This is a genomic window from Escherichia sp. KS167_9B (assembly GCF_030295215.1).
Lineage (GTDB): Bacteria > Pseudomonadota > Gammaproteobacteria > Enterobacterales > Enterobacteriaceae > Escherichia > Escherichia coli_F.
On the sequence record NZ_AP025754.1, the window covers coordinates 1775774 to 1833444 of the forward strand.

Sequence of the window (57671 nt, forward strand, 5' to 3'; positions counted from 1 at the left end):
ATGGAGTCCGGCATGTTTGGTGTGCAGGGAACACCGGATTGCTTTAAAGCGATGCTCAAATCAGTAAGCGGTGTGCGCGAAAACCTGATTTCTTTCCGGCAGTCGTCGCTGGGGAAATGGGTTGCGGTTGTTGGTGGCGGTGATCCGTATGACGTGGCTTATGCGATTTACAAATCTGTACCGGATATTTCGAAACTGACCAACGATGTAAGCAATCCATCCGGTGCGGCAGTGGAAAAACGCACGGTTTCAATAACCGTTTCGCCGGACGTTTATCAGGTACCGTTCGTTATCCCGTCATCACAAAACGTCATGGTGCTAATCACCTGGAACACGGTGTCTGATGATTATGTTGACCCGGCGGGTATTGCTATGGCTGTGCAGCAAAACGTTGCTGATTACATCAATTCAATTGAAGTCGGACACCCGATAAATCTTCTGCGTATCCAGGATATTTTTACCAGTTCCGTCAGGTTGCTGGTTGATGCGACGTTGATCTCAACAATCAGTGTGAGCATTGGTATTAACGGCCATATTGTTCTTCCGGCGAAAGACACAAGCCTGGTTTATGGCGATACCTATTCCTATTTTTCAACGGTGGCATCACAGGTTCAGGTCAACAAGTATGCAATATCTGACTGAGAAAATTCTCCCTGCTTATCCATTTGTGCAGTACAGAGATGATCCGAATGTTGTTGCGTTCTTTGATGCATACAATGAAATTGCTCAGGAATACCTCGATTCACTCAACAATCTGGCATTGCCATGCTGGACATCGGAATCAATAACCGGGCAATTGCTGGACTGGATTGCACTCGGGATTTATGGCGTTGAAAGGCCTTTACTACAGGTTTCCGAGGAGGCTATTGCACGCGGCGCATACGATACCATTGAATACAATACGATCCCGTATGCAGCAATGCGGAATTATGTTCCGGGGCAGGCATCGTATGTACCTGATGATTATTTCAAACGAATATTAACGTGGAATTTTTATAAGGCTGACGGTTCGCATTTCTGCATTGACTGGTTAAAGCGCCGTGTGGCGCGGTTCATTCATGGAAAAAACGGAATAGACCCGCCGTTGCAGCACACTTTTGATGTGAGCGTGACTGTATCGGACAGTGTTTTTTCTATTCAGATACCAGAATGTGGTGATGGTATAGGCTATTTTCTGAAAGATGCCATTGACCAGAAATATGTAAAACTCCCTTTTATTTATTCCTATGCAACAACGGTGATTCAAAAATGATTCTTGGATTCGGCAATAACGTTGTTTCAGCACTGGCTGGTGATATCACCACGATTCAGACTGATATTCCGGTAATGCCCGGTACAGGGGCTAAATTTGCAAAATTGCTTTCTGCCGATTTTGAAAATAAATCGAACGAGCAACGCGTCTATGCAAAAATTACGCTTACCGATAATAAAGAGTCTGCATTTGAGATTTGTCACCTGGTATCGGTAAGCGGTGATGTGTTGAGAGTCATTCGTGGGCAGGAAGGAACAACCGCGAAAGGTTGGTCCCTTAATGACGTTGTAGCTAACTTTGCCACGCGTGGTTCGGAAAACTATTTCGTACAGATAGCGCAGCTTCAGAGCGGTCATTATATTGCGGGTGTTGCTGGTGGCACTGCAAACGCACTGACGCTGGAACTTCCCTCGACGTTTTTTGTTAATGGAGGTACAGACTGGACGCTACGAACTCCGATTATCGTTTTCCCCGTTCAGAACAATACCAACGCCGCGACGCTTCAATTAACACTAGGTGGAAAGGTTCTTGGTACGTTCCCACTTTATAAGGGGAACAAGTCCGAGCTGGTAGCGAATGATATCATTAAGGGTATTCCTTTGATTTGCCTTCTTGATAGCGAGAGAAGTTATTTCAGCGTGATAAACCCCGGCAATATCTATTCAGATTTTGATCTGCGATATGTAAAAAAATCCGGCGACACAATGAGCGGGAAACTGACACTGCCTCAGACTTCTGCATTTGGTGTAAATACAGAGAATATACTGGGCGGGAATTCACTTGCGATAGGTGAAGGGCAAACGGGTTTAAAGCAGGTATCAGGCACACTTTCCATATTTGTACAGGGAAATGAAGTTTTTTATCTGGAGGAGGATACCATTACCGCGATGGTGGATATTCTGCTCAATGGCTATTTGTCAGCGGATAAGGTGATGGTAGCCAGTAGCTCTGGCGGCTGGATTGATATGCGTAACCAGAGTGTTTTTCTTGGACGCAATCCGGTAAGCACAAACAGTGCCCAGGCTTTGTTGCGTCAGGATCATGCAGACAGAAAGTATTTCCTGGGGGGGTTGGGGAATAAGCAGTTCGGCATTTACATGATAAATAACAGCCGTTCAGATAATGGTACGGACGGGCAGGCGTATATGGACGAGTCGGGAAACTGGCTATGTGGTCGTCAGATTATCCCGTCAGACTACGGAAACTTCGATGCACGTTACGCAAAAACAGGGGCCAGTATCACTTCTGTAAGGCTGGGGTCAAGACAAAGCTACTCCCCCGCAGGTAACTGGTATACCTGGACGCAGGACCTTGGTAGCGGAAACGTCATGACCGGGATAATCGTTCAGGATACTGGCGACAATTCTGCAGATAACATTGGTGGTATTTATTACCGGACCATTCAGTATTGTGTGAATGGTACCTGGATGAATGTATCGTCGATATGAATTCGCGTAAAAGAACGGTAAACACCATGATAAACATTAAAAACTTCAGAGAATACACACCGGAAAATCCACCAGTAGCGTGGGCGTTATATCTCATCAGTGAGGATGGTCAGGACTGGTACGAATGCCAGAAACAGTTTGCGACGAATACATACAAAATCATGTATGACAGTAATAACATTGTCCGCAGCATTACAACCGATGTTTCTGCGCTCTGTCCACTTAATGCAAGTGTTACCGAACTGGATGTACTTCCTGATGGTGTGAATATTGATGGTGGATGGTATTACCAGGACGGCGAAGTGCTGCCTGTGCCAGTGGATTATGTGGCCAAAGCAGAGGCAGAACGTCAGCGTCTGCTGATGACGGCACAGGATATCACATCCGGTTGGGCTACCGACCTGGCGCTGGGCATTCTCAGTGATGAAGAAAAAGAAAAACTGAAAGTCTGGCGCATTTACGCGAAATCGCTGCAGGCGATGGATTTCAGCACTATTACTGATAAAGCCTCATATAACGCCATTGAATGGCCCGTCTCTCCGGAAACCTCTTCCTGATTTAATTTATCGCGAGAAAAACTATGTCTGTAGTGATATCAGGTGCGTTGACTGATGGCGCAGGCATCCCCATGTCCGGATGCCACATAATTCTGAAATCCCGTGTGAACACCTCAGAGGTGGTGATGCGCACAGTTGCCGACGTGGTGACAGGAAACTGTGGCGAGTACTGTTTTAAGGCGCAGGCCGGAAAATACTGCGTATATCTGAAACAGGACTGGCGCGACGAGTACTGTGTTGGCAATATTGCTGTATACGATGACTCAAAGCCCGGCACACTGAATGATTTTCTGACCGCGCTGGATGAAGGCGACCTCAAGCCCGACGTGGTGAAACGCTTTGAGGAAATGGTGGCGCAGGCGCAGCAGAGCGCGGAAGCAGCAGCGGAAAGCGAGCGACAGGCCGGGCAACATGTCGCTGATGCGCAGAAGATAAAGGAAGACTGCGAGACGCTGGCGGATAACGTACAGCAGAATGCAGAAGCCGTTGCCGAAGACAAAAATCAGGTGGCGCTGCTGGCATCATCTGCCACACAGGATGCGGCCCGCGCAGAGCAGGCTGTCAAGGATGCCGACACGATAGTCCGGAAAGCGGTCGATAAACTTGCTGATGCTGCAACGCTGACCGGCGAGGCAAAAGCCAGTGCCGAAGCTGCCGCACAAAGCGAACAGAATGCGGAAAATCACGCTGATAATGCAGCACAAAGCGCACAGCAGACCGCGCAGGATGTGGAGGCAACGGTCACCGCCCGTGATGATGCGGAACGTTTTGCGGGTGAGGCTGAAAACAGCGCACAGACATCAGGCACAGCGCGGGACGAATCAGTCGATGCCGCCGAACGTGCCCGCCTTTATCATAATGCCGCATCATCAGCTGCAACCAGCGCGGAAAATGCAGCAAATGCTGCACTCGGGCATGAAAACAGCGCCGCTGAATACGCCCGACAGGCTAAAGCCAGCCAGGATGCAGGTGCAGACAATGCGCAGGAAGCGAAACAGTACAGGGATGAGGCACAGCAGATAGTTGATGACCTGAATGCAACAAATGCCAGCACGACAGAAAAAGGTCTGGTGCAACTCTGTAGTGATACGGACAACGACAGCGAGGAACTGGCTGCCACGCCAAAGGCTGTCAAAGACGTCATGGACGAGACGAAAACAAAAGCGCCACTGGACAGCCCGGCCTTCACCGGCACCCCAACCACCCCAACCCCACCGGATGATGCCGCCGGTCTGGAAGCAGCGAACGCAGCGTTTGTGCGCAAACTGCTTGCTGCGCTGGTTGGCTCATCGCCGGAAGTTCTGGACACCCTGAACGAGCTGGCAGCGGCGCTGGGCAATGACCCGAACTTTGCGACGACAATCACAAACGCGCTGGCAGGCAAACAACCGCTTAATGACGTCTTAACGGCAATCAGCGCACTGACGCAACGGGCAGATAATCTTCTGTACTTCAATACAGACGGGAATGCCTCACTGTCTCCGCTGTCAGAGAAGGCCCGCGCATTACTGGCGCATGACACGGCTGAAGCCATGCGCACGGAGCTTGAGCTGAGCGCGGCTGCGACGATGGAACCCCAGAGTGATATCCGTGACCGCACACCGGGCAGGCTGGCCCTGTCCGGGATGTATGGGTTTGGACAGGCATTCACCAGCGCCGAAGCTCTGTCATTTAACGGACAGGCTGATTTCGTTATATGGCTGCAGACAGTCACCCCGGGGCGTTATGCGGTCAGTATTGCGGACTCCTCCACGCTGCTGGTGGGCACCACGAAATTTAACGGTATCATTGATGTGATGTGGTCACCCTCTGATAACGATGGTTCAGACTCAGCGCGTAAATTCAAAATGCTGCTGTACTACAACCAGTATTACGAGGATGAGCACAGCATACATTGTATGCGTTATCGCTACAGTGGTAACAGCTGGAATGCAACATCAAGCCTTATTGTGTATGACGGTAGCTCACTGGCGTACTTGTTGTCCAGGACGGCGGGGTCAGGCTCATATTACAAATACCCGGCCGTCGGTGTGCCGATAATGGCGGTATATCAGGGGGAGAGTTTTGGTGCAGATGTGTCTCTGGGGCTCGGTGATACTGTGCCGGGTTCCCGTCTTGGCCCTCTGGCCATGAGTGCACGGATTAGCGATACAGGGACATACCAGTCCTCACCGGTGGCTGTGATTGGCGGTGCCGGTGAATACAACTTCCCCGGTCGTTACGCGGCGCTTTCGGGGACCCGCATTAGTCACGATACAACGCGTGGCTATATTGGCCTTTTTGTACGCATTGAGTAATGAGGAAATCAGGCATGAAAATCAGAGCGGTGAAAGGCATCAGAAACGCACATTATCTTGAAAATGGTGCGGTTGACTGCGAGGTGTTATTTGAAGGTGAAACGGAGTTCGCCCTGTATACTGCCATACAGGATGATATGGCCCCGACAGGCCAGCATGTCTGGCAGGAGCTGCAAAGCGGGAAATGGGGCGAAATCGCCCCGTTCACTGTCACGCCGGAACTTATTGCAGCGGCAAAGGATGCCAAAAGGCGGGAAATTGAGGCATGGCGCGACAGTCAGGAAAACATTGAGTTTATTTTCACGTTTGATGGCCGTCGTTTTGATGGCGGAAAAACCTCGCAGTCACGCCTTGCCCCCGTGGTTGCAGCAGCACAGGCCGGACTGCTTCCGGATGGTTTTTTCTGGACTGATGCGGATAATAACAACGTCGTACTGACCAGGGAGAAACTTATTGCGCTGAACGATGCCATGATGGTGGCCATGGTGGAGGAGGGCTTTAAAATCCACGAACGCCAGCGGGAGATGAAGGAACAACTGAATAATCTGGATGATTTGCGTTCAATCAGGGAAATGGTGATTAGCGATAATTAGCGGTCAATTCCGGGCTTTTTTGGCGCGCTTTCCGCCCAGAATTATACGTCAATTAGCCTGGAATTAATCGGGTTCAGGATTGTTTTGTTGTGGCAAAATTGGGACAAAAGGGGCAAAAATGGGGCAAAAAAAGAGTAGGTCATTGTGGTTTATTGTAGTTGCTGATATGTTTTAATTCATTGAAAATGAAATAAAATACTTATGAGTCAGATGGTTGCAATTTTTGTCCTTACTTGTTCAGGTTGTATTGTTCTTTCTTACTAATTTCTTGATTTTGCGACATTTAAAAGCGACTCAATTCGTTATATGGCATCAGAAGAGTATGCGTCATGCCGGAACGCCCAGCATAAGAAATCTGATATAAAAACTGTGGCGTGTATGGTACGGATTAGAGGGGAAAATGTCAGCACATTTGCGAAATGAATCAAAAAGCCCGCAGCAATGTGCGGGCGTTAGTGTCAGCGCACAACCAGCACGGAGCACTCTGCGTGACGCACTACAGCTGCGGCGTTAGAACCGAGCAGATAAGTGGTGATATCCGGTCGATGGGAAGCAATGATGATCATATGAGCGGGGATCTTCTTCGCCAATTCCAGAATGCGGTCTTTGGGCGAGCCTTCCTCAACATGGACATGCACTCTGTCGGTTGGCAGTTTAAATTTTTTTATGATCTCTTCCAGTTGCGATTTGGCTTCCGCTTTCAGGTCATCCATTGCCGGTAATTCTGCGGAATACGCTAAACCCAGAGAGGCATAGTAGGGCAGTGAAGGTATTACCGTCAGGAAATGAACCTCTGCATCATCAATCTTTGCCTCTGCCTCAACGTGGCTAATCACGCGTTGAGTTAATTCTGAATCGGAAATATCGATAGGGACAAGAATCGTTCTGTTCATAAAACCTCCTGTTTTAGTATCCGCATAAAGTGTAACGCCAGATGACACTTTTTGTGTAATGACGGAGTTCACATTTTTAATTTAGATCAAAGGAGGAAGAATAAGCAGAAAAAGCCCGCCATAACAGCGGGCAGGAGGATTTAGAACTGATAAACCAGACCTAAAGCGACAATATCATCGGTAGAGATGCCGTTGGCAGCGTAGAAGCTGTCATCTTCATCCAACAGGTTGATTTTATAGTCAACGTAGGTGGACATATTTTTGTTGAAATAGTAAGTCGCGCCAACATCGGCGTATTTTACCAGATCTTTATCATCAACACCTGCCGGGTTGTCTGCACCACCGGCAGCGTGCAGGTCACGGCCTTTAGACATCAGGAAAGAGACTGCCGGACGCAGACCAAAATCAAACTGGTACTGTGCAGTGACTTCAAAGTTCTGGGTTTTGTTTGCAACAGCATAATCGCTGTCGCCAAACGGGGTCATATTACGCGTTTCTGAATACATGGTTGCCAGGTAAATATTGTTAGCATCGTATTTTAGCCCAGCAGTCCACGCGTCTGCTTTATCACCACCAGCCGCAGTATGGTTAACCTGGTCATTGGTGCGGTCAGAAGAGGTGTATGCCGCACCAGCGCTAAAGCCCATGCCTAAATCATATGTTGTGGAAAGACCCCAGCCGTCACCGTTTTCATGGCGAACATCACGTCCGTTGTTGGTGCCTTCCTGACCATTACTGGCTCCTTCGTTGTTACCTTGATACTGCACCGCGAAGTTCAGACCATTTACCAGACCGAAGAAATCAGTGTTACGATAAGTCGCGACGCCATTGGCACGACCAGTCATAAAGTTGTCTGCATTGGTATAAGAGTCACCGCCAAATTCAGGCAGCATATCGGTCCAGCCTTCGATGTCGTACATTACGCCATAATTACGTCCGTAATCGAAAGAACCGTAATCTGCAAATTTCAGTCCGGCAAATGCCAGACGGGTCCATGACTGGTTTTTTGAAGATTCAGTGTTGTTTGCCTGAATATTGTATTCCCATTGACCGTAGCCAGTAAGTTGATCGTTAATTTGGGTTTCGCCTTTAAAACCCAGACGCGCATAGCTCTGGTCGCCATCTTTCGCTGAATTATCAGAAAAATAATGCAGGCCATCAACTTTGCCATACAGATCAAATTTGTTGCCGTCTTTATTATAAACTTCGGCTGCATGTGCAGCACCTGCGGCGAGCAGGGCAGGAATTAAAAGTGCCAGTACTTTGCTTTTCATTGAATAAATCCTTTAGTTATTTTATTTGCCTTTTATCCCCATTTCGGGGAGTGAAAACATCCTAAAGGAGAAGTTCAGTTAGCCGATAAATATCATTTGTTACGCCTTAAGTAAAACCTTAATCAAATAATTCCTCTGAAATGATAATAAGCCTGGTGAATGTATCGAAGATAATACATACAAAATAAAAATTATACTTTTAATTTGCTATACGTTATTCTGCGCGGGTTATATGCCTTTATTGTCACAGATTTTATTTTCTGTTGGGCCATTGCATTGCCACTGATTTTCCAACATATAAAAAGACAAGCCCGAACAGTCGTCCGGGCTTTTTTTTAGAATTGGATTATCCTTATCCAGAGCATTTAATCGGTGTTGCTTTTTTCCGCTTTTCCGGCCATTTGTGCCAGGAAGTCATAGCGTTTTTGCAAATCAGCTGCGGCATCTTTCCATAACTGTTCTGCCACTTCTGGCTGCTGCGAATTCAGACGACGGAAACGCTGCTCGTGAAGTAACGTTTCTTCCAGTGCTTCTGACGGCGGGCGTGAATCCAGCGCCAGCGGCAGTTTGCCTTCATCGGCTCGACGTGGATCGAAGCGATATAGCGGCCAGAAGCCGGTGGCAGTGAGTTGGCGCATCTGGTCGTGACTGAGTGCCAGATCGTAACCATGCTCTTCACACGGGCTATAAGCGATGATCAGCGATGGTCCCGGATACGCTTCTGCTTCCTGAATCGCTTTCACTGTCTGGTTGAGCTGCGCGCCGAGAGAAATTTGCGCCACATAAACATGACCGTACATCATCATACTGACGCCAAGATCTTTACGCGCTTTACGTTTGCCGTGCTCGCCAAATTTAGTTACTGCACCCAGCGGTGTCGCTTTCGACGCCTGACCACCGGTGTTGGAATAGCATTGCGTATCCAGCACCAGAATGTTGACGTTTTCCGTCAAACTCAATACATGATCCAGACCGCCAAAGCCAATATCGTAAGCCCAGCCATCGCCACCAATCAGCCAGATTGATTTTTCCACCAGTGCATCTGCATCACGTAGCAGTTCATGTGCTTCGGCAACATCGTTGAGTTGCTGACGTAAAGCTGCAACCTGTTCACGACGAACCTCTGGCGTGGCGTCTGATTTCAACGCAGTCAGTAATTCCGCCGGGATTTTATCGGCAAATTGATCCAGCAGACGCAGCACGCGGACACGGTGTTGATCGACCGTCAGGCGGAAACCAAGGCCAAATTCGGCGTTATCTTCAAACAGCGAGTTCGCCCATGCCGGTCCACGACCGTTGGCATCAGTGGTATATGGTGTGGAGGGCAGGTTACCACCATAAATTGAAGAACAACCCGTAGCGTTAGCGATCAACATCCGATCGCCATAGAGCTGAGTCAGCAATTTAATATACGGCGTCTCGCCACAACCAGAGCAAGCACCTGAATATTCAAACAGCGGTGTAATCAGTTGCGATGTACGAATATCAATACGTTCCAGTTTGCTGCGATCGATTTCTGGTAAATTCAGGAAGAAGTCGTAATTGATTTTCTCTTCCTCGACATGTTCCAGGCGCGACATCATATTGATGGCTTTAATCTCTGGATCCTGACGGTCTTTCGCCGGGCAAACTTCGACGCACAGGTTACAGCCGGTGCAATCTTCCGGAGCTACCTGCAAGACATATTTCTGCCCGCGCATATCACGCGATTTTACATCCAGCGAATGCAGGCTGGCAGGGGCATTTTCCATTGCTTCAGGCGGCACCACTTTGGCGCGAATAGCTGAGTGTGGGCAAGCGGCAACGCAGTGGTTACATTGGGTACAGAGTTCCTCTTTCCAGATGGGGATCTCTTCGGCAATATTGCGTTTTTCCCAGCGCGTGGTGCCCATCGGCCAGGTGCCGTCTGGCGGCAGCGCCGAAACGGGGAGGGCATCACCAAGCCCGGCGAGCATCGCCGCGGTTACGGTTTTCACGAAATCAGGAGCAGCATCGGAAACCACAGGCGGTCGATTGGCGCTGTGCGGATTAACCGGCTGCAGCGGAACTTCTTCTACGGATTCACGCGCCAGTGCCAGAGCCTGCCAGTTGCGTTCCACCAGATCCTGGCCTTTGCTGCTGTAGCTTTTGGCAATCGCGCCCTGCAATTCGGCCAGGGCGCTGTCGCCAGGCAGAATTTGCGTCAGATGGAAAAAAGCCATCTGCATGACGGTATTAATTCGGGCCGCCAGGCCACATTCACGGGCGATTTTCGCCGCGTTAATCACATAGAAGCGCGCTTTTTTCTGGTTTAACACGGCCTGAACTTCCTGCGGCAAGCGCGACCATACTTCATCTGCGCTGTACGGCGTGTTGAGCAGGAAAATGCCGCCAGGTTTCAAACGTTCAGCCATCTGATATTTATCGATAAACTGCAACTGGTGGCAGCCAACAAAATCAGCCTGGGAAATGAGATAAGCGGAACGAATCGGCTGCTCGCTCACGCGAAGGTGAGAAACCGTCAGGCCGCCCGCCTTTTTGGAGTCGTAAACAAAATAGCCCTGTGCGTACCACGGCGTGGAATTACCGATAATCTTGATATTGTTTTTGGTCGCGGAAACGCTGCCATCACTACCAAGGCCATAAAACAAGGCTTCCAGTTTCGCCGAATTTGGCAGGGTGTTTTCCGGCAACGGCAGTGACAGATTGGTCACATCATCGTAAATACCAACCGTAAAGCGCGCTTTCGGTTTAGCTGCGTTGAGCTCGGCAAATACCGCCAGTACACAGTCCGGGCCAAATTCTTTGGATGAAAGACCATAGCGCCCACCAATGACACGGGGCAGGGTTTCACGCTCGCCATTATTAAAGGCTTCTGCCAGTGCGGTCATCACATCCAGGTACAGGGGTTCCGCTTGCGCACCTGGCTCTTTGGTGCGATCCAGCACCGCCACTGTCCGAACAGAGTCCGGCAACGCTTGCAGTAAGTGTTTGGCGGAGAAGGGACGGTACAGGCGAACTTTCAGCACGCCGACTTTTTCGCCACGGGTTAGCAATTCATCAACCACTTCTTCACAGGTGCCAATGGCAGAGCCCATCAGGATAATCACCCGTTCCGCTTGTGGATGCCCGTAATACTCAAACGGCTGATACTGGCGACCTGTCGCGGCAGCGAAATCATTCATCGCCTGTTCAACATGGTCATAGACTGCGTTGTACCATGGGTTGGTGGCTTCGCGAGACTGGAAATAAGTGTCAGGATTGGCGGACGTACCGCGGATCACCGGATGTTCCGGGTTGAGTGCACGGGCGCGATGAGCATCAATTTCTGCCTGCGGCATCAGTTCAAGAATAGTGTCATCGGCCAGCGGGACAATTTTATTGATCTCGTGGGAGGTGCGGAAACCATCAAAGAAATGAATAAATGGCACGCGACTTTTCAGCGTCGCAATGTGCGAAATGAGAGCAAAGTCTTGCGCCTCCTGGACGTTTGCTGCACACAACATCGCGCAACCCGTCTGGCGCACTGCCATGACGTCGGAATGATCGCCAAAAATAGAGAGTGCATGTGTGGCAACGGTACGAGCCGCAACATGCAGGACAAACGGCGTCAGTTCGCCTGCCAGTTTGTACAGCGTTGGGATCATCAGCAGCAAACCCTGCGATGACGTAAACGATGTTGAGAGGGCGCCAGTTTGCAAAGCACCATGCACGGTAGCGATAGCACCCGCTTCCGACTGCATTTCAACCACGCGTGGTGTGTCTCCCCAAACGTTTTTCAAGCCGTTTCCGGCCCATGCATCAGCCTGTTCTGCCATCGTGGAACTGGGGGTAATAGGGTAGATGGCGATAACTTCACTGGTGCGAAACGCCACCGAAGCAACCGCGCCATTACCGTCAATAGTAATCATATGACACCCTTACATTGCGCAAATGAGGGGCGCACGAAATTGCTGCGCGCCCAGTAGTTATCTTTCAATTTTAGCAAATGGCTTTCTTCTGCATTTTCGCTTTTGTGTCCCCCACATCAGCGTAATGAATGTTTTGATCAAACAGAGGGCAAAAAAATAGCCATAAAAAAGTAAAAATGCGGGGCAACGCGCAGGACAGCTCTCGACGCCGCCCTCTGTGCTGCCTATTATTTATGGCGGTGTCGTTTGGCTTGAAGATCAGAGGAAGAAAAGATGCGAGCAGCGTTTTGGGTAGGGTGTGCCGCTTTATTATTGTCGGCGTGTAGTAGTGAACCTGTTCAGCAGGCGACTGCGGCGCACGTAGCGCCAGGTTTAAAAGCGTCGATGTCCAGTAGTGGAGAAGCAAATTGTGCAATGATCGGCGGTTCGCTTTCTGTTGCCCGTCAACTGGATGGTACGGCGATTGGGATGTGTGCATTACCCAACGGCAAACGCTGTAGCGAACAGTCACTTGCCGCCGGGAGCTGTGGCAGCTATTAATTCATTAAATCCGCCAGCTTATAAGTTAATGTCTGTTTCGCGGTCGCCAGCGTTAACTGGTTCGCGGTCAGATCCACTTGTGCACCTTCTTTCAGCATTTCGCTAATGGTGTTATCGAGTTCATTAAGCTGCGGGTTAGCGCACATCATACGGGTCATTGCCAGCCCTTTGGCTGTCAGTTCACCATTAGACAGTTTGCCTTCACCGCTAAAGCGGTTACACATGCTGCCGGAAATCATCATCTTTTCACCAAAGCTGATTTCTGGCGGGTTTTTATCGCTGGTCACGGGCTTACCGTTTACGCTTTCCAGCACAAAGCGATGATGCTGTAGCTGTTCTGGGGTTACAGCAATTTTGTCATTACTTACACATCCCGCCATCAGCAGGCTTAGCGCAACAAGCGCGGCTACTTTCTTCATTGTGGTTCTCAATTACGGTTTCTGACTGAGGAATATTTTAAGAATAGAGGATGAAATATCTTTGGGGATTATCTGAATAAGCTCCCCTGGCGTACAGGGGAGCGGCAAGATTAAACCAGTTCGTTCGGGCAGGTTTCGCCTTTTTCCAGATTGCTTAAGTTTTGCAGGGTAGTTTGGGAAATACTGGTCAGAGCTTCTGCTGTCAGGAATGCCTGGTGCCCGGTAAACAGCACGTTGTGGCAGGCAGACAGTCGACGGAATACGTCATCCTGGATTACGTCGTTGGATTTATCTTCAAAGAACAGATCGCGTTCGTTTTCATACACGTCCATACCCAACGAACCAATTTTCTGATTTTTCAGCGCTTCAATTGCCGCCTGAGAATCAATCAATGCACCGCGACTGGTATTGACGATCATCACGCCATTTTTCATCTGATCGAAGGCGGCTTCGTTCAACAGATGGTAGTTTTCCGGTGTCAGCGGGCAGTGCAGAGAGATAACGTCTGATTCAGAGAACAGGGTTGGCAGATCGACATACTCCACACCGAGTTCCAGCGCCGCCGCACTTGGATACGGATCGAACGCCAGCAGACGCATACCAAAACCTTTGAGAATGCGCAGCATCGCCACACCGATTTTACCAGTACCGATAACGCCTGCCGTTTTGCCATACATGGTAAAGCCGGTCAGACCTTCCAGAGAGAAGTTGGCGTCACGCGTACGCTGATATGCGCGATGGATACGGCGGTTCAGCGTCATCATCATACCGATGGCGTGTTCAGCAACGGCTTCTGGATCATAGGCTGGAACACGGACTACTTTCAGCCCCAGTTCTTTTGCTGCGTCAAGGTCGACGTTATTGAAACCGGCACAGCGCAGGGCGATATATTTAACGCCGTGCTTTTTCAGTTCTTCCAGCACCGGGCGGCTGCCGTCATCGTTTACGAAAATACATACCGCTTCGCAGCCATTGGCCGTTTTAGCGGTTTTTTCCGTCAGCAGAAAGTCAAAAAATTCCAGCTCAAAGCCAAAGGACTCGTTCACCTGTTGCAGGTACTTCTTGTCGTACTGTTTTGTGCTATAAACGGCGAGTTTCATAAGACTTTCTCCAGTGATGTTGAATCACATTTAAGCTACTAAAAATATTTTACAAAATTTCAAATATAATTGAAAGCTATGGCGATATTGAAAAATTCATCAACAACTATGCTTAGTGTAGGCGCAACCTTCAACTGAACGGTTAAACATGCCACAATACCCGTATTGAATGCTTAATTTTTCGCTAAATCAGGATATTAACTACCCATGTTGGGTAAATATAAAGCCGTTCTCGCGCTGTTATTACTGATTATTCTTGTGCCGTTGACGCTACTGATGACGCTCGGGTTGTGGGTTCCCACGCTGGCGGGCATCTGGCTACCGCTCGGCACACGTATTGCTTTAGATGAAAGCCCACGCATTACGCGTAAAGGTTTAATCATTCCCGATCTCCGTTATCTGGTAGGAGATTGTCAGCTTGCACATATCACAAACGCCAGCCTTTCTCATCCCAGCCGCTGGTTATTGAACGTCGGCACGGTAGAACTTGATTCTGCTTGTCTGGCGAAATTGCCGCAGACGGAGCAATCGCCAGCCGCTCCAAAAACCCTCTCGCAGTGGCAGGCCATGTTGCCTAACACCTGGATCAATATCGATAAACTGATTTTTTCTCCCTGGCAGGAATGGCAGGGAAAACTCTCTCTCGCATTAAACTCCGATATCCAGCAACTGCGTTATCAGGGCGAAAAAGTTAAATTTCAAGGCCAGCTGAAAGGGCAACAACTTACAGTCAGCGAACTGGATGTCGCTGCGTTTGAAAATCAGCCGCCGGTTAAACTGGTGGGGGAATTTACTATGCCGCTAGTGCCGGATGGACTTCCTGTAAGGGGTCATGCTACTGCGACGTTAAACTTGCCGCAGGAGCCTTCACTGGTGGATGCCGAGCTGGACTGGCAGGAAAATAGCGGGCAATTGATTGTGCTGGCACGGGATAACGGCGATCCGTTGCTCGATCTGCCGTGGCAAATTACTCGCCAACAATTGACCGTAAGCGATGGTCGCTGGAGCTGGCCGTATGCAGGTTTTCCTTTGAGTGGACGACTGGGTGTCAAAGTCGACAACTGGCAGGCAGGGCTTGAGAATGCTCTGGTCAGCGGACGACTGAGTGTGCTGACCCAGGGGCAAGCGGGTAAGGGCAACGCGGTGCTTAATTTTGGCCCAGGAAAATTTAGCATGGATAACAGCCAGCTGCCTATGCAACTGACCGGTGAAGCGAAACAGGCGGACCTCATTTTATATGCCCGTTTACCTGCGCAGCTAAGCGGAAGTCTGACTGACCCAACGCTGGCCTTTGAGCCAGGCGCGTTATTACGTTCGAAGGGAAGAGTCATCGATTCGCTGGACATCGATGAAATCCGCTGGCCTTTAGCGGGTGTAAAAGTCACTCAACGTGGTGTTGACGGACGTTTGCAGGCCATTTTGCAGGCGCATGAAAATGAACTGGGCGATTTCGTGCTGCATATGGATGGACTGGCGGATGATTTTCTCCCTGACGCTGGCCGCTGGCAGTGGCGCTACTGGGGCAAGGGCAGTTTTACCCCAATGCACGCCAGTTGGGATGTCGCAGGAAAAGGTGAGTGGCGTGACAGCACGATTACGCTGACCGATCTCTCCACCGGCTTTGACAAATTGCAATACGGGACAATGACGGTAGAAAAGCCGCGATTGATTCTCGACAAGCCCGTCGTCTGGGTACGTGACGCACAGCATCCCTCCTTTAGCGGCGCGCTGTCACTGGACGCCGGGCAAACGCTGTTCACTGGCGGCAGTGTGTTACCGCCATCAACCTTAAAATTTAGCGTCGATGGACGCGATCCGACGTATTTCCTCTTTAAAGGCGATTTACATGCTGGTGAGATTGGCCCGGTTCGGGTAAATGGTCGCTGGGACGGTATTCGTCTGCGCGGTAACGCCTGGTGGCCTAAACAATCACTGACCGTATTCCAGCCGCTGGTGCCACCCGACTGGAAGATGAACTTACGCGATGGCGAACTATATGCCCAGGTCGCATTTTCTGCTGCGCCTGAACAAGGATTCCGCGCGGGAGGGCACGGTGTGTTGAAAGGCGGTAGTGCCTGGATGCCAGATAATCAGGTCAACGGTGTCGATTTTGTCCTGCCTTTCCGTTTTGCCGATGGAGCCTGGCATCTGGGGACTCGCGGCCCCGTTACGTTGCGAATTGCCGAAGTGATTAATCTGGTGACAGCGAAAAATATTACGGCTGACTTGCAAGGGCGTTATCCGTGGAGTGAAGACGAACCATTGTTGTTGACCGATGTTAGCGTCGATGTGTTAGGCGGTAACGTGCTGATGAAACAATTACGCATGCCGCAACATGACCCGGCGCTGTTGCGGCTGAATAACCTCTCATCCAGCGAACTGGTTAGCGCCGTCAATCCGAAACAATTCGCCATGTCCGGGGCATTTAGTGGGGCATTGCCTTTATGGCTGAACAATGAAAAATGGATAGTTAAAGACGGCTGGCTGGCAAATAGCGGACCAATGACCTTGCGGCTGGATAAAGACACCGCAGATGCGGTGGTGAAAGACAATATGACCGCGGGTTCTGCGATTAACTGGTTGCGCTATATGGAAATTAGCCGTTCATCGACAAAAATTAATTTAGATAATCTCGGTGTGTTAACCATGCAGGCCAATATTACAGGTACCAGTCGCGTCGACGGTAAAAGTGGTACGGTAAACCTTAATTACCATCATGAAGAGAATATTTTTACCCTGTGGCGCAGTTTACGCTTTGGCGATAATCTCCAGGCATGGTTGGAGCAGAACGCGCGTCTGCCGGAAAATGGCTGTCCGCAAGGAAAAGGGTGTGAGGAAAAACAATGAAAATTTTACTGGCTGCGTTGACGTCATCTTTTATGCTGGTTGGCTGTACGCCTCGCATTGAAGTCGCTGCACCTAAGGAACCGATCACTATCAATATGAACGTTAAAATTGAGCATGAGATCATCATTAAGGCAGACAAAGATGTCGAAGATTTACTCAAAACCCGTAGCGATCTTTTCTGAGGGGATGATGAAGAAAACATTACTTCTTTGTGCGTTTCTTGTTGGACTGGTAAGCAGCAATGTAGTGGCATTAACACTGGACGAGGCCAGAACCCAGGGGCGGGTAGGTGAAACATTTAACGGTTATTTGGTTGCGTTGAAAACGGATGCTGAAACAGAGAAATTAGTAACCGAGATTAATGCCGCACGTAAAGTGAGTTACCAACAACTGGCAAAGCAAAATAATGTCTCGGTAGATGATATCGCGAAACTCGCCGGGCAAAAGCTTGTAGCTCGGGCCAAACCGGGGGAATATGTGCAGGGAATTAACGGGAAATGGTTGCAAAAATAAGCACTATGCAACAGCGATATTTCAATGATTTAATTTAAAGGCTGTATAGATATTTTATGGGTGTCCTATTTTTCCAATGCCATCATGAATATCATCATCAACCTCAATATTAAGGGTTTTTATAGTCAACCCAAATATGGACGGCATCGCTCATTTAAGTGAAGTTACGAGGTTTATGGGATTGCTTGTAACACCACATTGTTTTTAGCATCTTGCAAGCCTCATCTTCTGTCAACGCCTGGTAAACCTGTCAGGGGCAGTCAACAACAAACCGCAGTAGATAACCTCCAGATTTTCAGTGGGTTGATTAAATGGAACATGGTTGAAATGTTAATATTTTCACGATGAATGAATTTCCGGAGTGGTCAGTAATATGAATCAGCTACCCAATTTGACGCTGACATTGCTTTTTGTCTGATTATTGTTAGAGGATGTGTAATAATGCAACAAATAGCCTAAGTAATCGAATAATTTGTTTTTTATGTGTCTACATTGAGGTTTCGAAATACTAATTAAGTTGAATGTTCTGGGATTGCTAAATAAAATTTCAAGAGCAGACATTAAATCATGACACAGCCTGTGGCTATTTCTTATCTATTACTCATATTTTATTATTTGAAATGTCATTCATTGAAAAGGATTTCTCATGCAAAAGAAAACGTTATTATCAGCGTGTATCGCTATAGCGTTAAGTGGCCAAAGCTGGGGGGCGGAAATAACAGAAGGCGAGAGTGCAGACAGTATGCGCAGAAGCTCTCAAATGACATGTCAGTCAGAAGGGCACGCCCGACCGTCAACGAAGTTGAAAACAGTGCCAGAAAAATGTGCTGTTGTTACAAATAATGGTTTCAGCTCGTTACTGGCATTAGGTGCCACGGCGGTACTGGCAACACTCGCAGTGATTGAATTGTCTCATGACAATGATCATTCTGCTCACTCTTCTTTTCCCCAGCCCATACCGCCAGATGATAATGGCCCTCTACCGCTACCCGTTCCCAGTGATGAAGATTCAGGTATACCTGTAAAGCCAGATAACGGCGGTAATGTTATTCCACCCGACAATAGCGGTGATGATGTTGACCTACCGAGAACAGAACCCGTTGTCTTTGATAACAATGTGACATGGGACAAGGACGCGCAAACCCTGAAGATTCGCGGGGCAACGTTCACCTATATACAGAATGTCGATGGTAGCTACACGCTGTCGGCAAAAGATGGCCGAAAAACCATTGTGACAGAGTGGGAAAACCATGAAGAGACTCATACCGCCATCTTTAGTGGTGTGAGTACCACAGGTGATATGGAATGGCGCTACGATGACGAAGGTAAACTCCACGTCACACAGTTAGCCAGTGTCGTGTCTGATGGAACAACGGGCAGAATAATTACCGTTAATGATGCGATTATCACTGACCAGGGCGGTAACACGGCCCTGAATGGCGGCACGGTGATGATGATTAATGGTAACAACATTGCGCTGACAAACGAGGGTAAAACAGAGGCTGTCGGTGAAGATTCGGTGGTCGGTATCCTGACCGGCGATAATATAACCATCAATAATAACGGTCAGACGGTGGTCGATGCTGGCACGGCGGTTATCGTCAATGGCGATCGTACAATCTTAAATAACACTGGCGACTCCACTGTCAATAACGGCGGAATAGGGGCCGTTATTAGCGGTAATGATGTCAGGACCGATAATAAAGGACATATGACGGTTGATGGGCAAAATTCAACGGGCAGCAAAATCGTTGGTAATAATGCGACGGTTATACAGGAAGGGGATTTATACGTTAGCAATGCTGCACGGGGTATTGATGTTGAGGGTAATGGCGCGATCGTCAGCAACAAAGGCAATATAACGGTCGTGGATGAAAATTCGCTGGGTGTTTCTCTCAGTGGTGATGCGTCGACGTTCATTAACAGGGGGGATATTTCCGTCAGTAATGGTAGTTCAGAGGCCAATGCGACAGGGATTCTGATTGAGGGTAATCATTCTACTCTTATCAATGTGGGGGACATCATTGCTAATAATTTCAGTACCGGGATTCGCGTCGTTGGAGATGATGGTCTGATTTCTCTGGCTGGCCGTGTGGATGTAGGGGATTATTCAACCGGTCTGGATGTGTCTGGAAATAATAACGCCATGACGCTGGCGACAAATGAGCTTAATGTGACTGGCAGTGTTGCGACAGGGGTAAATGTAGCCGGTGATGGCAATGAAGTTGAAATTACCGGTAATATTCTGGTGGATAAAAATCAGGCCGGAGAGCATTCAATAAATGACTTTTTTACCCCTTCTGTTGGCATTCAGGTGCAGGGACACGACAATAATATCGTATTAAATGGCAATCTTACCATTGTTGCTGACAGTGAAGTCACTTCTCGTAGCTATAATGAAATGGATGGCAGCCAGGAAAATATTAATGGTCTGGTTGTGTCGGGTGACGGTAATACCGTCGAAATTAATGGTGGTATCCATTTAGCTGGCGAAGAAAATACTCTACAGGATGGCTCCACACCTGCTTTAAAACGTAATGGTTATGGCGATACGCCTGTTATCAAAATCGATGGGCACTCTACTCTGTATCTAAATGGGGATTCAACAATCAGTGGTGTTTTTCCGCTTGGATTAGGCGATATCATTCAACTGAATAACCGAGCCCATTTAGAACTTGGCCGCAACGCCACTTTTATCCTAAAAGATATAAATACATTTGATCATTATAATAGTGACACATCACAGGTTGTACTGGTGAATTCCGGTTCGCAGATGATAAATAATGGTGATGTAGAACTGGGTAATATTGGCTTTGCCAGGGCTACTGGTGAAGAGTCGCTAGCTGTAAATAATAACAACGTAACGATTTCTATCTACGGCGTAGAGGGGAATACATCAGACTCTGCTAGTTCTGCGTATTTGAGCGTCTATGGTGGTCGAGTTGTTAATAACAGTGCCATCACCAGTAAGGTACTCGCGCAGGGACGTATTTTCAATAGTCTGAACGCTCAAGGTTTGAGTGACCCTTTAATTTTTAATAATCAAGTCATTAGTCTGACGGGGATGACGGCAGGCAACAATGGCACCGCTTTAAATAATACTGCCGGTGAGATCCAAATGTACGGCCGGGGGAGTGTTGGCATGCTGGCCTCCAATAATTCAACCATTGACAATATGGGTAAGATTTTCATTGACGCATTATGGGTTGATGAAAACGATACTTCCAGTCTGGCGTCCAATATCGCTCATGACAGCGCCAAAGATTATGCTGTCGGGATGGCTGTGGGTACAGACAGTTCTGGTGCCAGCGTTAATTCTACCGCCATTAATCAGCAGGGTGGTGAAATAACACTCTATAATTCCGGTGCCGGTATGGCTGCGATGAAGCCAGGTAACATTATTATTAACCAGGGAACTATAAATCTGGAAGTAAATGAAAATGATGATGATACGCTGGGGCCAAATAAATTGGTCGGCATGGCTGTTTACAATGGTGCCACTGCGATTAATGATCAGACGGGCATCATCAATATTAATGCTGAAAACGGGCAGGCGTTCTATAACGATGGCAGCGGGACTATTGTTAATTACGGGACCATCTGTACTTTTGGTATTTGCCAGGACAATAACGCCTATAACTCGACTGATGGGTTTGTTTCATTAAGCTGGAGAAATGGTGACATTATTACGGCTGACGGGGAAACGCTTAACCTGTCTTCATATGGCGGTACTACTGATATCACGGCAACCGCCGAAACCCTGGTAACAAACACGGGTACGGTCACCGGGGGACCTGTCACCGTGGCTGACTTTGGTCATCTGGTCAATGAAACCACGGGCAGTATTAATGAGGTTGATATCGCAACGGGTGGGGAATACACCAACCACGGCACGACAAAAACTGTTTCTGTGGATGGCGGAGTGTTCACTAACGAAGGTATGGTGACCGGGCAAGTCGGAACGACTGTTGCAGGATCGATTATTCACAACTCAGGCAGCATCAACACGGTTGACCAGTGGGCCAGCCGTTTTTATAACACCGGAACGGTGAATGCCTGGAAATGTTCTTCCGGGTCTGCCGTAATGAATAATCAGGCCGGTGGAAAAGTAGAGAAAATAACTTTTGCTGCAGCCTCTACCTTCAATAATGCTGGTACCGTACATAACGCATCGGTTGATAAAGGTGGCACCTTCAACAATCTGGAAGGCGGTGTGGCAACGGTGGCGACGAATGCGCTGTGGACAGGACATTTTAATAACTGGGGGACAGTTGAAGGTGACATGAGAATTAGCACCGGTGGTGATGGGCATACGTTCTATAATGGCCAGTCTGGCGTCATCAACGGGCAGATCCTGACATCAAACACGGCCAGCAAGGCAATAAACGACGGCATTATTAATATCGACAAAAATAGTAATGTGGCGATGTCGGCGCACGGTAAAGCCAAAATGATCAACAACGGCACCATAAACGTTGGCACGCAAGGAACCAGCAGGACAGGCATGATAGGGATGCAACTGGAGTCCGATGCCACGGCTGATGCGGTGATTGAGAATAACGGCACCATCAATATATATGCCAGCAATTCATATGCCTTCAGCAAGCTCGGGAGCAATGGTCATATTGTTAACAACGGCACTGTTTATATTGACGACAGCGTGAATGGTTCCGGATTAATTAAACAATCTGGCACGGTGATGGAGGGCAGTGGTGAAGGGGGAGACGGTACGGAAGTACACTATGTCGACTTTACCGCGCCGGAAGAACCCACCATTACGCCATACGACGACAGTCATTCTTCTTCCGTTAGCCGCAACGATGGCATGAACAACCTCAATGGTTACGTGGTGGGGACGAACGCCGATGGTAGCGCTGGTAAGCTGATGGTCAATAACGCCAGTATGAAAGGCGTGGAGATCAACACTGCTTTTGCGGCGGGAACGGCGGACAAAACCGCCAGCTTTGATGATGTGGTGCAAGGCAGCAACCTGACCGATGCGCAAGCGATCACTTCGACATCTGTTGTCTGGCAGGCGACAGGCAGTACCGACGCCAGCGGCAACGTTGACGTGACCATGAGCAAAAAAGCCTACACCGATGTGGCGACGGATGCCTCAGTGAATGACGTGGCAAAAGCGCTGGATGCGGGTTACACCAACAATGAGCTGTATACCAGTCTGAACGTCGGCACCACTGCAGAGCTGAACAGCGCACTTAAGCAAATTAGCGGTAGCCAGGCGACCACGGTATTCCGCGAAGCGCGTGTGTTAAGCAATCGCTTTAGTATGCTGGCAGACGCCGCACCGAAGATGGGCAACGCTCTGGCATTTAACGTGGTGGCGAAAGGCGATCCGCGTGCTGAGCTGGGTAACAATACCGAGTACGACATGCTGGCGCTGCGTAAAACCCTCGACCTGAGCGAAAACCAGACCATGAGCCTGGAGTACGGTATCGCCCGTCTGGACGGCGACGGTGCGCAGAAAGCGGGTGATAATGGTGTTACAGGCGGCTACAGCCAGTTCTTTGGCCTGAAGCATCAGATGTCCTTTGACAACGGTATGAGCTGGAATAACGCGCTGCGTTACGATATTCACCAACTGGACAGCAGCCGTTCGGTGGCTTACGGCGACATCAGTAAGACGGCAGACACGAATGTGAAACAACAGTACCTGGAGTTCCGTAGCGAAGGGGCGAAAACCTTTGAACCGCGCGAAGGGCTGAAAATCACGCCATATGCGGGTCTGAAACTGCGTCACATGCTGGAAGGCGACTATCAGGAGCGCAATGCCGGAGACTTTAACCTGAGCATGAACAGCGGCAGCGAAACGGCGGTGGACAGCATCGTTGGGCTGAAGCTGGACTACGCAGGCAAAGACGGCTGGAGTGCGAACGCCGCGCTGGAAGGTGGGCCGAACCTCAGCTACAGCAAGAGCCAGCGCACGGCAAGCCTGGCAGGCGCAGGCAGCCAGCACTTTAATGTCGATGATGGGCAAAAGGGCGGCGGCATCAACAGTCTGGCAAGCGTCGGCGTGAAGTACAGCAGCAAAGAAAGTTCGCTGAATCTGGATGCTTACCACTGGAAAGAGGATGGTATCAGCGATAAAGGCGTGATGCTGAACTTCAAGAAAACGTTCTAATTTTTAGTATGTGATGCATAAACCGCAACGCTGATACAGGTTGCGGTTTTTTATTGCCGGATGCGGCGCTTGACGCGTTTTGTTTTGGTGTTTTTCAGGACAATAGAGCAACTCATCCAGTAATCTTGTTTACGCCTTCGCATTATTTATCTCTTTTCATTTCTATACTGATTTTTCTGAATTCGTTTTATTACAGGGCAGGGTGCGATGAGCAGCAACACATTTACTCTCGGTACAAAATCCGTTAACCGTCTTGGTTATGGCGCGATGCAACTGGCAGGTCCTGGGGTTTTCGGCCCGCCCAGAGATCGCCACGTCGCTATAACCGTTCTGCGCGAGGCGCTAGCATTGGGCGTCAATCACATTGATACCAGTGACTTTTATGGTCCGCACGTCACCAATCAGATTATCCGCGAAGCGCTTTATCCTTACTCTGACGACCTGACCATTGTTACTAAAATTGGGGCGCGGCGTGGAGAGGACGCCTCCTGGTTGCCCGCATTTTCTCCGGCAGAGTTGCAAAAAGCGGTACACGATAATCTACGTAATCTCGGACTGGACGTACTGGATGTGGTTAACCTGCGCGTTATGATGGGGGATGGTCATGGCCCAGCGGAAGGATCGATTGAAGCCAGCCTGACCGTGCTGGCAGAGATGCGACAACAAGGCCTGGTAAAACATATTGGCCTGAGCAACGTCACACCGACGCAGGTTGCAGAGGCGCGTAAGATTACCGAAATTGTCTGTGTGCAGAACGAATACAACATTGCTCATCGTGCTGATGACGCAATGATTGATGCTTTGGCTCGTGACGGCATTGCCTACGTGCCGTTCTTTCCGCTCGGGGGCTTTACGCCGCTGCAATCCTCCACGCTTTCCGATGTTGCTGCGAGCCTGGGTGCAACACCAATGCAGGTGGCGCTGGCGTGGCTGTTACAACGTTCACCGAATATTTTGCTGATCCCAGGAACGTCTTCTGTTGCTCATTTACGGGAGAATATGGCCTCAGAAAAATTGCATCTTTCTGCGGACGTGTTGTCTACGTTGGACGGTATTTCGCGAGAATAACGAATATACAAAAGGGAAAGATGCATTTCCCTTTTGTTTCTTTTTTAATGGCATGGAGTGCATATGTTTAAGCCCAGGATTTGCAGCTGGATAGGTTTACTTCCCCTGTTTATGCTGAGTCTTCCAGTACAGGCGGACCTTCGATGTGTTGCAAATGCAGTTGATATTGAACCATTTTTTTCTGCGGCTACCGCTGAAGATAAACAACAAGTTGAACAAGCTATCAACAGTAGCGTGAACCTTGTCCCCTTCGGTTTATCTGCATCGGACTGGAAAGTGCATCGTGGCGATTTAGTGGTAGACGGTAATATAGAGAGTAATCAAAAATTGATTGTTCTTGGCAATTTGACAGTCAAAGGTAATATTTCCACTTTATCTCTTTCTAATCCATGGGTTATTCTCGGTAACGTGACGGCAACGAATATAGTTAAGGATTCACCACTGTTAATTACCGGTTCGATAAATGCAAGTGGACTGGTATTTATCGACTCATATTACGATAATCCGTCTACGATTAAGGGGAGTATTAATGCGCGAGGGATATTTATCAATGACATAATTGCACCTGTTGTTGCGTCTTCGACAAATAGTGAATTCATGGTCCGTGCGAGTGACAAAAATGACACTGAAAATGTCAAAAAAGCGCTGATGATAATAAATCCTGATGCATATTATTGGGGTCTAATAAATGATGAAGATGCTCTGAAAGAAATTTTTAAGCGAAGCAATATTCGCATGGCAGGGAATATCTGTAGTCTGATGAAAAAAGAAGCGCTGTTTCGCCCTAAGCCTTCTCCTGAGTTAGTGCAGGAATTGCAAATGCTGGATGAAGGCAACGTTGCTGCATTTGAAGGACGAGATATTGCGACATTTGATCTTGCCATAATGCGAACTCTCCCAAGGATTAAAGGAATTTCAGCTAACCTACGCAAACAACTTATTAATAGCAATGATGGACAAACGATTGAAAGTATGGCGAGATATATGCCTGACAATGAGATTCTGGAGTTGACCGATCAGCAATTGGGTTACCAGCCTGTTGTTCTGGGGTTACTCGACCGTGAACCGCTCTCTGTCGAAATAATGACGCGAATGAGTCATCTACCTGATGGTGTCGGTCCGTTGAATCTTGCGCTACGTGAAAATCTCCCTCTGGATATCGTCATGACTCTGGCGAAAAGAGATTGGGATATGATCATTCAGGAGCTTTATAAAGATGCGTGGTTATTGCCCGAATCCATTATTGATGGCTATATCCGCAGTGATGATCCCTCTATTCGTCAGGTCGGTTCTGGAGGACAACTCACCTACAATCAGGCAATGCAGTTGGCGAACGATTCATCAAACGATGTTGTCACAAGCTTAGCGTCAAAGCTGGCAGAGATGAAACACCATGGTCAATTGTTGCGGATGACGCCACAAGAGAGTGACAAAGTTGCAGTATATTTATACCAAAAATTCGAGAATGACGATGATCTAATACGTGTGTTATTTTTAGCATTGCCAGATAACTTACAGTTTAATTTTGTTAAAAGGATGGAGAAAAAATCCCCTGCCTACTTTTGCTGTCGGGATATGCAGGAAATTCACTCTGACGCTGCTCTACAACGGTTATTGACACGTTTCAACGATCCTGAGGGGTGGAGTAATCTGGCGAAAAATCAGTATCTGAGCACGTCGATGAAACAAAAAATTTGGCAACGTGCTTTATCGCATCGGAAAAATAATCCCAAAGCAGATTCAGATGCATATGAAACCAGCGCTGATATGATTTTGTCTGAGCTTATCAGCTACGGTGAAGTTGATGACCAGATGCTATTAAATGCCACCTCTCTGATACGTTCGGACGACTGGGACTTTTTAGAGAGTGTATTAATTAGTTGGGATAATTTACCCGCTGTTGTTCTCAAGGAATTACAGCAAAACACGCCACGCAATGATATTTGGGCGAAGTTTTTTCTGAGGCAGGAAAACAGTTCCCGTGCGCAGGTTAACGAAGCGTTACGTGTTTATTATGCACTCGACCCCGATGCGTTAGCACAACTGGATGTACTGGCAAAACAACCGGATCGTATATGGTGGAGTACACTGGCGAAAAGCAATCTCACATTTTTCAAGTTCGGCGCACTTAGCAACCGCCACACCCCCCCTGCGGCACTGGCGGCAGAAATTGATCCCGAGTGGTGGATTGTGGCGATGAATAATCCCCGCTTTCCAGTTGATGTATTGAAGGCGAGGCTGAAACGTGATCCTTTGCTGGCGTTAGAGCTTGTTAACCCTGAACTGGATTTAGTTCGGCAGCTGGCGCTTAACGGTAAGACGCGCGCAATACGGGAACAAGCGATGAGAAAACTTGATGAGTTGTATTGAATAACAGCGTAATAATTTTTAACCACTTGATCTATTGGGGATAATCATTCCTGACGGTGAGTCCCCAATACCTTGATATATTCTGAATTTTTAATGAAGCGGCGTGTTGCGATATCTCCGTCAGGGGAATTGATGCACCATAGCGCAAACCGAATTATCAAGGATTGATAATGACGCTCTACCAGATAAAACCGCTCTTTCAGTCGCTGTTAAGGCCGACGATGTTTTGGCTTTATAAGCACCATGTTACAGCGAATCACATCACTCTTGCTGCACTGGCGCTTTCTCTTCTTACCGGATTGCTGTTGATGTTGGTGGCACGACCCATCCTCTTTTTGCTATTGCCCATCGTGCTTTTTGTCCGTATGGCACTCAATGCGCTGGATGGCATGATGGCGCGTGAGTGTAATCAGCAAACACGTCTTGGGGCGATTTTGAATGAAACTGGCGATGTTATTTCCGATATTGCGCTTTATTTACCGTTTTTATTTTTACCGGAAAGTAACGCATCACTCGTAATACTCATGTTATTTTGCACCATATTGACTGAGTTTTGCGGTTTACTCGCGCAGACGATTAACGGTATTCGCAGTTATGCCGGTCCATTTGGCAAAAGCGATCGTGCGTTAATATTTGGTTTGTGGGGGCTGGCCGTTGCCATTTATCCACAGTGGATGCAATGGAATAATCTTTTATGGAGCATTGCTTCAATTCTGCTTCTCTGGACTGCGATTAATCGTTGTCGAAGCGTGCTCCTTATGAGCGCTGAAAAGTAATGCTGGAAAAATCTCTGGCAATACTTTTCGTGTTGTTAATTTTAGCAACGCTGATAAACCGTTTTCTGGTATGGCGGTTACCGGAGAGAAAAGGAGATGAAGTTACATTACGTATTCGTACCTGGTGGGGCATCGTCATTTGTTTTTCACTGGTCATTTCAGGTCCACGCTGGATGACGTTGACGTTTTTTGCGCTGATAAGTTTTCTGGCATTGAAAGAATATTGTACGCTTATATCTGTACATTTTCCGCGTTGGTTATATTGGGGTATTCCTCTTAACTATTTTCTTATCGGTTTTAATTGCTTTGAGCTGTTTCTGTTATTTATACCTTTGGCTGGGTTTCTGATATTAGCCACTTGGCGAGTTTTAGTGGGTGACCCCTCCGGTTTTCTGCATACCGTGAGCGCCATTTTTTGGGGCTGGATAATGACCGTTTTCGCCTTGAGTCATGCCGCCTGGTTATTAATGTTGCCAACCACAAATATCCAGGGCGGGGCGTTACTGGTGTTATTTCTTTTGGCATTAACCGAGTCAAACGATATTGCACAGTATTTATGGGGAAAATCCTGCGGCAGAAGAAAAGTGGTCCCCAAAGTCAGCCCGGGAAAAACATTGGAAGGTCTGATGGGCGGCGTAATCACCACCATGATTGCGTCACTGATTATTGGACCGTTGCTGACACCGCTAGATACATTACAGGCATTATTAGCGGGTTTGTTAATTGGTATTAGTGGTTTTTGCGGCGATGTAGTGATGTCAGCCATCAAACAAGATATTGGTGTTAAAGATAGTGGAAAACTATTACCAGGACATGGCGGACTCCTTGACAGGATTGACTCATTAATTTTCACCGCTCCGGTATTTTTTTATTTTATTCGCTACTGCTGTTACTGAAGGAAAATAGAGAAAATGGAAAATTCACGCATCCCTGGGGAACATTTTTTTACCACCAGTGATAATACAGCGTTGTTTTATCGGCACTGGCCCGCTTTACAGCCAGGGGTGAAAAAGGTCATCGTCTTATTTCATCGCGGTCATGAACATTCTGGTCGTCTACAACATATCGTTGATGAACTGGCGATGCCAGATACTGCTTTTTATGCCTGGGATGCCCGAGGGCATGGACAAACTTCGGGGCCGCGTGGTTATAGCCCATCTCTTGCGCGTTCAGTGCAGGATGTCGATGAATTTGTCCGTTTTGCTGCCAGCGACAGCCAGGTTGGACTGGAAGAGGTGGTTGTGATCGCGCAAAGTGTCGGCGCAGTGCTGGTTGCCACATGGGTTCATGATTATGCGCCTGCAATTCGCGGGCTGGTGCTGGCTTCTCCTGCCTTTAAGGTTAAATTGTATGTGCCGCTGGCACGTCCTGCGCTGGCGTTATGGCATCGTCTGCGTGGTCTGTTTTTTATTAATTCCTATGTGAAAGGATGCTATTTGACCCACGATTGGGAACGGGCAGCGAGTTTCAATAATGATCCGCTGATCACACGGGCGATTGCCGTCAATATCTTGCTCGATCTCTATAAAACGTCTGAACGTATTGTTAGCGATGCGGCGGCGATTACGCTCCCTACGCAACTATTGATATCGGGCGATGACTATGTGGTACATCGCCAACCGCAGATTGATTTTTATCAGAGATTACGTAGCCCTCTGAAAGAGCTGCATCTGCTGCCGGGCTTTTATCACGACACGTTGGGTGAAGAGAACAGGGCGCAGGCATTTGAAAAAATGCAAAGCTTTATTAGTCGCTTATATGCTAACAAGTCGCAAAAATTTGATTATCAGCATGAAGACCGCACAGGACCATCTGCGGATCGATGGCGGCTCCTTTCTGGTGGACCCGTGCCATTATCGCCGATTGATTTGGCGTATCGCTTTATGCGAAAGGCGATGAAACTGTTCGGGGCGCAATCTGCGGGCCTGCATCTCGGAATGAGCACCGGCTTTGATTCAGGCAGTTCGCTGGATTATGTTTATCAAAATCAACCGCAAGGCAGTAACGCATTCGGGCGTTTTATCGACAAAATCTACCTGAACAGTGTTGGCTGGCGCGGTATTCGCCAGCGCAAAGCCCATTTACAAATGCTGATTAAACAAGCCGTTGCCGATCTCCACGCCAAAGGTTTAGCCGTCCGCGTGGTTGACATTGCCGCAGGGCATGGGCGCTATGTACTGGATGCGCTGGCAAACGAGCCTGCCGTAAGCGATATTTTGTTACGTGATTACAGTGAGTTAAATGTTGCACAGGGGCAAGAGATGATTGCCCAAAAGGGAATGTCTGGGCGGGCGCGTTTTGAACAGGGCGATGCGTTTAATACGGCAGAACTCAGCGCGTTAACTCCGCGGCCTACGTTGGCGATTGTCTCTGGCCTGTATGAGCTTTTTCCCGAAAACGAGCAGGTAAAAAACTCCCTCGCTGGTCTTGCCAATGCCATCGAACCGGGTGGCATTCTCATCTACACCGGGCAGCCGTGGCACCCACAACTGGAGCTGATTGCCGGGGTGTTAACCAGTCATAAAGATGGTAAACCGTGGGTAATGCGCGTGCGTTCGCAAGGGGAGATGGATTCGCTCGTGCGTAATGCCGGATTTGATAAATGCACACAACGGATTGATGAGTGGGGCATTTTTACGGTTTCGATGGCGGTGCGTCGTGACCACTGAACGCCGGAGCGTATTGCTACAAGGAGCTGGCTGGTTATTGTTGCTGGCCCCGTTTTTCTTCTTCACATATGGATTTCTTAATCAGTTCACCGCGTTTCAGGATCTTAACAATCATGATATCCCCAGTCAGGTATTCGGTTGGGAAACGGCGATCCCTTTTCTTCCCTGGACTATTGTTCCTTACTGGAGTCTGGATCTTTTATATGGATTTTCGCTGTTCGTTTGTCGCTCGACATTCGAACAGCGCCGACTGGTCCACCGGCTTATTCTGGCAACGGTAATGGCCTGTTGCGGTTTTTTGCTCTATCCGCTGAAGTTTAGTTTTATCCGCCCTGAAATGAGTGGGGTGACGGGATGGCTATTTTCGCAACTTGAACTGTTTGATCTGCCTTATAACCAGTCCCCTTCGCTGCATATTATTCTCTGCTGGCTACTTTGGCGTCACTTTCGTCAGCATCTGGCTGTGAGGTGGCGTAAAGTCTGTGGCGGATGGTTTTTACTCATCGCCATTTCGACGCTGACGACCTGGCAGCATCATTTTATTGATGTCATCACAGGGCTGGCAGTAGGTATGTTGATTGACTGGATGGTGCCCGTCGACCGTCGCTGGAATTATCAGACACCTGACCAACGTCGAATCAAAATAGCACTGCCATATGTCGTAGGCGCGTGTTCGTGCATAGTATTGATGACGCTAATGATGATGAATCAGTTACGGTGGTCAGTCTGGTTATGTTGGCCAGTATTATCGCTACTCATTATTGGCCGTGGGTACGGTGGGCTTGGCGCGATAACAACAGGGAAAGATAGTCAGGGGAAACTCCCGCCTGCCGTTTACTGGCTGACATTGCCCTGGCGCATCGGTATGTGGATATCGATGCACTGGTTTTGTCGTCGGCTGGAGCCGGTGAGCGAAATTACTGCGGGTGTTTATTTAGGGACGTTTCCACGACATATTCCGGCACAGAATGCGGTTCTGGACGTCACCTTTGAATTCCCTCGCGGACGAGCGACAAAAGATCGACTCTATTTTTGTGTACCTATGTTGGATCTGGTGGTTCCGGATGAGGGAGAGCTCCGACAGGCCGTGGCGATGCTGGAAACATTACGCAAAGAGCAAGGCAGCATTCTGGTCCATTGCGCGTTGGGATTATCGCGCAGTGCGCTGGTGGTGGCCGCATGGCTGTTATGTTACGGACACTGTAAAACCGTTGATGAAGCGATTAACTATATTCGCGTCAGACGCCCGCAGATTGTGCTGACAGACGAGCACAAAGCGATGCTGAGATTGTGGGAGAACAGGTAAGTGGATTGAGATGTGGACTGAATATCTACAGTCCACATCAAAATAGTGTCCGGTTATGCAGCAACAATACTGTCGATGGCTGCTTTCGCGTCAGACTGTGCTTTCGCTGCCATTTCCGGGCCGTACGCGATCCCTTCGGCGAAGACAAATTTCACATCGGTAATGCCGATAAAGCCCAGGAATGTGGACAGATACGGCGTTACCAGATCCGTTGGGCCATCTTTATGGATCCCACCGCGGCTGGTAATAACGATGGCTTTTTTACCCGTTACCAGACCTTCCGGACCGTTCTCGGTATAGCGGAAAGTAACGCCTGCACGTGCCACCAGGTCAAAATAGTTTTTCAACTGAGTTGAGATGTTGAAGTTATACATCGGTGCCGCAATAACGATAACGTCGTGGGCTTTCAGCTCGGCAATCAGCTCATCGGAAAGCGCCAGAGCTTCCTGCTGACGCGGAGTCAGCGGCGCATCGCTCGGACGCAGTGCACCAACCAGTTCGCCATCCAGTACCGGAATCTGATTTGCAGCCAGGTCACGCACGGTGATTTCATCAGCGGAGTGCTTTTCGCGCCATTGTTCAACAAAATAATCGGACAACTGATTAGACTGAGAGTACCCTGCCAGGATGCTGGATTTAAGAACTAATACCTTGCTCATGGTGTTTCCTTATAGATGTTTGAATGGGCGATGCCCCGTTGCTTGTTGACACTTTATTCACAATCCTGCCACAGAGATAGCGCAATAAATCGAAGCCTATGTTCGAATTTATTGAACAACGCATAGAAAGCCGCGATGTGGTACTCTATATCTATCATTTAAAAGAAAATTAATCAGGCAGCCTGCTGCCCACTAACGTTATGACAGAACAACAAAAATTGACCTTTACGGCCTTGCAGCAACGGTTGGATTCGCTGATGCTGCGTGATAGACTGCGTTTTTCCCGCCGTCTGCACGGCGTGAAGAAGGTTAAAAATCCTGATGCACAACAGGCCATTTTCCAGGAGATGGCGAAAGAGATTGACCAGGCGGCAGGGAAAGTCCTGCTGCGTGAAGCAGCACGACCGGAAATCACTTATCCGGACAATTTGCCGGTTAGTCAGAAAAAGCAGGACATTCTCGAAGCAATCCGTGATCACCAGGTGGTGATCGTCGCCGGGGAAACGGGTTCCGGTAAAACGACTCAGTTACCGAAAATCTGTATGGAACTGGGCCGCGGGATTAAAGGGCTGATCGGCCACACCCAGCCGCGTCGTCTGGCGGCACGAACGGTGGCGAACCGTATTGCGGAAGAGCTGAAAACGGAGCCGGGCGGTTGCATCGGGTATAAAGTGCGTTTCAGCGATCACGTAAGTGATAACACGATGGTCAAGCTGATGACCGACGGTATCCTGCTGGCGGAGATCCAGCAAGACCGCCTGCTGATGCAGTACGACACCATCATTATTGACGAAGCGCACGAACGCAGCCTGAATATCGATTTTCTCCTCGGTTATTTGAAAGAGTTGCTGCCGCGGCGTCCTGACCTAAAAATCATTATCACTTCCGCGACTATCGACCCGGAACGCTTTTCGCGCCACTTTAATAATGCGCCGATTATCGAAGTCTCCGGTCGTACCTATCCGGTGGAGGTGCGCTATCGCCCGATTGTTGAAGAAGCTGATGACACCGAGCGCGACCAGTTGCAGGCGATTTTCGATGCCGTAGACGAACTGAGCCAGGAAAGCCCTGGCGACATTCTGATTTTTATGAGCGGCGAGCGAGAAATTCGCGATACCGCCGATGCGCTGAACAAGCTGAACTTACGCCATACGGAAATTCTTCCGCTTTATGCACGGCTTTCGAACAGCGAGCAGAACCGCGTCTTCCAGTCGCACAGCGGACGGCGCATTGTGCTGGCGACTAACGTCGCGGAAACCTCGCTGACTGTGCCGGGGATTAAATACGTTATCGACCCAGGTACGGCGCGTATCAGCCGCTACAGCTATCGCACCAAAGTGCAGCGTCTGCCGATTGAGCCCATTTCGCAGGCTTCAGCTAATCAGCGTAAAGGCCGCTGTGGTCGTGTGTCAGAAGGGATCTGCATTCGTCTTTATTCCGAAGACGATTTCCTCTCGCGCCCGGAATTTACCGAACCGGAGATTCTGCGTACCAACCTGGCCTCGGTTATTTTGCAGATGACCGCGCTGGGGCTGGGCGATATCGCTGCGTTCCCGTTTGTAGAAGCGCCGGATAAACGCAATATCCAGGATGGCGTGCGTCTGCTCGAAGAGCTGGGCGCGATCACCACTGATGAACAGGCCAGCGCCTATAAACTGACGCCGCTCGGTCGCCAGCTCTCGCAACTGCCAGTCGATCCTCGTCTGGCGCGAATGGTGCTGGAAGCGCAGAAACATGGCTGCGTGCGTGAGGCGATGATTATCACTTCCGCGCTCTCTATTCAGGACCCGCGTGAGCGGCCAATGGACAAGCAGCAGGCATCGGACGAAAAACATCGTCGCTTTCACGATAAAGAATCCGACTTCCTGGCGTTTGTAAATCTGTGGAATTATCTCGGCGAGCAGCAAAAGGCGCTCTCTTCAAACGCCTTCCGTCGCCTGTGCCGTACCGATTACCTTAACTATCTGCGCGTGCGCGAATGGCAGGATATCTACACCCAGTTGCGCCAGGTGGTGAAAGAACTTGGCATTCCGGTTAACAGCGAACCGGCGGAGTATCGCGAAATTCACATCGCCTTACTGACAGGTTTGCTTTCGCATATCGGCATGAAAGATGCCGATAAACAGGAATATACCGGCGCACGTAACGCGCGTTTCTCCATCTTCCCCGGTTCTGGTTTATTCAAGAAGCCGCCGAAATGGGCAATGGTGGCGGAACTGGTAGAAACCAGCCGCCTGTGGGGGCGCATTGCGGCACGTATCGATCCGGAATGGGTAGAGCCAGTTGCCCAGCATTTGATTAAACGCTCCTACAGCGAACCGCACTGGGAACGGGCGCAGGGCGCGGTGATGGCAACTGAAAAAGTCACCGTTTACGGGTTGCCGATTGTTGCTGCGCGTAAGGTCAACTACAGCCAGATTGATCCTGCGCTGTGTCGTGAACTTTTTATTCGCCACGCGCTGGTGGAAGGTGACTGGCAGACGCGTCACGCATTCTTCCGTGAAAACCTGAAACTACGGGCAGAAGTGGAAGAACTGGAACACAAATCACGTCGCCGCGATATTCTGGTGGATGACGAAACGTTGTTTGAGTTTTACGACCAGCGCATCAGCCATGATGTGATCTCTGCACGTCACTTTGATAGTTGGTGGAAAAAAGTCAGCCGCGAAACGCCTGATTTGCTCAACTTTGAAAAGAGCATGTTGATCAAAGAAGGGGCGGAAAAAATCAGCAAGCTGGATTACCCGAACTTTTGGCATCAGGGTAATCTCAAGCTGCGTTTAAGCTATCAGTTTGAGCCGGGGGCGGATGCTGACGGTGTGACCGTGCATATTCCGCTGCCGTTACTTAACCAGGTTGAGGAAAGCGGGTTTGAATGGCAGATCCCCGGCCTGCGCCGTGAACTGGTGATTGCTCTAATCAAATCGTTGCCGAAACCGGTACGGCGTAATTTTGTGCCCGCGCCAAACTACGCCGAAGCGTTTTTAGGTCGCGTCACGCCGCTGGAACTGCCGTTGCTCGACAGCCTTGAGCGCGAGCTACGGCGGATGACCGGCGTTACCGTTGACCGCGAAGACTGGCACTGGGAGCAGGTGCCCGATCACCTGAAAATCACCTTCCGCGTGGTGGACGACAAAAATAAGAAGCTAAAAGAAGGGCGCTCATTACAGGATCTGAAAGACGCCCTGAAAGGCAAAGTGCAGGAAACGCTTTCCGCCGTTGCCGATGATGGTATTGAGCAAAGCGGGTTACATATCTGGAGCTTCGGTAATTTACCGGATCACTACGAGCAGAAACGTGGCAACTACAAAGTGAAGGCCTGGCCTGCGCTGGTGGATGAGCGTGACAGCGTAGCGATTAAGCTTTTTGATAACCCGCAGGAACAACAGCAGGCTATGTGGCGTGGTTTGCGTCGCTTGCTGTTGCTGAACATTCCGTCGCCAATTAAATATCTGCATGAGAAACTGCCGAACAAAGCGAAGCTGGGTCTCTACTTTAACCCGTACGGTAAAGTGCTGGATCTCATTGACGACTGCATCTCCTGCGGTGTTGATAAATTGATTGATGAGGCGGGCGGCCCGGTCTGGACGGAAGAAGGCTTTGCTGCGCTTCATGAAAAAGTCCGCGCTGAACTGAACGACACGGTGGTGGATATTGCGAAGCAGGTCGAGCAAATCCTTACGGCAGTGTTCAATATCAACAAACGCCTGAAAGGACGGGTGGATATGACCATGGCGCTGGGGCTTTCTGACATTAAAGCGCAGATGGGTGGGCTGGTGTATCGCGGTTTTGTCACTGGTAATGGCTTCAAACGGCTGGGCGACACGCTGCGTTATTTGCAGGCGATTGAAAAGCGTCTGGAAAAACTGGCGGTTGACCCGCACCGTGACCGTGCTCAGATGCTGAAAGTTGAAAACGTCCAGCAGGCGTGGCAGCAATGGATCAACAAACTGCCGCCCGCACGTCGTGAGGATGAGGATGTGAAAGAGATCCGTTGGATGATAGAAGAACTGCGCGTTAGTTACTTCGCTCAACAACTTGGTACGCCTTATCCGATTTCAGATAAGCGTATTTTGCAGGCGATGGAGCAGATTAGCGGTTAACGCTGCTATTTGCCTGATAAATCTAAAACCCGGTAAGCATTTAGCGCCGGGTTTTTTCTTTATGAATTCTGAAAAATAGCAAGGGCGGTACTCCTTACGTGCTTATAACAAATCTGCTTGATGAGGACGATATACTGGATACCAAATATTACTGCAACAAAGAACTTCACTATTTTTGTCACAAATAAAAATCGTAATTTCCATATCATCCCAACCGTTAACATCTCTGACGACCATCCATAATGGAACATCAAGGCCGAATGATTTCATACCATCAGGAAGAAATTTAATAGCCGTGATTTGGTATGCTAACGAGCTATTAAGATTATACATTTTACAATATTTCTCTGCTATAGAATTCACTTTTTTTCAGTAAGAACATGAGTGATAATTTTATTATTCATGATACATGATATTGCTGTAAATAAAGAATCATTTCAACTTGCATTTCCACTAACTCACCAAAATTTTCAAAGCATAACTCACAAGGGAAATCACCAACATCATCGGTAAATATACCAAAATCATGAATTAGAATATAAATTTTTAGGCTGTTGCGGTCAAGAAAAGCGACACTCCCGTCGCCAAAACTACCAACAGGAAAAGGATCAATGTTGTTCAATGATGGATATTCTTTTTTATACTCTTCCCATTGTTGAAAAAATAGAGGGTAATATCTGTCCAGATCATTCAAAGTATAAATTTGAGGATCGGCAAAATGACATGCGCCAAAATGAGATAATAACTGCCGATAGTCTTTTGGAATATGTGTCGCGTATTTATCCTCAAATAAAAGAAGGTTATCTTCAGTTTCTGGAGCGGTTACGCAACCTGTAAGTCCTGTTGCTTTTACGGCAGGCCAGGCGGTTTCTAAAAGTTGAAATATTTTTTCCATGTATGTTTCTCGACATATAGCATTGTGTTGATGAATAAAAATGGTAATTCGGCACCATAGACAGATAGTAGTTTATAGCTGAGAGCAGATATTATTCAATTAAAATTTAAGGAATTACCACTAATGAGCGTGTTGCAAATGTTCCCCTTGATTGAGAAATATAAGAATGAATATTATATAAATATCACACCAGATTATCTATCATTTAAAAATGATACAACATTATGTTATTGATGTTTTATCAACAGTTTCTCCGCAAATACAGTATGACTAAAACCAGTGTCTGGTTCGCGATGGCGCGATAGAAAAAGCATCATCTTCCTTTCAGAGTGCTCCGCTTCTCATTATTATCTCACGCAGTATTCTTAAGGGAACGATAAGGAGGAACCATGAACATTACCCCGTTTCCGACGCTTTCGCCGGCAACCATAGATGCCATAAATGTTATCGGTCAGTGGCTGGCGCAGGATGATTTCTCCGGTGAGGTGCCGTATCAGGCCGATTGCGTGATCCTTGCAGGCAATGCGGTTATGCCGACTATCGATGCGGCATGTAAGATTGCCCGCGATCAGCAAATTCCTCTACTGATTAGTGGTGGTATCGGTCACTCGACAACTTTTTTGTATAGCGCCATCGCACAGCATCCGCACTACAACACTATCCGCACCACTGGCAGAGCAGAAGCTACCATCCTGGCGGATATCGCTCATCAGTTCTGGCACATTCCGCATGAAAAAATCTGGATTGAAGACCAGTCAACAAACTGCGGTGAAAACGCACGCTTTAGCATCGCGCTATTGAATCAGGCCGTAGAAAGAGTTCATACGGCTATCGTTGTTCAGGACCCCACCATGCAGCGGCGCACAATGGCGACGTTCCGTCGTATTACCGGTGACAATCCAGACGCACCTCGTTGGTTAAGTTATCCCGGATTCGTTCCTCAGTAGGGAAATAACGAAGACAGTGTAATCTTTATTAACCAGTTAGAAGGATTATGGGCGGTTGAGCGTTATCTCTCACTACTCACTGGCGAGCTGCCACGTTTACGCGATGATAGCGATGGCTACGGTCCACGCGGGCGAGATTTTATCGTTCACGTTGATTTTCCGGCAGAAGTCATCCAGGCATGGCAAACGCTGAAACACGATGCGGTGCTCATCGAGGCGATGGAAAGTCGTTCGCTACGTTGAAAATTGCCCGTTTGAGAACAACTGTTTGCAAACGGGCATGACTCCTTACTTTTTTTTCTGCCTTTTATTCCTTTTACCCTTCTTTTTATGAAGCTCTTCACAGATTTGTCCTTTCAAGATGCTGTCTCTATGATGATTGATATTAATTAACAAATAATTTACCAAATACACACATTAATCACAGGAGTCTCCCATGTCAGTACCCGTTCAACATCCTATGTATATCGATGGACAGTTTGTTACCTGGCGTGGAGACGCATGGATTGATGTGGTTAACCCCGCAACAGAGGCGGTGATTTCCCGCATTCCCGATGGTCAGGCTGAAGATGCTCGCAAAGCAATCGACGCCGCAGAGCGCGCGCAGCCAGAATGGGAAGCATTGCCTGCCATTGAACGCGCCAGTTGGTTGTGCAAAATCTCCGCCGGGATCCGCGAACGCGCCGGTGAAATCAGTGCGCTGATTGTTGAAGAAGGGGGCAAGATCCAGCAGCTGGCTGAAGTCGAAGTGGCTTTTACTGCGGACTATATCGATTACATGGCGGAGTGGGCACGGCGTTATGAAGGCGAGATTATTCAAAGCGATCGTCCAGGAGAAAATATTCTTCTCTTTAAACGTGCGCTTGGCGTGACTACCGGCATTCTGCCGTGGAACTTCCCGTTCTTCCTCATTGCCCGCAAAATGGCTCCCGCTCTTTTGACCGGTAATACCATCGTCATTAAACCCAGTGAATTTACGCCAAACAATGCGATTGCTTTTGCCAAAATTGTCGATGAAATAGGCCTTCCACGCGGTGTGTTTAACCTTGTGCTGGGGCGTGGTGAAACTGTTGGGCAAGAACTGGCGGGTAACCCAAAGGTCGCAATGGTCAGTATGACAGGCAGCGTCTCTGCAGGTGAAAAGATCATGGCGACTGCAGCAAAAAATATCACAAAAGTGTGTCTGGAATTGGGTGGTAAAGCACCAGCTATCGTAATGGACGATGCCGATCTTGAACTGGCAGTCAAAGCCATCGTTGATTCACGCGTCATTAATAGTGGGCAAGTGTGTAACTGTGCAGAACGTGTTTATGTACAGAAAGGCATTTATGATCATTTCGTCAATCGGCTGGGTGAAGCGATGCAGGCGGTTCAATTTGGTAACCCCGCTGAACGCAACGACATTGCGATGGGGCCGTTGATTAACGCCGCGGCGCTGGAAAGGGTCGAGCAAAAAGTGGCGCGCGCAGTCGAAGAGGGGGCGAGAGTGGCGTTGGGGGGCAAGGCAGTAGAGGGGAAAGGATATTATTATCCGCCGACATTGCTACTGGATGTTCGTCAGGAAATGTCGATCATGCACGAGGAAACCTTTGGCCCGGTGCTGCCAGTGGTCGCATTTGACACGCTGGAAGAGGCTATCGCAATGGCTAATGACAGTGATTACGGCCTGACCTCATCACTCTATACCCAAAATCTGAACGTCGCGATGAAAGCTATTAAAGGGCTGAAGTTTGGTGAAACTTACATCAACCGTGAAAACTTCGAAGCTATGCAAGGATTCCACGCCGGATGGCGTAAATCCGGTATTGGCGGCGCAGATGGCAAACATGGCTTGCATGAATACCTGCAGACCCAGGTGGTTTATTTACAGTCGTAATGAGTGAAAGAGGCGGAGGCTTTTCCCTCCGCCTTTGCTCGTCAGAGTTTAGCGAATTTTTCGAGGGTGCGAATAAGCTGCGTGACGAAGCCATATTCGTTATCATACCAGGCGACCGTTTTCACCAGCTGTAAATCGCCCACGGTGGTAATTTCGGTTTGCGTGGCATCAAACACCGACCCGAAATGGCTGCCAATGATATCAGAAGAGACTATTTCTTCATCGGTATAACCAAATGACTCGTTATTGTTTGTCGCGTTTTTAAGCGCGTTGTTCACCTCTTCGGCAGTCACTTTTTTTCCAAGAATAGACACCAGTTCAGTCACCGAACCTGTTTTCACGGGTACGCGTTGCGCATGACCTTTCAGTTTGCCGCTCAGTTCTGGGATCACCAGACCAATGGCTTTTGCCGCGCCTGTAGTGTGGGGAATGATATTTTCTGCCGCTGCACGTGAAGCGCGTAGATCTTTACCTCGCGGGCCATCCACCAGTGACTGGGTGCCAGTATAGGCATGAATGGTCGTCATCGTGCCGACTTCTATTCCGAAACTGTCGTGCAAGGCTTTGGCCATCGGTGCAAGACAGTTAGTGGTGCATGACGCCACGGAAACAATGGTGTCGTTGCTATCCAGTGTGTCGTCATTGACGTTATAAACGATGGTTTTCATTTCACCGGCAGGGGCGGAAATCAACACCTTCTTCGCACCAGCATCAAGGTGCGCCTGCGATTTCTCGGCGGAGGTATAAAAGCCAGTACATTCGACAATGATTTCTGCGCCTTTCGCTTTCCATGGAATATTTTTAGCCTCTTTTTCGGCGTAAACCGCGATACTTTTTCCATCAACGATAAGTGAATCTTCCGTAAAATCAACGCTCCAGGGGAACGGTCCGTAGTTTGAATCATGTTTCAGCAGGTAGGCGAGAATTTTTGGGGAAGTGAGATCATTAATAGCGACAATGTCTATGTTACTTTTGACTTCAAGTAATCGACGCAACACCAGTCGACCGATACGACCAAAACCGTTAATACCAACTTTACTCATGGTCTTCTCCTGTCAGGAACGTTCGGATGAAAATTGATCCTTTCCAGGCTTAGACCAGGATGGCGGGATGGGCAATCTACATTCTTGCCGTGGAACGTAACGTACTGAAAACGGGTGAACAATATTTAATGAAATTTTAAGAAAAGCTCGTTATGTTAACGGCAAATTGTTTTAAAGCAGGAAATGTTATGGAAAATAAATACTCAAGGTTACAAATCAGCATTCACTGGCTGGTCTTTTTGTTGGTTATCGCAGCGTATTGCGCAATGGAGTTTCGTGGTTTCTTCCCACGTAGCGATCGGCCGCTCATCAACATGATTCATGTTTCCTGTGGCATCTCAATTCTCGTGCTGATGGTTGTTCGTCTTATGTTAAGGCTTAAAAACCCGACTCCGCCGATTGTACCTAAACCAAAACCGATGATGACGGGACTGGCACATTTGGGACATTTGGTGATCTATCTCCTGTTTATTGCGCTGCCAGTGATTGGTTTGGTGATGATGTATAACCGGGGCAACCCGTGGTTTGCGTTTGGTATGACAATGCCTTATGCAGCAGAGGCCAATTTCGAACGGGTTGATAGCTTAAAGTGGTGGCATGAGACGCTGGCGAATCTGGGATATTTTGTCATCGGGTTGCACGCTGCGGCTGCACTGGCACACCACTATTTCTGGAAGGACAACACACTTCTACGCATGATGCCGCGTAAACGTTCCTGAAGGATCTTTAAAGAAAACGCCTGTACTAAAACCGACCCGTGGTACAGGCGAAGAATACGGGCCTACATCGGAAGCGCCTATTATATTTATTTGTATGACAAATAAAACCATAATCCTTGTCCATATGTCCATCTGGCTTATCTTTAATCAATTCACCCGATCTTTGATCTCATCAACGGTATCAAAATAAACCAGCGTATAACGTTCAAATCGAACATAAGATTCGATAAACCATGGAGGTTATATGAAAAAATTGGCACTTATCTTGGTTATGGGAGCGCTTGTTTCCTTTTATGCCGATGCCGGGCGCAAACCCTGTTCTGGTTCGAAAGGGGGGATCTCACACTGTACAGCAGGTGGCAAATTTGTCTGTAATGATGGTTCTATTAGTGCATCGAAAAAAACATGCACTAACTGAAGTGTAAAAGGGGTGCCATGAGAAAATGAATCTGCTAGTCAGATGCGCGGGGAAAATCCCCGCGCTTGCCCTTACCTGGACGTGCAGGCCATGAGCGCAGCAACCTCCTTATCACCGTCCCGGAACCGCAGTTCGTAGAGCGTTTGTCGGGTCAGGAGTGTGAATGTCAGAATCGTAATGCAGATAATGAGCAGACACACCACCAGAGGGTTGCGCTTCATAGCCTTTCTCCTTGCCGGATGGCGGGTAAGAGGCTAACATCTGAATTGCTTGGTTCATTCGTTGGCCTCGGTTGATAGAAATATCGGTCGGGGCCTTCGTCTTTCTGATTCCCGGTTAGCCTGAAAACAGAAAGTCTCAGGCACCCGCAGGCATCCTATGAGGTTTCCTTAGGGACGAAAATAATCACTTGACGAAATTGCGTGCTGTTTTCCAGAATTTTTCGTCATTCGGTTTAGCCGTTCGTTACTCTCTTCATTCCAATGGCATTATTCTTCTCTGCCATAATTGTTGTAAAAATGTGACGCAAAGAGGTTTTTGGTCATAAGTAATTACCGTCAAGTGCCGATGACTTTCTATCAGGAGTAAACCTGGACGAGAGACAACGGTAATGAATACAACTCCCTCACAGCGATTAGGTTTTTTGCATCACATCAGGCTGGTTCCGTTATTTGCCTGCATTCTTGGCGGTATCTTACTTCTGTTTGCCTTGAGTTCAGCCCTGGCTGGCTATTTCCTCTGGAAGGCCGATCGCGATCAGCGTGATGTGACTGCAGAGATTGAGGTTCGGACCGGGTTAGCGAACAGCTCAGATTTTTTGCGTTCGGCCCGGATCAATATGATTCAGGCCGGGGCCGCGAGTCGTATTGCGGAAATGGAAGCAATGAAGCGAAATATTGCGCAAGCCGAATCGGAGATTAAACAGTCGCAGCAAGGTTATCGGGCTTACCGGAGTCGGCCGGTGAAAACACCTGCTGATGAAGCTCTCGAGGCTGAATTAAATCAACGTTTCCAGGCTTATATCACGGGTATCCAACCCATGCTGAAATATGCCAAAAATGGCATGTTTGAGGCGATTATCAATCATGAAAGTGAGCAGATCCGACCGCTGGATAATGCTTATACCGATATTTTGAACAAAGCCGTTAAGATACGTAGCACCAGAGCCAACCAACTGGCGGAACAGGCCCATCAGCGTACCCGCCTGGGTGTGATGTTTATGATTGGCGCGTTTGTGCTTGCCGTGGTCATGACGCTGATAACATTTATGGTGCTACGTCGGATCGTCATTCGTCCACTGCAACATGCCGCACAACGGATTGAAAAAATTGCCAGTGGCGATCTGACGATGAATGATGAACCGGCGGGTCGTAATGAAATCGGTCGCTTAAGTCATCATTTACAGCAAATGCAGCATTCACTGGGGATGACTGTAGGGACCGTTCGACAGGGCGCGGAAGAGATTTATCGTGGCACCAGCGAAATTTCCGCTGGCAATGCGGACCTGTCATCTCGCACCGAAGAACAAGCGGCGGCAATCGAACAAACTGCCGCCAGCATGGAGCAACTCACTGCAACGGTGAAACAGAATGCGGATAACGCGCATCATGCCAGCAAACTGGCGCAAGAGGCTTCTATTAAAGCCAGCGATGGCGGGCAGACGGTTTCCGGTGTAGTAAAAACGATGGGCGCTATCTCCACGAGTTCGAAGAAAATTTCCGAGATCACTTCCGTCATCAACAGTATTGCTTTCCAGACGAATATTCTGGCACTGAATGCTGCCGTTGAAGCCGCGCGAGCGGGTGAGCAAGGACGTGGATTTGCCGTTGTCGCCAGCGAAGTACGGACACTCGCAAGCCGCAGCGCTCAGGCGGCAAAAGAGATTGAAGGCTTGATCAGTGAATCAGTCAGATTAATTGACCTGGGATCGGATGAGGTAGCAACGGCAGGGAAAACCATGAGCACTATTGTTGATGCCGTCGCGAGTGTCACACATATCATGCAGGAGATTGCCGCCGCCTCGGATGAGCAAAGCAGAGGCATAACGCAGGTGAGCCAGGCGATTTCCGAAATGGATAAGGTGACGCAACAGAATGCTTCTCTGGTAGAAGAGGCCTCAGCGGCGGCGGTGTCCCTTGAAGAACAGGCTGCACGATTAACTGAGGCGGTGGACGTATTCCGTCTGAACAAACATTCTGTGTCGGCAGAACCTCGCGGAGCTGGTGAACCAGTTAGTTTCGCTACGGTGTGAAAATGTTAAAGGAGGGATCGACAGATCCCTTCACCTTTCAGAACGGCATTGATTTTCGAATAGCGTTAATCATCAACTGGCAACCAGAAGAGAACGTCGCATCTACGCGGGTCAGTATTCCAATCGGTTCGCCTGCACCATGACCCGGAACAGGCAGGGCCACCAGCGTGGCATGACGCAGGTCGTCTTTTACAGCGCCAGAAGGGACAAACCACACGTAGTCGTATTCAACCGTAAGTTGACGAGATAGCGAAGCAGACAGTGTTTCGATACAGCCCGAAGGAATTTTACAGCCCTGGCTCTGCACTAATGCATCTGAATGCTGGCGTGGCGCAGTGCCTTCTGGTGATACAACAACCGGCCATTCCAGCACCCGGCTTAGCGTTACGTTCTCCTGAAGTAGCGGGTGATTAGGGCGGACGACCAGCTTCAGCGATTCAAGAAACAGCAGTTCATAATTAAGCCCGGTCATCAGTTCAGGATCTGACATCCGACCAATGCCGATATCGATTTCGCCAGTCTTCAAACCCGCCAGAATCATAGGGTTACTCATTGTCGCAACTTGCAAGGTCGTCTCTTTTTGTTGCTGATGAAACTGACCTATAACCGAAGGTAATATTCCCAGCGCCGCGGTAGGTAATGCACCTACCCTGACGACATCATTGTTAAGACCTTCTTTACGATGAAGCGACTGTCCGGCAGTGTTAATAGCGTCAAGAACTCTGACTGCATGTGTTAAAAATTGTTCGCCGGGTAAGGTAAGTTGCGCCCCCTGACGACCACGCTCAAACAAGCGAGCGCCCGTCAGCTGCTCCAGTTCATTCAATGTTTTAGAGAGCGCAGGTTGACTCAAATTAAGGGTTTCAGCCGCGCGCCCCAAAGTTCCTTGTTGTGCGACAGCTACGAATGTATGAAGGTGGCGCAAACGGATGCGCTGACTAAACAGACTATTTTTTTCCATAAGCGATGTTAAAAACGAAGCAGTGTCGCTGACAAGTGAAGTTGTTTGATTATGATAACTTAGTTGCAAAATATTATTAACAAATAAAGCAATTGTGTTACAGCGAAATGGATAATATTGATGTTTTCGCGGCGAGATCACAGTTTGCAAATTCTTCCCGCCAGAGTGAATGCGGTTACCTACACTCCAGATTACTGACCACTGGAGGCAGACATTATGGCGAACAGCATCACGGCGGATGAGATTCGGGAACAGTTTTCGCAGGCAATGTCAGCCATGTACCAGCAAGAAGTTCCGCAGTACGGCACGCTGCTGGAACTGGTAGCTGATGTGAATCTGGCTGTGCTGGAAAACAATCCTCAACTGCACGAAAAAATGGTAAATGCAGACGAGCTGGCGCGACTGAATGTTGAACGTCATGGGGCAATTCGCGTTGGGACTGCACAAGAGCTTGCTACTCTTCGGCGGATGTTTGCCATTATGGGGATGTACCCGGTGAGCTATTACGATCTCTCGCAGGCGGGCGTGCCGGTACATTCCACAGCATTTCGGCCCATTGATGATGCTTCTCTGGCGCGTAATCCCTTCCGCGTTTTTACCTCATTACTCCGTCTTGAGCTTATCGAGAACGAATTTTTGCGCCAGAAAGCGGCGGAGATTCTGCGTCAGCGCGATATCTTCACCCCACGTTGTCGACAACTGTTAGAGGAGTATGAGCAGCGGGGCGGTTTTAACGAAACACAGGCACAGGAGTTTGTGCAGGAAGCCCTGGAAACGTTTCGCTGGCACCAGTCAGCAACGGTTGATGAAGAAACCTATCGTGCGTTGCACAACGAACATCGGCTGATTGCTGATGTGGTCTGTTTTCCTGGGTGCCATATCAACCACCTGACGCCACGTACGCTGGATATTGACCGTGTGCAGTCGATGATGCCTGAATGCGGAATTGAACCCAAAATTCTGATCGAAGGGCCGCCGCGCCGCGAGGTACCGATTTTACTACGCCAGACCAGCTTTAAAGCACTGGAAGAGAAGGTGTTGTTTGCGGGGCAGAAACAGGGCACGCATACCGCGCGCTTTGGTGAAATAGAGCAGCGTGGCGTGGCATTAACGCCGAAAGGACGACAAATGTATGATGATCTTCTGCGGAACGCTGGAACCGGGCAGGATAATCTCACTCATCAAATGCATTTACAGGAAACCTTCCGCACTTTTCCTGACAGTGAGTTTTTAATGCGTCAGCAAGGGTTGGCATGGTTCCGATATCGTTTGACGCCTTCAGGTGAGGCGCATCGTCAGGCGATTCATCCCGGAGACGATCCACAACCCTTAATTGAACGTGGTTGGGTAGTGGCACAACCCATTACTTATGAAGATTTTTTGCCTGTTAGCGCGGCGGGGATCTTCCAGTCAAATCTGGGTAATGAAACGCAGGCACGCAGTCACGGTAATGCCAGCCGCGAAGCTTTCGAACATGCGTTGGGATGCCCAGTTTTTGATGAGTTCCAGCTTTATCAGGAAGCGGAAGAACGCAGTAAACGCCGCTGTGGTTTGCTTTAAATTTTGACTATCTGCCTTTGCAAAAATTTGCCTGATTTTACAAACGAATCAGGCTCATCCCATCGACATAAAAAAATTGCCGATTAATGCATATTCTCTGAGTTCAACAATTGGATTATTAATAAATATTGTCTAGAGTGAGCGGTCATAAATAAGCACTTTCTTGCCGCTGAAAACGACCAGCGCGGGACCATTCACAACACCAGAAGGACTCACTTTCAGGTATGGATCGTAGACGATTTATTAAAGGTTCAATGGCTATGGCCGCCGTGTGCGGTACCAGCGGCATTGCTTCTCTTTTTTCTCAGGCGGCATTCGCGGCAGATTCTGATATTGCCGACGGGCAAACCCAGCGTTTTGACTTCTCCATTCTACAGTCAATGGCGCACGACTTAGCGCAAACCGCGTGGCGTGGTGCGCCGCGTCCGTTACCTGACACTCTGGCGACAATGACGCCGCAGGCTTATAACAGTATTCAATACGACGCCGAAAAATCGCTCTGGCATAACGTTGAGAACCGTCAACTGGACGCTCAGTTCTTCCATATGGGAATGGGATTCCGTCGCCGCGTTCGTATGTTTTCTGTAGATCCAGCAACACATCTGGCGCGTGAAATTCACTTTCGCCCGGAGTTGTTCAAATACAACGATGCGGGTGTGGATACCAAACAATTAGAAGGGCAAAGCGATCTCGGTTTTGCCGGTTTTCGCGTGTTTAAAGCCCCCGAACTGGCGCGCCGTGATGTCGTATCATTCCTCGGCGCGAGTTATTTCCGCGCCGTTGATGACACATATCAATACGGTTTGTCGGCCCGCGGCCTGGCGATCGACACTTACACCGACAGCAAAGAAGAGTTCCCCGACTTTACCGCCTTCTGGTTTGATACGGTAAAACCAGGGGCAACCACCTTTACCGTTTATGCGTTGCTCGATAGCGCCAGCATTACTGGTGCCTATAAGTTCACTATCCATTGTGAGAAAAGTCAGGTGATTATGGATGTGGAAAATCACCTGTATGCGCGCAAAGACATTAAACAGCTGGGCATTGCGCCGATGACCAGCATGTTCAGCTGCGGCACTAATGAACGTCGGATGTGCGACACCATTCATCCGCAAATCCATGACTCTGATCGTCTGTCCATGTGGCGGGGCAACGGCGAGTGGATTTGCCGTCCGCTGAATAATCCGCAAAAATTGCAGTTCAATGCTTACACCGACAACAACCCGAAAGGGTTTGGTTTATTGCAACTGGATCGCGATTTCTCTCATTATCAGGACATTATGGGCTGGTATAACAAACGCCCAAGTCTGTGGGTGGAACCGCGTAACAAGTGGGGTAAGGGCACCATCGGCCTGATGGAAATCCCAACAACGGGCGAAACGCTGGATAACATTGTCTGCTTCTGGCAGCCAGAAAAAGCTGTAAAAGCGGGTGATGAGTTTGCATTCCAGTATCGTCTGTACTGGAGTGCGCAACCGCCTGTTCATTGCCCATTAGCGCGCGTTATGGCAACGCGTACCGGCATGGGCGGTTTCCCGGAAGGTTGGGCGCCTGGTGAACACTATCCCGAAAAATGGGCGCGTCGTTTTGCCGTCGATTTCGTTGGTGGTGATCTGAAAGCTGCCGCACCAAAAGGCATTGAGCCGGTGATTACGCTTTCCAGTGGGGAAGCGAAGCAAATCGAAATTCTCTATATTGAACCCATTGATGGTTATCGTATTCAGTTTGACTGGTATCCGACTTCGGACTCCACTGATCCGGTCGATATGCGGATGTATCTGCGTTGTCAGGGCGACGCTATCAGTGAAACATGGCTGTATCAGTATTTCCCGCCAGCGCCGGATAAACGTCAGTATGTTGACGACCGCGTGATGAGTTAATCGTTTTTTCTTCGGCACCTTCTTCGGGAGGTGCCGTCTGGTTAAACACGATCCCGCTCGCATTTTTCCCTAAGTTAAATGAGTAATCTGATAGTGTGTATTTCAGATACACCTTGTCAGCCACTAACAGGGAGTGCGTATGTTTCCAGAATACCGAGATTTAATATCCCGTCTGAAAAACGAAAATCCTCGCTTTATGTCCTTGTTCGATAAACACAATAAACTTGATCATGAAATTGCCAGAAAGGAAGGTTCCGACGGTCGAGGGTACAATGCGGAAGTGGTCCGCATGAAAAAACAAAAGCTACAGTTAAAAGATGAGATGCTCAAAATCCTGCAGCAGGAGAGCGTCAAAGAGGTGTAAACTTTCCTAAGCCGCCAGCCAGGCGGCTTTTTTAACAGTGGTATGGATTGACTGGAGATAAGATGGCAGAAACGATAAAAGTAAGCGAATCACTAGAATTACATGCTGTTGCAGAAAGTCACGTCACACCTCTTCATCAGTTAATCTGTAAAAATAAAACATGGTTACAACAGTCGCTTAACTGGCCGCAGTTTGTTCAAAGTGAAGAGGACACGCGAAAAACGGTGCAGGGCAATGTAATGTTGCATCAACGCGGCTATGCCAAAATGTTCATGATTTTCAAAGAAGATGAACTTATCGGCGTTATCTCGTTTAATCGTATTGAACCACTGAATAAAACCGCTGAAATCGGCTACTGGCTGGACGAATCTCATCAGGGGCAGGGGATCATTTCTCAGGCGCTGCAGGCATTGATTCATCATTACGCTCAGTCTGGTGAACTTAGACGCTTCGTGATCAAATGTCGGGTGGATAATGCGCAAAGCAACCAGGTCGCTTTGCGCAATGGTTTTATCCTTGAAGGTTGCCTGAAACAGGCTGAGTTTCTGAATGATGCCTATGATGATGTGAACTTATACGCGCGTATTATCGATTCACAATAACCCTGCCAGCGGCGTTCGCGTAATGCGCTCTTCGCCGTTTATGACTTTTGGACCACGGAGATGAATCGTGTCGCCATCAAAGGCTTCAACGAGGGCGTGGTCGGTTAACTCCACATGGTTTTCAATTATCACCGCACCTGTTATATAGCTCTCACCTTGTATTATAACGTGCTCGTCGAGCAGAATCGGTCCGCCACTTACCACTGCCTTTCCGCCAATCAAGACATGATGTTTTAACACACAATTACCTTCCACAATGGCATATTCCGCTACCTGCGAACTGTAATGAATTGTCGGAATGGCATCTTCTTCTATGCCAGCTTTCACCTGCGCGTGACCGTAGACTTTAGCGCAATCGCATAGCCAGACGTTGTTCTCTTCATTACCTTCAATACTGGCAAAATCAAAAACTTCGGCGCGATGTTCAATAAAAGCATACCGGACGACGGCATCGCCATAAATTTGTGCCTGGTGGACAATACGCGAGGCGCTAACCCTTGCGCGATCATAAATTTGTAGCAGGAGTCGATGGTCGGAGGTTAAGCCTTGCGCGGCGACGATCATAGAATGTTGATCAATTAAGGCGTGACCAAATATTCTACATTGACCGCAAACTAATGAGTCACGAATGGTGACACTGTCACTTATATATGCACCCTGACTGACTTCACTATTATCGATCCAGACGTTATCCGTTGCGTAAACCTCTCCCCAAAGGACGCTGGTGCCGGTGATACGCGTATTACCGGAAATCACCGTTCCGCCGAACGCAATAGCATTCTGATCGTAAATCCAGCAATTTCCTTCCTGTGCTAACACCGTTTCGCGATCGATCCAGCCGCCAGCGGTTCCTGCTATCACATCGTTAAAATCGCTCATGGCGATAATTTGCCGTAATAACACACTTTTTTTAGTGCCATCATCCTGATAACTAAAGGCTCGCTGTTCTTCACTTAGACGATATTTGCGCATAGCGTTTTCCCACAGGTGACTTACTATAACCGTAGCAAATTCTGCGGCTCTGGCTATGCTCGAGAAAATTCCATAAAATGCATTTAAAATATACTTTATAAATTAAACAAAATGAGTAAGAAGATGCAGAGCGATAAAGTGCTCAATTTGCCGGCAGGCTACTTTGGTATTGTGTTGGGGACGATAGGGATGGGATTTGCCTGGCGCTATGCCAGCCAGGTTTGGCAGGTCAGCCACTGGTTAGGGGATGGGCTAGTGATTCTGGCGATGATCATCTGGGGATTATTGACTAGCGCATTTATTACCCGACTCATACGTTTTCCGCATAGCGTGCTGGCGGAAGTGCGCCATCCAGTGATGAGCAGTTTTGTGAGTTTGTTTCCTGCAACGACGATGCTGGTAGCGATTGGTTTTGTTCCGTGGTTTCGCCCACTGGCGGTATGCCTGTTCAGTTTTGGTGTCGTGGTTCAGTTGGCTTATGCCGCCTGGCAAACTGCGGGATTATGGCGCGGATCTCATCCTGAAGAAGCTACCACGCCTGGACTGTATCTGCCGACAGTTGCCAACAACTTTATCAGCGCAATGGCCTGTGGTGCATTGGGCTACACCGACGCCGGTCTGGTGTTTTTAGGCGCAGGCGTTTTCTCATGGTTAAGCCTGGAACCGGTGATCTTGCAGCGTCTGCGCAGTTCGGGAGAATTACCCACGGCGCTGCGGACATCACTCGGCATTCAGCTCGCTCCTGCGCTGGTGGCCTGTAGTGCCTGGCTGAGCGTCAACGGCGGCGAGGGTGACACGCTGGCGAAAATGCTTTTCGGTTATGGGCTGCTGCAACTGCTGTTTATGCTACGTCTGATGCCATGGTATCTCTCCCAGCCATTTAATGCTTCATTCTGGAGTTTCTCGTTCGGCGTATCTGCACTGGCAACCACCGGTTTGCATCTGGGGAGTGGCAGCGATAATGGATTTTTCCATACCCTGGCGGTGCCGCTGTTTATCTTTACCAATTTTATAATTGCAATACTGCTCATCCGAACTTTCGCGCTTCTGATGCAGGGGAAATTGTTAATCAGAACCGAGCGCGCCGTTTTAATGAAAGCTGAGGACAAAGAATGATCATTCGTGACGAAAACTATTTTACTGATAAGTATGAATTAACCCGCACACACTCTGAAGTACTGGAAGCGGTGAAAGTGGTTAAACCCGGTAAAACGCTGGATCTGGGCTGTGGCAATAGTCGTAACAGTCTTTACCTGGCAGCCAATGGTTATGAAGTTGACGCATGGGATAAAAATGCCATGAGTATCGCCAACGTCGAGCGCATTAAATCCATTGAAAATCTGGATAATTTACACACCCGGGTTGTTGATCTGAATAACTTCACGTTTGATGGGCAATACGCTTTTATTCTTTCGACTGTGGTGCTGATGTTCCTTGAGGCTAAAACCATCCCTGGGCTGATTGCCAATATGCAACGTTGCACTAAACCTGGCGGTTACAACCTGATTGTGGCGGCGATGGATACCGCTGATTATCCATGTACCGTCGGCTTCCCGTTTGCCTTCAAAGAGGGAGAATTACGTCGATATTACGAAGGCTGGGAGATGGTGAAATACAATGAAGACGTCGGCGAGCTGCACCGCACCGACGCCAACGGTAATCGTATTAAACTGCGTTTCGCCACGATGCTGGCACGTAAAAAATGACCCGGTAAGAACAAGGCGCGTGAAAATGCCCGCGTTGAGATGGTTAACTGTTGTTCTTTTCGGTAAGCATATTTTTAATCAAAAGGATGTGAAATTAATCACGGTAGTCGAAGTTTTTCATCAGATTAACGCACTGATATTTAACTACTGATGATTGACTTAGCCCCTTTTTCGGCATTGACTATGTCGTCTGAAAAGGGGCTGAAAAATTTATTTTCACCAACACTTTTTTTGCCACAACACGAAGCGGTGCTTTTTGCTATAACTTAAAAAGTAATATAATCATCTCAGGAAACTATTCATGCGTACCACATCATTTACGAAAGTCGCAGCTTTATGCGGCTTGTTGGCTCTGTCTGGTTGTGCCTCTAAAATCACCCAGCCAGATAAATATTCTGGTTTTTTAAACAATTACTCTGATTTAAAAGAAACAACCTCAGCAACAGGTAAACCTGTTTTACGTTGGGTAGACCCGAGTTTTGATCAAAGCAAATATGACAGCATCGTCTGGAACCCAGTCACTTATTATCCGGTACCGAAACCATCTACCCAGGTAGGGCAGAAAGTTCTGGATAAAATTTTGAGTTATACCAACACCGAAATGAAAGAAGCGATTGCGCAGCGTAAACCACTGGTTACCACCGCTGGGCCGCGTAGTCTGATTTTCCGTGGGGCCATTACCGGTGTTGATACCAGCAAAGAAGGGCTGCAATTCTATGAAGTGGTTCCTGTCGCATTAGTGGTCGCGGGGACGCAAATGGCGACGGGCCACCGTACCATGGATACTCGCCTGTATTTTGAAGGTGAGCTGATTGATGCAGCTACTAATAAACCGGTTATCAAAGTCGTTCGTCAGGGCGAAGGTAAAGACCTGAATAACGAAAGTACGCCAATGGCTTTCGAAAATATTAAACAAGTTATTGATGACATGGCGACCGATGCCACTATGTTTGACGTTAACAAAAAGTAATTCCAGCCGCGCCATCGTAAGATGGCGCTTTTTATTATCGGTTTCTGTCAGCGATTAAATTCAACACCACGTAACAAACGCCTCCGGCAATTAATCCCCAGAACGCAGAACCAATCCCGACCAGCGTCAATCCACTTGCCGTTACCAGAAATGCCACCACCGCCGCGTCTCGCTCACGCTCATTATGCAGCGCCTGATACAAACTGCCGCCAATGGTACTTAACAGCGCCAGGCCTGCCAGCATCTGGATCCAACTTACGGGCAGAGCAGCCATCATCCCGGTAATAGCACTACCAAAAAGACCTGCGAGCAAATAAAAAATGCCTGCAACGGCAGCTGCCAGCCAACGTTGATCTTTATCCGGATGCGCTTCCGGGCTTTGACAAATAGCTGCGGTGATTGCCGCAATACCGACGGAATAAACGCCGAAAGGGGAAAAAACAAGCGCCAGCAATCCAGTAAACACAATCAACGGCGAAACAGGAGCCGAATATCCGGCTGCTTTCATTGCTGCGATACCTGGAGCGTTTTGCGATGCCATCGTCACCAGAAAAAGGGGGAGTGCAACGCTCAGACTGTGAGCAAACGAAAAATCAGGGGTAATATAAGTGGGGAGAACGGGTTTAAAGACAACATCATTTGTGACAACGTCATCTTGCGCGATAACGATCACGATCCCAATAATCATCGCGGCAATTACCGCATAGCGCGGCGCAACGGCCCTGGTTGCCAGCCATACCAGCAACATACTGCCACACAACGTAAACTGACCATCCAGACTTGCAAACGCCTGTAAACCAAAGCGTAACAAAATTCCGGCCAGCATCGCCGCTGCCAGCGAGTGCGGAATAATACGCATCAGACGGGCGAATAATCCCGTCATACCACAGAGGACTATTAACGCGTTGGTGACAATAAAAACACCGATGGCTTCGTTAAGTGTTAGTCCCTGCAATCCGGTAACCAGCAAAGCTGCGCCCGGCGTTGACCATGCAGTGAGAACAGGCACGCGATACCATAATGTCAGAGCCAGCGTACTGACGCCCATTGCCAGCCCCAGCGCCGTCATCCAGCCAGAGATTTGTGCAGTGGTGGCTCCGGCGACAATCGCTGCTTGCCAGATTATTGCCGCTGAACTGGCGTAGCCAATTAATACCGCCAGAAACCCCGCCAGTAGCGTGGGTGGAGGAATAGAAAACAGACGCATGGTCACCTCGTGCGTTATAGCGTACAGGTACCGTAGCATTTGTCCGTTATAACGCACAAGTGATAAACTTCCGCTTTGCCGGAGGAGTCACATGGAAAATCTCACTCGCTTTTTATCCACCACACTTAAACAACTACGTCAGCAGCGCGGCTGGAGTCTTTCGCGACTGGCAGAAGCGACGGGGGTTTCTAAAGCGATGTTAGGGCAGATTGAGCGTAATGAGTCCAGCCCGACGGTCGCGACATTATGGAAAATTGCCACCGGGTTGAATGTGCCATTTTCGACATTTATTTCTCCGCCGCAGTCCGCTACGCCTTCAGTTTATGATCCGCAACAGCAGGCGATGGTGATCACTTCGCTGTTTCCTTATGATCCACAACTCTGCTTTGAACACTTCTCGATTCAGATGGCACCAGGTGCAATAAGTGAATCGACGCCCCATGAGAAGGGAGTAATCGAACATGTTGTCGTCATTGATGGGCAACTTGATCTGTGCGTTGATGGTGAATGGCAGAGCCTTAATTGTGGAGAAGGCGCTCGATTTGCTGCAGACGTTACGCATGTCTATCGTAATGGTGGGGAGCAAATCGTACATTTTCATTCCCTCATCCATTACCCACGCAGTTAAGCGGGAAAACTATTTCGCAACGTCGCGCTTGTGGCTAAAATAGCCGCCATTTTTCAGCTACTGGATAAGAATGTGACCGTATCTTCTCATCGACTTGAACTGTTAAGCCCGGCACGCGATGCCGCCATTGCCCGCGAAGCTATTTTGCACGGTGCCGATGCTGTTTATATCGGCGGCCCTGGTTTTGGTGCCCGTCATAATGCCAGTAATAGCCTGAAAGATATTGCCGAACTAGTGCCGTTTGCCCATCGTTATGGTGCAAAAATTTTCGTCACGCTTAACACCATTTTGCATGATGATGAGCTGGAACCTGCGCAACGGCTGATTACCGACCTCTACCAGACCGGCGTCGATGCGCTGATTGTTCAGGATATGGGGATTCTGGAACTTGATATTCCGCCGATTGAACTGCACGCCAGTACGCAGTGCGATATTCGCACAGTAGAAAAAGCGAAGTTCCTCTCTGATGTTGGCTTTACGCAGATTGTGCTGGCGCGAGAGCTGAATCTTGAGCAGATCCGCGCGATTCACCAGGCCACGGACGCGACCATTGAATTCTTTATTCATGGTGCATTGTGCGTGGCCTATTCTGGTCAGTGCTACATTTCTCATGCGCAAACAGGGCGTAGCGCCAACCGTGGCGATTGCTCGCAGGCATGCCGTTTGCCATACACATTGAAAGACGATCAGGGGCGGGTGGTTTCCTATGAAAAACATCTGCTGTCGATGAAAGATAACGATCAGACTGCTAACCTTGGCGCGCTGATTGATGCTGGCGTGCGCTCCTTCAAGATTGAAGGGCGTTACAAAGATATGAGCTACGTGAAGAATATCACCGCGCATTATCGCCAAATGCTGGACGCCATTATTGATGAACGTGGCGATCTGGCGCGCGCTTCATCAGGTCGTACTGAACATTTCTTTGTTCCATCGACGGAAAAGACTTTCCACCGTGGTAGCACAGATTATTTTGTGAATGCCCGTAAAGGGGATATTGGCGCGTTCGATTCGCCCAAGTTTATCGGCCTGCCGGTCGGTGAAGTATTAAAAGTGGCGAAGGATCATCTCGATGTTGCAGTCACCGAGCCGTTAGCAAATGGCGATGGTCTGAATGTGATGATTAAACGTGAAGTGGTTGGCTTTCGCGCCAATACAGTCGAAAAAACCGGGCAAAATCAGTACCGCGTCTGGCCAAATGAGATGCCTGCGGATTTGCATAAAATTCGTCCGCATCATCCGCTTAATCGTAATCTGGACCATAACTGGCAGCAGGCGTTGACCAAAACATCCAGCGAACGTCGCGTAGCGGTAGACATTGAACTGGGCGGCTGGCAGGAACAACTGATTCTGACCCTGACCAGTGAAGAGGGCGTCAGCGTCACGCATACGCTGGATGGACAATTCGACGAAGCTAATAACGCCGAAAAAGCGCTTAATAACCTGAAAGATGGTCTGGCTAAGCTGGGGCAAACCATCTATTACGCCCGCGATGTGCAAATTAACCTGCCTGGTGCGCTGTTTGTACCAAACAGTCTGTTAAACCAGTTCCGCCGTGAAGCAGCCGATATGCTTGATGCTGCGCGTCTTGCCAGTTACCAGCGCGGCAGCCGTAAACCGGTTGCTGACCCTGCGCCGGTTTATCCGCAAACACATCTGAGTTTCCTCGCGAACGTATACAACCAGAAAGCGCGTGAATTTTATCATCGCTATGGTGTGCAACTGATTGATGCGGCGTATGAAGCGCATGAAGAGAAGGGGGAAGTGCCGGTAATGATCACCAAGCATTGTCTGCGCTTTGCCTTCAATCTGTGTCCGAAACAGGCAAAAGGTAACATCAAAAGCTGGAAGGCGACGCCAATGCAACTGGTTAATGGCGATGAAGTATTAACGCTAAAGTTCGATTGTCGCCCATGTGAGATGCACGTCATAGGCAAAATCAAAAATCACATACTGAAAATG

Annotated in this window: 45 protein-coding genes and 2 pseudogenes (2 of these 47 running past the window's edge); 34 read left to right on the forward strand and 13 right to left on the reverse strand. The window is 48.7% G+C overall.

The window, feature by feature from the left end; all coding sequences use genetic code 11:
- The 6 genes in view from QUE34_RS09015 to QUE34_RS09040 are tightly spaced (at most 26 nt apart) and all read left to right on the forward strand, a layout consistent with a single transcriptional unit that may run on beyond the window.
- A protein-coding gene (locus QUE34_RS09015) for a baseplate J/gp47 family protein (protein ID WP_071776729.1) crosses the window boundary here: on the forward strand, positions 1–642 show its 3' portion. Its footprint begins 585 nt before the window's first position; 642 of the gene's 1227 nt are visible here — the last part of the coding sequence; the start codon falls outside the window, past its left edge; the stop codon is at positions 640–642.
- Positions 626–1252 carry a hypothetical protein gene (locus QUE34_RS09020; RefSeq protein WP_047085282.1) on the forward strand — a complete coding sequence of 209 codons (627 nt, stop codon included), beginning with the start codon at positions 626–628 and terminating at the stop codon, positions 1250–1252. The genes QUE34_RS09015 and QUE34_RS09020 overlap by 17 nt, the downstream gene beginning before the upstream one ends.
- Entirely contained in the window at positions 1249–2700 is a 1452-nt protein-coding gene (locus QUE34_RS09025) for a phage tail protein (protein ID WP_137561213.1), read from the forward strand. Before QUE34_RS09020 ends, QUE34_RS09025 begins: the two co-directional genes overlap by 4 nt.
- 26 nt (positions 2701–2726) lie before the next feature.
- Positions 2727–3257, forward strand: coding sequence for a tail fiber assembly protein (locus tag QUE34_RS09030; protein WP_047085464.1), 531 nt, complete (start codon positions 2727–2729; stop codon positions 3255–3257).
- Between the two features lie 23 nt (positions 3258–3280).
- Positions 3281–5554: a prophage tail fiber N-terminal domain-containing protein gene (locus QUE34_RS09035; protein ID WP_286338950.1), complete on the forward strand. Its 2274-nt coding sequence runs from the start codon at positions 3281–3283 to the stop codon at positions 5552–5554.
- A gap of 14 nt (positions 5555–5568) precedes the next feature.
- On the forward strand, positions 5569–6147 hold the full coding sequence (locus tag QUE34_RS09040; RefSeq protein ID WP_047085573.1) for a DUF4376 domain-containing protein: 579 nt from the start codon (positions 5569–5571) through the stop codon (positions 6145–6147).
- Positions 6148–6605: 458 nt separating this feature from the next.
- Here QUE34_RS09040 and uspF read toward each other — a convergent pair whose 3' ends face one another.
- The 3 genes from uspF to nifJ form a co-directional block, all read right to left on the reverse strand.
- Positions 6606–7040, reverse strand: a complete 435-nt coding sequence (gene uspF / locus QUE34_RS09045; protein ID WP_001295593.1) for a universal stress protein UspF — start codon at positions 7038–7040, stop codon at positions 6606–6608.
- Between the two features lie 140 nt (positions 7041–7180).
- Positions 7181–8314, reverse strand: coding sequence for a porin OmpN (ompN, locus tag QUE34_RS09050; RefSeq protein WP_032302961.1), 1134 nt, complete (start codon positions 8312–8314; stop codon positions 7181–7183).
- Between the two features lie 365 nt (positions 8315–8679).
- A complete protein-coding gene (gene nifJ / locus QUE34_RS09055) occupies positions 8680–12204 on the reverse strand; it encodes a pyruvate:ferredoxin (flavodoxin) oxidoreductase (protein WP_032302962.1) in 3525 nt (1174 codons plus the stop codon).
- A gap of 273 nt (positions 12205–12477) precedes the next feature.
- On the opposite strand from nifJ, the gene QUE34_RS09060 reads away from it, so the two are divergent.
- Positions 12478–12744: a putative hemolysin gene (locus tag QUE34_RS09060; protein WP_001295715.1), complete on the forward strand. Its 267-nt coding sequence runs from the start codon at positions 12478–12480 to the stop codon at positions 12742–12744.
- Here the strand turns inward: QUE34_RS09060 and hslJ are convergent.
- The gene (gene hslJ, locus QUE34_RS09065) at positions 12741–13163 is read right to left on the reverse strand and encodes a heat shock protein HslJ (protein WP_001309480.1); all 423 of its coding nucleotides are present in this window, start codon (positions 13161–13163) and stop codon (positions 12741–12743) included. The two genes, QUE34_RS09060 and hslJ, sit on opposite strands and share 4 nt — an antisense overlap.
- A gap of 110 nt (positions 13164–13273) precedes the next feature.
- Positions 13274–14263, reverse strand: a complete 990-nt coding sequence (gene ldhA, locus QUE34_RS09070; RefSeq protein WP_000762229.1) for a D-lactate dehydrogenase — start codon at positions 14261–14263, stop codon at positions 13274–13276.
- A 207-nt stretch (positions 14264–14470) separates the two neighbouring features.
- Between ldhA and QUE34_RS09075 the strand changes: the two genes are divergently transcribed.
- The 10 genes from QUE34_RS09075 (at position 14471) to QUE34_RS09120 (ending at position 31951) form a co-directional block, all read left to right on the forward strand.
- On the forward strand, positions 14471–17110 hold the full coding sequence (locus QUE34_RS09075) for a YdbH family protein (RefSeq protein WP_286338951.1): 2640 nt from the start codon (positions 14471–14473) through the stop codon (positions 17108–17110).
- Complete coding sequence (locus QUE34_RS09080) at positions 17107–17292, forward strand: YnbE family lipoprotein (protein ID WP_000698143.1); 186 nt, start codon at positions 17107–17109, stop codon at positions 17290–17292. Before QUE34_RS09075 ends, QUE34_RS09080 begins: the two co-directional genes overlap by 4 nt.
- 4 nt (positions 17293–17296) lie before the next feature.
- Positions 17297–17623, forward strand: coding sequence for a YdbL family probable chaperone protein (locus QUE34_RS09085; protein WP_162754247.1), 327 nt, complete (start codon positions 17297–17299; stop codon positions 17621–17623).
- A 646-nt stretch (positions 17624–18269) separates the two neighbouring features.
- Positions 18270–23762 carry a pectate lyase-fold domain-containing protein gene (locus QUE34_RS09090; protein ID WP_103253632.1) on the forward strand — a complete coding sequence of 1831 codons (5493 nt, stop codon included), beginning with the start codon at positions 18270–18272 and terminating at the stop codon, positions 23760–23762.
- 207 nt (positions 23763–23969) lie between these two features.
- Positions 23970–24830, forward strand: a complete 861-nt coding sequence (gene pdxI / locus QUE34_RS09095) for a pyridoxine 4-dehydrogenase (protein WP_032302968.1) — start codon at positions 23970–23972, stop codon at positions 24828–24830.
- A gap of 63 nt (positions 24831–24893) precedes the next feature.
- Complete coding sequence (locus QUE34_RS09100; protein ID WP_105268471.1) at positions 24894–27200, forward strand: DUF2773 domain-containing bactofilin; 2307 nt, start codon at positions 24894–24896, stop codon at positions 27198–27200.
- A 170-nt stretch (positions 27201–27370) separates the two neighbouring features.
- Positions 27371–27976 carry a CDP-alcohol phosphatidyltransferase family protein gene (locus tag QUE34_RS09105; RefSeq protein ID WP_032302970.1) on the forward strand — a complete coding sequence of 202 codons (606 nt, stop codon included), beginning with the start codon at positions 27371–27373 and terminating at the stop codon, positions 27974–27976.
- Positions 27976–28872: a phosphatidate cytidylyltransferase gene (locus QUE34_RS09110; protein WP_032302971.1), complete on the forward strand. Its 897-nt coding sequence runs from the start codon at positions 27976–27978 to the stop codon at positions 28870–28872. Before QUE34_RS09105 ends, QUE34_RS09110 begins: the two co-directional genes overlap by 1 nt.
- 15 nt (positions 28873–28887) lie before the next feature.
- Positions 28888–30645, forward strand: coding sequence for a bifunctional alpha/beta hydrolase/class I SAM-dependent methyltransferase (locus QUE34_RS09115; protein ID WP_032302972.1), 1758 nt, complete (start codon positions 28888–28890; stop codon positions 30643–30645).
- Positions 30635–31951 (forward strand): phosphatase PAP2/dual specificity phosphatase family protein, encoded by a 1317-nt coding sequence (locus QUE34_RS09120; protein WP_050486595.1) that lies wholly within the window; start codon positions 30635–30637, stop codon positions 31949–31951. The genes QUE34_RS09115 and QUE34_RS09120 overlap by 11 nt, the downstream gene beginning before the upstream one ends.
- A 53-nt stretch (positions 31952–32004) precedes the next feature.
- Here the strand turns inward: QUE34_RS09120 and azoR are convergent, their stop codons facing one another.
- Positions 32005–32610: an FMN-dependent NADH-azoreductase gene (azoR, locus tag QUE34_RS09125; RefSeq protein ID WP_032302973.1), complete on the reverse strand. Its 606-nt coding sequence runs from the start codon at positions 32608–32610 to the stop codon at positions 32005–32007.
- 200 nt (positions 32611–32810) lie between these two features.
- Here azoR and hrpA point away from each other — a divergent pair, with 200 nt between their 5' ends.
- Positions 32811–36713, forward strand: coding sequence for an ATP-dependent RNA helicase HrpA (gene hrpA / locus QUE34_RS09130; RefSeq protein WP_286338952.1), 3903 nt, complete (start codon positions 32811–32813; stop codon positions 36711–36713).
- A 102-nt stretch (positions 36714–36815) separates the two neighbouring features.
- Here hrpA and QUE34_RS09135 read toward each other — a convergent pair whose 3' ends face one another.
- Complete coding sequence (locus QUE34_RS09135; protein WP_241232115.1) at positions 36816–37046, reverse strand: hypothetical protein; 231 nt, start codon at positions 37044–37046, stop codon at positions 36816–36818.
- Between the two features lie 67 nt (positions 37047–37113).
- Positions 37114–37608: an SMI1/KNR4 family protein gene (locus QUE34_RS09140; protein ID WP_032302975.1), complete on the reverse strand. Its 495-nt coding sequence runs from the start codon at positions 37606–37608 to the stop codon at positions 37114–37116.
- A 196-nt stretch (positions 37609–37804) separates the two neighbouring features.
- Here QUE34_RS09140 and QUE34_RS28580 point away from each other — a divergent pair.
- The 3 genes and pseudogenes from QUE34_RS28580 to aldA form a co-directional block, all read left to right on the forward strand.
- A pseudogene (locus tag QUE34_RS28580) lies at positions 37805–37882 on the forward strand (hypothetical protein); the annotation flags it as partial.
- A 115-nt stretch (positions 37883–37997) separates the two neighbouring features.
- Positions 37998–38798, forward strand: a pseudogene (gene ydcF / locus QUE34_RS09145) (DUF218 domain-containing protein YdcF).
- Positions 38799–38991: 193 nt separating this feature from the next.
- Positions 38992–40431 carry an aldehyde dehydrogenase gene (gene aldA / locus QUE34_RS09150; RefSeq protein ID WP_032184135.1) on the forward strand — a complete coding sequence of 480 codons (1440 nt, stop codon included), beginning with the start codon at positions 38992–38994 and terminating at the stop codon, positions 40429–40431.
- A 41-nt stretch (positions 40432–40472) separates the two neighbouring features.
- Here aldA and gap read toward each other — a convergent pair whose 3' ends face one another.
- Positions 40473–41474: a type I glyceraldehyde-3-phosphate dehydrogenase gene (gene gap / locus QUE34_RS09155; RefSeq protein ID WP_032302977.1), complete on the reverse strand. Its 1002-nt coding sequence runs from the start codon at positions 41472–41474 to the stop codon at positions 40473–40475.
- Positions 41475–41662: 188 nt separating this feature from the next.
- Here gap and cybB point away from each other — a divergent pair, with 188 nt between their 5' ends.
- From cybB to yncP, 3 genes are all read left to right on the forward strand, one after another.
- Complete coding sequence (cybB, locus tag QUE34_RS09160; protein WP_105268472.1) at positions 41663–42193, forward strand: cytochrome b561; 531 nt, start codon at positions 41663–41665, stop codon at positions 42191–42193.
- A 244-nt stretch (positions 42194–42437) separates the two neighbouring features.
- Positions 42438–42611: a YdcA family protein gene (locus tag QUE34_RS09165; protein ID WP_000731856.1), complete on the forward strand. Its 174-nt coding sequence runs from the start codon at positions 42438–42440 to the stop codon at positions 42609–42611.
- 25 nt (positions 42612–42636) lie between these two features.
- Positions 42637–42705, forward strand: coding sequence for a hypothetical protein (gene yncP, locus QUE34_RS09170; RefSeq protein WP_212591405.1), 69 nt, complete (start codon positions 42637–42639; stop codon positions 42703–42705).
- Here the strand turns inward: yncP and hokB are convergent.
- Positions 42683–42832 (reverse strand): type I toxin-antitoxin system toxin HokB, encoded by a 150-nt coding sequence (gene hokB, locus QUE34_RS09175; protein ID WP_001309484.1) that lies wholly within the window; start codon positions 42830–42832, stop codon positions 42683–42685. The two genes, yncP and hokB, sit on opposite strands and share 23 nt — an antisense overlap.
- Positions 42833–43221: 389 nt before the next feature.
- On the opposite strand from hokB, the gene trg reads away from it, so the two are divergent.
- Positions 43222–44862, forward strand: a complete 1641-nt coding sequence (gene trg / locus QUE34_RS09185) for a methyl-accepting chemotaxis protein Trg (protein WP_032302979.1) — start codon at positions 43222–43224, stop codon at positions 44860–44862.
- Between the two features lie 37 nt (positions 44863–44899).
- Here the strand turns inward: trg and QUE34_RS09190 are convergent, their stop codons facing one another.
- A complete protein-coding gene (locus QUE34_RS09190) occupies positions 44900–45823 on the reverse strand; it encodes a LysR substrate-binding domain-containing protein (RefSeq protein ID WP_000414564.1) in 924 nt (307 codons plus the stop codon).
- 216 nt (positions 45824–46039) lie between these two features.
- Here QUE34_RS09190 and hglS point away from each other — a divergent pair, with 216 nt between their 5' ends.
- The 4 genes from hglS to rimL all read left to right on the forward strand — a co-directional run bounded on the left by hglS (position 46040) and on the right by rimL (position 50229).
- The gene (hglS, locus tag QUE34_RS09195; RefSeq protein WP_032302980.1) at positions 46040–47383 is read left to right on the forward strand and encodes a 2-oxoadipate dioxygenase/decarboxylase HglS; all 1344 of its coding nucleotides are present in this window, start codon (positions 46040–46042) and stop codon (positions 47381–47383) included.
- Between the two features lie 224 nt (positions 47384–47607).
- The gene (gene opgD, locus QUE34_RS09200) at positions 47608–49263 is read left to right on the forward strand and encodes a glucan biosynthesis protein OpgD (RefSeq protein WP_000375956.1); all 1656 of its coding nucleotides are present in this window, start codon (positions 47608–47610) and stop codon (positions 49261–49263) included.
- 139 nt (positions 49264–49402) lie between these two features.
- Positions 49403–49627, forward strand: coding sequence for an HP1242/YdcH family protein (locus QUE34_RS09205; RefSeq protein WP_001296778.1), 225 nt, complete (start codon positions 49403–49405; stop codon positions 49625–49627).
- Between the two features lie 62 nt (positions 49628–49689).
- Entirely contained in the window at positions 49690–50229 is a 540-nt protein-coding gene (rimL, locus tag QUE34_RS09210) for a 50S ribosomal protein L7/L12-serine acetyltransferase (RefSeq protein ID WP_032302988.1), read from the forward strand.
- Here the strand turns inward: rimL and ydcK are convergent.
- Positions 50221–51201 (reverse strand): YdcK family protein, encoded by a 981-nt coding sequence (gene ydcK, locus QUE34_RS09215; protein ID WP_286338953.1) that lies wholly within the window; start codon positions 51199–51201, stop codon positions 50221–50223. The two genes, rimL and ydcK, sit on opposite strands and share 9 nt — an antisense overlap.
- 123 nt (positions 51202–51324) lie before the next feature.
- On the opposite strand from ydcK, the gene tehA reads away from it, so the two are divergent.
- The 3 genes from tehA to QUE34_RS09230 all read left to right on the forward strand — a co-directional run bounded on the left by tehA (position 51325) and on the right by QUE34_RS09230 (position 53877).
- Positions 51325–52317 carry a dicarboxylate transporter/tellurite-resistance protein TehA gene (gene tehA / locus QUE34_RS09220; protein ID WP_001376850.1) on the forward strand — a complete coding sequence of 331 codons (993 nt, stop codon included), beginning with the start codon at positions 51325–51327 and terminating at the stop codon, positions 52315–52317.
- Positions 52314–52907, forward strand: a complete 594-nt coding sequence (tehB, locus tag QUE34_RS09225; protein ID WP_105268473.1) for a tellurite resistance methyltransferase TehB — start codon at positions 52314–52316, stop codon at positions 52905–52907. The genes tehA and tehB overlap by 4 nt, the downstream gene beginning before the upstream one ends.
- Before the next feature lie 301 nt (positions 52908–53208).
- On the forward strand, positions 53209–53877 hold the full coding sequence (locus QUE34_RS09230; RefSeq protein ID WP_032302991.1) for a DUF3313 domain-containing protein: 669 nt from the start codon (positions 53209–53211) through the stop codon (positions 53875–53877).
- 34 nt (positions 53878–53911) lie between these two features.
- Here QUE34_RS09230 and ydcO read toward each other — a convergent pair whose 3' ends face one another.
- Positions 53912–55123, reverse strand: a complete 1212-nt coding sequence (gene ydcO, locus QUE34_RS09235) for a BenE family transporter YdcO (RefSeq protein WP_072000952.1) — start codon at positions 55121–55123, stop codon at positions 53912–53914.
- Positions 55124–55175: 52 nt separating this feature from the next.
- On the opposite strand from ydcO, the gene sutR reads away from it, so the two are divergent.
- Together sutR and rlhA are read left to right on the forward strand one after the other, a co-directional pair.
- A complete protein-coding gene (gene sutR, locus QUE34_RS09240) occupies positions 55176–55712 on the forward strand; it encodes a DNA-binding transcriptional regulator SutR (RefSeq protein WP_000429506.1) in 537 nt (178 codons plus the stop codon).
- 72 nt (positions 55713–55784) lie between these two features.
- Positions 55785–57671: the 5' portion of a 23S rRNA 5-hydroxycytidine C2501 synthase gene (gene rlhA, locus QUE34_RS09245; protein ID WP_032302993.1), read on the forward strand. The gene runs 75 nt beyond the window's last position; 1887 of the gene's 1962 nt are visible here — the first part of the coding sequence; the start codon lies at positions 55785–55787; the stop codon falls past the right edge of the window.

Bases quoted from the DNA above. Each gene is read 5' to 3' on its own strand.
- sutR (WP_000429506.1), top strand. From the start codon at position 55,176: ATGGAAAATCTCACTCGCTTTTTATCCACCACACTTAAACAACTACGT.
- QUE34_RS09090 (WP_103253632.1), top strand. From the start codon at position 18,270: ATGCAAAAGAAAACGTTATTATCAGCGTGTATCGCTATAGCGTTAAGT.
- gap (WP_032302977.1), bottom strand. From the start codon at position 41,474: ATGAGTAAAGTTGGTATTAACGGTTTTGGTCGTATCGGTCGACTGGTG.
- opgD (WP_000375956.1), top strand. From the start codon at position 47,608: ATGGATCGTAGACGATTTATTAAAGGTTCAATGGCTATGGCCGCCGTG.
- ydcO (WP_072000952.1), bottom strand. From the start codon at position 55,123: ATGCTACGGTACCTGTACGCTATAACGCACGAGGTGACCATGCGTCTG.
- QUE34_RS09205 (WP_001296778.1), top strand. From the start codon at position 49,403: ATGTTTCCAGAATACCGAGATTTAATATCCCGTCTGAAAAACGAAAAT.
- QUE34_RS09190 (WP_000414564.1), bottom strand. From the start codon at position 45,823: ATGGAAAAAAATAGTCTGTTTAGTCAGCGCATCCGTTTGCGCCACCTT.
- QUE34_RS09085 (WP_162754247.1), top strand. From the start codon at position 17,297: ATGATGAAGAAAACATTACTTCTTTGTGCGTTTCTTGTTGGACTGGTA.
- hslJ (WP_001309480.1), bottom strand. From the start codon at position 13,163: ATGAAGAAAGTAGCCGCGCTTGTTGCGCTAAGCCTGCTGATGGCGGGA.
- QUE34_RS09035 (WP_286338950.1), top strand. From the start codon at position 3,281: ATGTCTGTAGTGATATCAGGTGCGTTGACTGATGGCGCAGGCATCCCC.
- aldA (WP_032184135.1), top strand. From the start codon at position 38,992: ATGTCAGTACCCGTTCAACATCCTATGTATATCGATGGACAGTTTGTT.
- rimL (WP_032302988.1), top strand. From the start codon at position 49,690: ATGGCAGAAACGATAAAAGTAAGCGAATCACTAGAATTACATGCTGTT.
- hokB (WP_001309484.1), bottom strand. From the start codon at position 42,832: ATGAAGCGCAACCCTCTGGTGGTGTGTCTGCTCATTATCTGCATTACG.
- tehA (WP_001376850.1), top strand. From the start codon at position 51,325: ATGCAGAGCGATAAAGTGCTCAATTTGCCGGCAGGCTACTTTGGTATT.
- QUE34_RS09060 (WP_001295715.1), top strand. From the start codon at position 12,478: ATGCGAGCAGCGTTTTGGGTAGGGTGTGCCGCTTTATTATTGTCGGCG.
- QUE34_RS09230 (WP_032302991.1), top strand. From the start codon at position 53,209: ATGCGTACCACATCATTTACGAAAGTCGCAGCTTTATGCGGCTTGTTG.
- QUE34_RS09030 (WP_047085464.1), top strand. From the start codon at position 2,727: ATGATAAACATTAAAAACTTCAGAGAATACACACCGGAAAATCCACCA.
- ompN (WP_032302961.1), bottom strand. From the start codon at position 8,314: ATGAAAAGCAAAGTACTGGCACTTTTAATTCCTGCCCTGCTCGCCGCA.
- QUE34_RS09140 (WP_032302975.1), bottom strand. From the start codon at position 37,608: ATGGAAAAAATATTTCAACTTTTAGAAACCGCCTGGCCTGCCGTAAAA.
- nifJ (WP_032302962.1), bottom strand. From the start codon at position 12,204: ATGATTACTATTGACGGTAATGGCGCGGTTGCTTCGGTGGCGTTTCGC.
- QUE34_RS09075 (WP_286338951.1), top strand. From the start codon at position 14,471: ATGTTGGGTAAATATAAAGCCGTTCTCGCGCTGTTATTACTGATTATT.
- hrpA (WP_286338952.1), top strand. From the start codon at position 32,811: ATGACAGAACAACAAAAATTGACCTTTACGGCCTTGCAGCAACGGTTG.
- QUE34_RS09080 (WP_000698143.1), top strand. From the start codon at position 17,107: ATGAAAATTTTACTGGCTGCGTTGACGTCATCTTTTATGCTGGTTGGC.
- hglS (WP_032302980.1), top strand. From the start codon at position 46,040: ATGGCGAACAGCATCACGGCGGATGAGATTCGGGAACAGTTTTCGCAG.
- QUE34_RS09040 (WP_047085573.1), top strand. From the start codon at position 5,569: ATGAAAATCAGAGCGGTGAAAGGCATCAGAAACGCACATTATCTTGAA.
- QUE34_RS09020 (WP_047085282.1), top strand. From the start codon at position 626: ATGCAATATCTGACTGAGAAAATTCTCCCTGCTTATCCATTTGTGCAG.
- tehB (WP_105268473.1), top strand. From the start codon at position 52,314: ATGATCATTCGTGACGAAAACTATTTTACTGATAAGTATGAATTAACC.
- pdxI (WP_032302968.1), top strand. From the start codon at position 23,970: ATGAGCAGCAACACATTTACTCTCGGTACAAAATCCGTTAACCGTCTT.
- QUE34_RS09165 (WP_000731856.1), top strand. From the start codon at position 42,438: ATGAAAAAATTGGCACTTATCTTGGTTATGGGAGCGCTTGTTTCCTTT.
- QUE34_RS09115 (WP_032302972.1), top strand. From the start codon at position 28,888: ATGGAAAATTCACGCATCCCTGGGGAACATTTTTTTACCACCAGTGAT.
- uspF (WP_001295593.1), bottom strand. From the start codon at position 7,040: ATGAACAGAACGATTCTTGTCCCTATCGATATTTCCGATTCAGAATTA.
- ldhA (WP_000762229.1), bottom strand. From the start codon at position 14,263: ATGAAACTCGCCGTTTATAGCACAAAACAGTACGACAAGAAGTACCTG.
- trg (WP_032302979.1), top strand. From the start codon at position 43,222: ATGAATACAACTCCCTCACAGCGATTAGGTTTTTTGCATCACATCAGG.
- QUE34_RS09100 (WP_105268471.1), top strand. From the start codon at position 24,894: ATGTTTAAGCCCAGGATTTGCAGCTGGATAGGTTTACTTCCCCTGTTT.
- ydcK (WP_286338953.1), bottom strand. From the start codon at position 51,201: ATGCGCAAATATCGTCTAAGTGAAGAACAGCGAGCCTTTAGTTATCAG.
- azoR (WP_032302973.1), bottom strand. From the start codon at position 32,610: ATGAGCAAGGTATTAGTTCTTAAATCCAGCATCCTGGCAGGGTACTCT.
- QUE34_RS09025 (WP_137561213.1), top strand. From the start codon at position 1,249: ATGATTCTTGGATTCGGCAATAACGTTGTTTCAGCACTGGCTGGTGAT.
- QUE34_RS09135 (WP_241232115.1), bottom strand. From the start codon at position 37,046: ATGTATAATCTTAATAGCTCGTTAGCATACCAAATCACGGCTATTAAA.
- QUE34_RS09110 (WP_032302971.1), top strand. From the start codon at position 27,976: ATGCTGGAAAAATCTCTGGCAATACTTTTCGTGTTGTTAATTTTAGCA.
- cybB (WP_105268472.1), top strand. From the start codon at position 41,663: ATGGAAAATAAATACTCAAGGTTACAAATCAGCATTCACTGGCTGGTC.
- QUE34_RS09105 (WP_032302970.1), top strand. From the start codon at position 27,371: ATGACGCTCTACCAGATAAAACCGCTCTTTCAGTCGCTGTTAAGGCCG.